Source organism: Mesorhizobium sp. B2-1-8, assembly GCF_006442545.2.
Classification (GTDB): domain Bacteria; phylum Pseudomonadota; class Alphaproteobacteria; order Rhizobiales; family Rhizobiaceae; genus Mesorhizobium.
In genome coordinates this window covers 1,471,701-1,528,727 of the sequence record NZ_CP083952.1, presented here as the reverse complement: position 1 = coordinate 1,528,727, position 57,027 = coordinate 1,471,701, and the positions used below count along the sequence as shown (strand labels likewise).

Sequence of the window (57,027 nt, the reverse complement as noted above, 5' to 3'; positions counted from 1 at the left end):
GGGCATCGACCGCGCCACGGTCCGCACCGTCGCCGTCGACGGCACGTCGGGCACGCTGCTGCCGGTCGACATCGATGGGCGGCCTCTGGCCGAGCCGCTGATGTACAACGACAAGGTCGATGACGGCGACATTCTGGCCATGGTCGCCCGTGAGGCGCCGGCAGCGAGCGCCGCCCACGGGGCGACTTCAGGTCTGGCCAAGGCCCTGCGGTTCCAGCATCTGCCCGGCATAGCGGCCGTGCTGCATCAGGCCGACTGGATCGCCGGCAAGCTGTCCGGACGCTTCGGCATCAGCGACGAGAACAATGCGCTCAAGACCGGCTATGACGTCGAGGCGCGCCGCTGGCCGGACTGGATCGCGGCCACCGGCATGCGCATGGACCTGCTGCCTGATGTCGTCGAACCGGGCGATGTCACCGGCACGCTCACCGCGGCCGCCGCGGAGCTTTTCGGCCTGCCGCGCGATGTGGTCGTAGTTGCCGGCACCACGGACGGCTGTGCCTCGTTCCTGGCGACGGGCGCCGCCGCGGCCGGCGACGGTGTCACGGCGCTGGGTTCCTCGCTGACCATCAAGATCCTGTCCGACCGGCCGATCTCGGCGCCGCGCTTCGGCATCTACAGCCATCGGCTTGGCGATGTGTGGCTGGCGGGCGGCGCCTCGAATTCCGGCGGCAAGGTGCTGGCCCAGTATTTTCCGCTCGCTCGGATCGTCGAACTCAGCGCCATGATCGACCCCACGACCGAGACCGGCCTCGACTACTATCCGCTTGGTGCGGCTGGCGAACGGTTTCCCATCGCCGATCCGGCCTTGCCGCCGCGTCTCACCCCACGGCCTACTGACGATGCCGATTACCTCAAGGCGATGTTCGAGGGCATGGCTGCGATCGAGGCGCTTGGCTACAGCAGGCTGGCCGAACTTGGCACGCCGGCCCTGACCTCCATTCGCAGCGTCGGTGGCGGCGCCGCCAACCCGGTATGGAGCGCTATCCGGCAGCGCAAGCTCGGCGTCGCTTTCCTGCCGGCCCTGTCGGACGAGGCCGCCGCCGGTACGGCACGGCTGGCGCTGAAGGGTGCAAGCGGGGCAGGGCTTCTATGAACACGAAAAAGGTCGAACGTCTCGACGGCATCGAGCCGCTGGCGGAACGCTACCAGGTTTTCCTGCTCGACCAGTTCGGCGTGCTGCATGACGGCCGGGCTCCCTATCCCGGTGCGGTGGAGGCATTGTCGACGCTGAAGCAAGCCGGCAAGACCGTGGTGTTGATCTCCAATTCCGGCAAGCGTGCCAGGCCTAACGAGGATCGCCTGCTGAAGCTTGGCTTCGAGCCGGGCAGTTGGGACCATTTTGTGTCTTCCGGCGAGGTGGCGTGGCAACGGTTCCACGAGATGGCGGCGACAAAAGTATTGCGGTCCGGCACGAAATGCCTGCTGATCAGCCGCGACGGCGACCGCAGCGCGATCGAGGGCTTGCCCTTCGCACTGACGGAGGCTGGCGAAGACGCCGAGCTGGTGCTGATCTCGGCCAGCGAGGGGGACCGCCACGACCTCGACCATTATCGCCAGCTGCTGACCCCGGCGGCAGCGCGGCAAGTGCCGTGCTTCTGCACCAATCCCGACAAGATCATGCTGACCGCCGTCGGACCCCGCTTCGGCGCCGGCGAGATCGCCGATCTCTACGAAGATCTGGGCGGCGGCGTCACCCGCATCGGCAAGCCCTATCCGGCGATCTTCGAGGCAGCGCTCGCACTGGCCGGCGAACCGGAGCGCGGCAGCGTGGTTTGCGTCGGCGACAGCGTCGAACACGATATCGCAGGCGGCAATGGTGCCGGTATCGCAACGGCGCTGGTGCTGGGTGGGATACTGGCCGGCGCGCCTGACCTCGCCGCCGTTTTCGACGAACACAAGGCCTGGCCGGATTACACCACGAGTTCGTTCAGCTTTCGCTGACCGCCGCCAGCATGCGCCTTGCGCTTTCCTCGTCGGTGATCAGGATTGTCGGCGCTATTAGGTTCATCGCTCCCAGCAAGGCCTCGGTCTTCTCCGCGCCGCCGGAGGTCAGAATGCGGATCGGCGCCTTGCGCAGCCGGTCGACATCCACCGACATCACATGTTTGTTGACGGGATGGTCGACCAGATCGCCATTGCGGTCGTAGAAATGGAACAGGAGGTCACCGACGGCGCCGCGCGCCAGCAGCGCCTCCCGGTCCGCTTCCCTGAGGAAGCCACCGCGCGAGAAGGTGGTGGCCGAAGCGATGCCGCCGACGCTCAGCAGAACGGCATCGAGCGCGTCGGCCATTTCAAAAACCTCCTGCAGGCCGCAGCGTTCGACGAGCGCGATCTTGGTCTCGACGCTGTCGACGACGGCCGGCGTCGGCATCAGATAGCCGTCGCCCTGGAAAATCTGGGCGAAGCGCCAGGCGAACTCGGCCGGGTTGACCCGGCGCGCGATGCCGACGCCGCCAAGCAGTGAAATTACCTTGAAATCGGTCAGCGATTTGGCGCTGATGAACGGCAAGGTGTTGAACAGCGTATTGCCCCAGCCGACGCCGACCTGCATGCCGGACTTCATCGCATCGGACAGGAACATGCCGGTCTTGGCGGCGATTGCCGGGATCGGATCGGCATTGGCCGCGGTCAGCGGCGCCACCAGCGCCTGCTGCAGGCCGAAGGTCTTTTCGAGCGCGCGCTCCAGCCGCACGATCTCCAAAAGCTCGCTCTCGATGGTGATCTTGACCTCGTTGCGTGACCGCGCCTCCGCCAGCATGCGCACGATGGTGACGCGGCCGACGCCGAGCACATCGGCGATCTCGTTCTGCGTCATCTGCTCGACGAAATACATCCAGGCGGCGCGGATCCTGAGGCGGTCCGTCCGGCTCTCGCTGACGACCTGCTCGGTCGCTTCGGCTCCTGCCCGCCTTTCGTCGGCTCGCCTTTCGTCGGCCCGCCTTTCGTCGGTTTGTCGTCCCCTGGCCAAATCATCCCTCCCCCGCGGCCGGCCGTGCCGTCGCCGATTCTGCGTGCTGGTCTAGTATCGCCTATTGATCTACCAATCGATAGGAACAATGTAGAGTCGGTGGCCGCCCATTGCAGGCGACCGCACGGCACATTCGAGGCAAACCGCGATGCTCCGACAGATCTCCGAAGATGTCCGCGTCAATCTCAAGGACCGGCTGCGGGAAGTCCGCGACATCATCCGCCAGAGCCGCCATGACGGCGCCAGCGAGGCCAGCCTGCTGCACGAAGCGACCAGCCATTTGCCGCCGTTTCCGGGCAAAGGCATCGAAGGCCTGCTGAGCCATGCCGCGAGTGCCGTCGACGAAGCGCTTTCGATCGCCGAATCCTTCGTCCCGCATGAACGCCCGATAAGGGTGGACGGAACGACCGTAAAAGGCCTCGGCACCTATTTTCCGGCCGGGGACGAAGACCAGCAATTGAGCGCCGAGCGCCTGTTTCGGCGCGACATGTACTATCTGACGAGGGCGGTGCTTGCCGGTCTGAAGATCGACCATGCCCGCATCCATGAAGCCGGGTTCGCGGCCGTCCACGCCACCATGCGCAAGCGCCATGGCGATCTGTTGGCCGCCCTGGCCGCCCCCGATGCCGGACTGCAGGCGATCGCGGCGACATGTTCGGCGTTGCTGGTCGAGTGTCTCGGCCAGCGCCCGATCCGTTTTGATGACACCACCCCGGAAGCGACGGCAATAGGTGACAGGGCGCTCGACGTAAGCTGCCTGGCGCCGGTGGTCCTGGCCTGCGGGCTGGCGACAACCGGCCGCGACGGCGCGCCGGAGCCGGACATGCTGGAGATCGCGATCCTGGCCGCCGATATCCGCCGCGACCGCATCGTCCAGGCCTGCGCCAGGGCGAGCCCGGTCGATGAACTGACACCTGTCTTCGCCACCTTGCTTGCGCATTTGCCGTAAGCTCCAGCAGCAGCGGCCAAAGGAACTACTCCCCGGCTGCCATCGCCGTGATCGTCTTCTTGGCGCGCTGGATCGAGGCCGGGCTCATCGACAGCTCGGTCAAACCCATCTCCAGGAAGGCGGGGATGAGATCCGGCCGACCCGCCGCTTCGCCGCACATGCCCACCATGATGCCGGCTGCAACGCCGGCCCTGGCCGTCAGTTCGATCGCCGACATGACGGCCGGGTTGGTGACGTCGTTGAGCTTCGCAACGGTCGGGTTGAGCCTGTCGGCGGCCATGATGTACTGGGTCAAATCGTTGGTACCGATCGAGAAGAAAGCCACCTCCTTGGCCAGCGCCGGTGCGATCAGCACCGCGGCCGGGGTCTCGATCATCACGCCGAGATCGAATGTCGCGTGCGGCACGCCTTCGGCCTTGAGTTCGGCGGCGCATTCATCGACAAGAACGCGCGTCCGCCGCACCTCGCCAAGATCGGAGACCATCGGCAGCATCACCTTGATGTTGCCGTGTATGGCCGCCCTCAGCAGCGCCCTGAGTTGGCGCTTGAAGATATCGGGCCGGTCGAGGCACATGCGGATGCCGCGCCAGCCGAGGAACGGATTTTCCTCGTCGGGAAACTCGATGCCGGCAATCGGCTTGTCGCCGCCGATGTCGAGCGTGCGCACGATAACCGGATAGGGCGCGAACGCCTTGGCCAGCGCCGCATAGGTCTCGGCCTGCATGTCTTCCGACGGCAGGTGCATGTGGCGCATGAACAGGAGCTCGGTGCGGAACAGGCCGACACCCATGGCGCCGGCTTCCTGCGCTGCCTCGATTTCCTCCAGCGAGCCGATATTGGCCGCGACCTCGATGACCCTGCCGTCCGCCAACTTCGGCGTCACCGTCTTGAAGGCGGCCAGGCCGGCGCGCTCCCTCGCCGCCGATTCGACACGGCCGGCGAAATCGGCGCGTGTCGCCGCATCGGGGTCGATGATCACCTGTCCGCTACTGCCATCGAGCGCCACCTCGCGCGCCGCGCGCAAGGCATTGACCTGGTCGCCAAGGCCCAGCACCGCCGGAATGCCATGCGAGCGGGCGATGATGGCGATGTGCGAGGTGGCGCCGCCATGGCCGCACACCACGCCGCCGATGCGTTTCAGCGGCGCACGCGCCAGGTCCCAGGCGCCGATGTCGTCGGCGATCAGGATCGCACCCTGCGGAATACTTTCGAGGCTGACGTCGTCCTGGCCCAGCAGCACCAGGCAGATCTGCCGTCCGACTGCATGGACATCGTCCGCCCGTGCATTGAGATAATGATCGTCGACGGCGCTGAAATCGGCGGCGATGGTGGAAGCGGCGGTGATCGTGGCCGAGACCGCGTCATTGCCGCCCTTGATCGCCTTCTCGGCCTCGCCGGTCAGGCTGTCGTCGGCGGCGATATCCCTGAGTGCCGCGACGATGCCCCGGTCGCCGGCCGACAGACTATCCTGCGCCAGCGCCCGATCCATGCGCGCCTGGACAGCCGCGACGGCGGCGCGGAACCGGTCGATTTCGCCGGAGATTTCTTCTGCCAGCAACATTCGGCCCTGCCCGGCGATGTCAGGCGGGAAATGCGCGAAGGCGGGTCCGATGGCGACGCCCTCGCTTGCGGCGACACCGCGCAAGCCGCTTGCCTGGCCTGACACGGCCGGCGCGGATTGAGGCGCGGGCGCCGCTTCCTTGCTTGCGTCATTCGCCGGGGTGTCTTCGTCGTCGAGACCCGCCTTGGGGTTCTCGAGATAGCCGATCAGCGCCTCGATCGCCTCGATGGCATCGGCGCCGTTCGCCCGCACGGTGACTTCCTGGTTTTCCTTGACCGCCAGCAGCATCAGCTTGACGGAGCTCTTGGCGCTGACCGCCTTGCCGTCCTTGACCAGTTCGACGTCGGATTCGAAAGCCCTTGCGAGCTTGACGAAGCGGGTGGCGGGACGGGCGTGCAAACCTTCATGCACTCTGACGATGGTCGAGCGTTCCATGGCAAATACTCTGCTTTTTTTGGCACCAAAGCCAGACTGGCCGGGGCGCGAATGCTTTCAGGCGGCGATGGTGATGATCGCGTCTGTCTTCAGGGCGGCCACGAGGGCTTGCGTATCGACCTGCGATGCGCAGATCTCGCCCGGCCTTTCGGCCTCGCTGGCGCCGTTGAACGAGATGACGACGTGGCCCATCTCGAGGACCTTGCTCCAGGCGCTGGAGCCGACGGCGGTTATGACGGCCGAAACCGGGCCAAGGGTGATCGAAGCGCCCTTTTCAGGCGCGCCGTCGCTGGGTCCGATCTCCGTCTGGTGGAGCACGGAGACCTCGGCAAGCTCCGGCGGCGAGCCATCCGCGAACAGGATGACCACCCCCCCTTCGGCGAGGTCCGCCACTTCGGGTCCTATTGCCGTGACCCGTGTCTTGAGAAGAACCGACATATGGCGAACCTCGTTGTTTCTGGTGCTTAGAACACGATCAGGGAGACGATCCAGGCGATCAGCACCGAGACCGGACCCATGATCTGGCGGCTGATGAGCACCGCCGGCACGCCGATTTCGATGGTTTTCGGCTTGGCTTCGCCCAACGCCAGGCCGACCGGGACGAAGTCGCAGCCGACCTGGGTGTTGTAGGCAAACAGCGCCGGCAGCGCCATTGCCGGCGAAATCGTGCCGTTGGCGATCTGCGGGCCGATGATGGCGACGCCGATGACCTGCGCGATGACCGCCCCTGGTCCCAGGATGGGCGACAGGAACGGCAGGCCGCAGATGGCCGAGATGACCAGCAGGCCGACGATGTTGTTGGCCAGCGGTCCCATCGGCTGCGCCAGCACGTCGCCGATGCCGGTGTACAGGATCAGGCCGATGAGCATGGTCACGAAGGCCATGAACGGCAGCACGTTGCGCACCACCTGGTCGATCGTGCGGCGGCCGGCATTGAAGAAGATACCGACCACACGGCCCATGACGCGGCCGATCGAGCTGATCAGGCCAATCAGCCCGCCTTCCCTCGGCAGCGGCTTTGGCGCAGCGGCTGGAGTGCTGGTATTTGAACCCATCGATGCTGCTCCCCCCGCAGTTGTGACCGCCTCGGAACCGTCCGCCATTGTGACATTGGCCGGTTTCACGCCCGAAACGTAGATATCCTCGGTGATGAACTGGGCGAGCGGCCCAGCCTGGCCGACCGGCGTCAGGTTGACGGTCGGGATACGCTTGCGCGGATAGACGCCGCATCGTGCGGTGCCGCCGCAATCGACGACGACGACCGCCATCTCGCCTTCCACCGGCGGCGCCTTGAAGCCGTCTACGGCTGTGGCGCCGGTCATGTCGGCGATGAGCTGGGCTACGGGATGGATACCGCCTCCGGTGACGGAGACGACCTTGTCGCGCTGCGTGGTCGGCTCGATGACGAGCGGGCCGCCCCAGCCGGTGGAGCCCCGGGAGATCTTTACGGCTTTGTATGTCTTGGCCATGATGTCCTCCCCGCCCTTACAGCTTGACGCCTTGGCGGCGTGCCATGATGGCGGTGATGCGCTCGGTCAGCATGCCCTTGAGCAGGATGACGACGAGACCAACGATCGCGTACCAGATCGCCACCTTGACGTGGTAGCCGGCGACGACAACGCCCCGCTTCTCGAGATCGAGCAAGGCCACGAGCATGCCTCCCCAGACGAAATATTCGCCAGGGTTGATGTGCGGGAAGAGGCCGAGCGGCGGATGCACGTAGGACACGGCCGCGTCGTAGAAGGCGGGCTTGTGCTTCTCCTCCAGGAACGAGCCGAAGGTGTAGGCCATCGGATTGGTGAGGAAGAACACCGCCAGCACCGGCAGCACTGTATAGCGGGTCAGCGCGATGCGGCCAGCACCACGCGCCAGACCGTGGACACGCTCTTCGCCGACCAGTTCAGTGACGGCGTAGAAGGCTGTCATCAGCACGACAAGTGTCGGGATGATGCCGGTGACGAAGCCGGCGAAAACCTCGCCGCCCTTCTGGAATATGCCGATGAAGTACTTGCCGATGGCAGTGAGCCAGCCAAGCTGCTCTTCCTGCTGCACGTTCTTCAGCTGTTCCTTCAACTGATCGGCGGTCACCGGCGCGCTGTCGGTCTGCGCCTGTGCCAGGATCACGAGATGATCGGAAGCATGCTCGACGGCGAGCTTGCCATGCAATGCGGCATCCGAAACCATGGCACCCGCGACATGCAAATTGTGCGCGGCCATGTCGGCATGCTGAGCCAACAACGAAAATACAGACATTTCTCCTCCTTATGCCGGCCCGCCGGTTTATCCCGGTCGGCGCACGGCCTCCTCTATCCCTTTGATCCAGAGGCGGATTCAGATTTCAGGTCGATTTGACCTGAAATCATCCGACTCTAGGCCCTTGCTACGTTCAAGCCGGCCAGGCCCGGCTTCTTCCCCGGCTCCGACCGCGCTTTGTCGATCTGTTCGATCGCCCGCTTCACGGCCTCGGCCACACCGGGTTCCCCCTCCCCCATGATCGCAGGGTTGGACCGGAGTCGATCGAGGGGAACACCCTCGAATTCTTCATGTCGCTTGAATTTGGTGAACACGGAACGGCCGCTCATCACCATCATGCGGCGCACGATCAGGTCAGGCGTCACCACGACCAGCGCGATAGTTCCCTTGGCAAATCGGCCGCGAAAATTGCCGGCGCCGACGAAGCCATCCTTGTATTGGTCGGTGACGCCCCGGAAGACATCCGAATAGTGCCGCATCTGCAGCCAGACGCCGAGCGACTGCAACGCCCACACAATAACCAGCAGGAGCAGTCCCCACTGCCAAATCGCCATTCGGTTCTCCTCCCGAAGCCTCAATTGAAGCGCACCTTGGACCAGCACGCGACAACAGCAAAGTGAGAACATTTGTTTCCGAGAATGTCAATATGTATGATATTGACCTCTGCCACGGTCATCCACAGGGCCATCAGCCGATTTCGGCGGAGGCACGACTGTGCTAGCCTTGGGGAAACGGGATACAGGAAATGGAACTGCCCTTCAGGGATGAACTGGCCCTCATGCCCGACCTGCGACACCGGTTGCGGCAGTTGCGCTGGTTCCGCGCCACCTTCCGCGCCAGCGCCAAGGTGGTCTCGGACACATTCGGCGTGCGCTTCGAAATCGACGAGGCGAAGTTGACCCGGGCTTTTCTCGACTGGGTCGAGGTCATGGAAGCGCAGAAGCGCTTTGCCGCGATCGACCGCGCCGATTTCATCGTCTTTGCCGCCGGCCTCGTGCTGCGCGAACTGATCAAGCAGGCACCGGCCAGGGAGATCTCCGGCCTTACCCAGCTCATCCAAACGGATCAGAATGCCGGCACGCTGGACATCATCCGCTTCTGGCCGGAAGGCTTTCTCTACACCAACTACTGCGTCTCGGTGATTTCGGCCATCTACGAGCAGGAGTTCGGCTCGGCGCCCAGCATCGACAAATGCGCCGACGACCTGCGCACCTGGTGGTCCTATCGCGAGAACGTCACCGAGATGCCGGCCTATGCCGTGGCTTTCCTCGATCGCTTCCTCGGCGCGGAACCGAACTGGATCACGCCCGACCGCGCACAGTCGCGGCAGGCCATGCAACGAGCGCTGGGATCCTCCCGCGCCAGCGATGCCTTGCGTCAGCTTTGAATTGGACTCTATTAGCCCCTATCACGAGGCCGAGAGTGCCCGCTATTGAACATTTGACTTTTTGTCGATAGCGATGTGCGAATTCTGGAGAGGCCGGGAGAAACGAGTGGCGCCGTCAAGACTGATCATTTTCGATTGCGACGGCGTTCTCGTCGACAGCGAGCCGTTGGCTGCCAAGGCCTATGAACGTGTCTACGATAAGCATGGCATGCCGGGCGTTCACGGCGGCATCATCGCCCAGTGCGTCGGTATGAAACAGGCCGACATCATCGTCAGGATCAAGGAGTTGACCGGCCATCAGTTTCCCGCAGCGGCCGACAGCGATATCTGGGCGGAAACCAAGGTACTTTTTACCGAAGAGTTGAAGCCAACGCCTGGAATAGGCTCGTTTCTGGAAACGCTTGCAGGCGATCGCTGCGTCGCCTCGTCATCCTCCGTCGAGCGCATCCACCACAGCCTAGCGGTGACCGGCCTGGCACGCTTCTTTGGCGAAGCCATCTACAGCTCCTCGATGGTCAAGAACGGCAAGCCGGCGCCTGACATTTTCCTGTTCGCTGCTGCGAAGATGGGCGCCAACCCGGGGGACTGCATCGTCATCGAGGATTCGCCTTTCGGCATCCAGGGCGCGGTTGCCGCCGGCATGACGGCGATCGGCTATACCGGCGGCGGACATACCTATGCCGAACATGCCGCACGGTTGACGGCGGCCGGCGCCGATTTCATCTGCGCCGACTGGCATGAAGTTAGCCGGCAATTGTCGGGGCTCGGCGTACCGGCTTAGCTAGTAAAGCCTAAGGCGGGCCCATTGGTCGCGCGGGATCACCGGGCCCACACGGAAATTAAAGGACAGGACCCTCGTCGCATTGGTGTCGACCTCGCACCGGAAGCCCAAATGATACCAAGTGGTTGTGGTGCGGAAGGCTACATCCGAGCCGTCAACAACATTGCCCGCTCTAAGTGGAACACTTGGGATCAGGTCGGGAAAGTAAGAGGCATCCAGCAATTGCTGCTGCAATACGCTGGCACAAAGTTTGGCTGCCCGCTGACTGCGCGGCAAACCATCCATCGAGGTCGTGGCCAGCGCGTCACCCGTAGCGCCCTGCGAGTAAAGCCTGCGAACGCCCGGAAGGCCTGAATACCTGCGCGATGCGTCGCTGGCTACATCAGTGGAACTTGGGCTTCCGGCGCCCCCACTTCGGGACTTCGCAACCTTTGAAGAGCTGGGCTTCGGTGTATGTGTCGGTTTAGGTTCCGGCTTCGCACCCGACATTGGAAGCTCGACCTCACCGTCCCCGTCGGTGGCCCACGGCGTTGGTGCCGCGCCTATCTGCTTGGCGGCGTCCTGCACTCCCGCCTGCTGTTTGGCGGCCTGCTGCCTATCTGCGTCCTGGGTCAGAGCTGCCTGCTTCTCCTGCGCGGGTTCGGTGTCCTTCGCGTCGGTCACCGGCTTGTCGCCGACCTCCGCTGAATCCGCCGACTTCTCGGTCCTTGGAAGCGCGTCGGTTTTGGTCTCGGCAGGCTTCTTCACGACAGTCGGCTTCGAATCCTCATTCTTGGTCGGCGACGGAGAACTGTCTTGAGCGCTGGCCCCATCCAGCGACTTCCGGGGACCCGCATCCTTGTCGCCGAACTGAAAAACGGGCTTCAGCACCTCGACTGCCGGAGGCTTCTGCGGCTGCATTTCCGGCCGAGGCGGCTTTTCAACCTTCTGCTCGGGCGGCTTTTCGGCTTCCTTTGGCGGCGGCGGGGGAACAGGTTTCGGTTTTGGCTGATCGGATGGAGGCACGAGCGCGACATTGACCGGCTCCTCCTCCTGCGGCTGTTGGTGAGGTGTGGGCAGGCCGTAGATCAGGAGCGCAGCGACAAGCGCATGCAGGATCAGCGATGCGGGAATGCCCCACAGCAAATTCCGACGCCGCTCTCCTGTCTCGCCCTTCATCCTGACCGATGTGGAATGAAATAGCGGCGGCTTCAAGCACCGGCATTGGATTGGCGCAATTTAGCCGCTGACAGCTTGTCGACTTGGATCATTATACCCCGCCGGAGAGGACAATCGTACCCGCCTGCCGGCCTAATTCAGTGGCCACCGAGTTAATTTACGCCCCGCCCATTCGCCGGGCGGTATCAATGACCCGACACGAAAGTTGAAGGACAGCACCCTCGTCGCGTTGTCGTCGACCTCGCACCGGAAGTTCAGATTATACCATTGGGTTCTGGTGCTGAAGGCGGCCTTCGGAGGATTGAGGACATTGCCTGCGTCCAGCGGGTTATTTGGCACCCATTTGATCGCATAGTCAGCACTCTGCAATTCCTGGCTCAAAACATTGCCGCAAAGGTTGGCGACGCGCTGACCGCGCGGCACGTTCTCCATGGAGCTTGCGGCCAGCGCATCGCCGGTAGCGCCCTGCGAGTAGAGTTTTCGAACACCCGGAAGGCCGGAATAGATCGGCGATCCTGCAGCGGCGTTGTTCGCGGGACTTGACTTTCCTCCTTTGCCGCTTTGGGCCTTGAAGGCTCGCGCGGATTTGAAACTCATCGTCTTTGCAGGTTTGGGCTTTGCCTTTTCGGCTGAGGGCGGCGGTGCTGACTTGTCGCCGGCCTCGGCTGCCAATGGCTTTGGCGCAACGGCGGCCTGCTTCTCGTCGGTTTGCGGCGCCACCTCCTGTTGGTCTGGCTGCTGTTTGTCAGTATCCTCGGTCGGCTGCTTCTCCTCGTTTTGCGGCGGCTTGGCGTCCGGCGAGGCGGTTACCGGCTTCTCCTGAGCCTTGGCGGAATCTGGCTGTTGCTCGGGATTTGCAGCCGGGGCGGACTGGATCGGTGCGGGCTTCGGTGCGACCGGCGGCTTCGCGGCCTCATCTTTGGGCGGCGACGGCGCATTGGGTTGAGCGCTGCCTCCGTCGAGAGATTTCTCCGGTCCGGTATCCTTCTCGCCATACTGGAAAACACGCTTCAGGACCGGAGTGTTGTCCGGTTTGGGCGGCTGCTCGGGCGGCTTTTCGACCTTGGGCTCCGGCGGGTCTTCGGCTTTGGCCACCTTTGGCGGCGGCGGAGGAACAGGTTTCGGCTTCGGCTGATCGGGCGGAGGCACGATCGAGACATTGACCGGCTGCTCCTCTTGCTGCCGTTGCGGAGGCTTGGCCAAGCCGTAGACGAGGGCCGCCACGATGAGCGCATGCAGGATCAGCGATGCGGGGATGCCCCACAACAGATTCCGGCGCTGTTCTCCTGTCTCGCCCTTCATCCCTTTCGATGTGGAATGAAATAGCGGCAGCTTCAAGCAGAAGCACTCCACTGGCGCAAACTCGCCGCTGACAGCTTGGTGATCGCAGGAAGATCAGCCCAGGATCCCATCAAGAAACTGTCCATCGAACCGCGTTTCCCCAAACCAGTTCAGACGGTTGATGGTGACGAAGCCTGCATCGATCGCCTCGTTCTCGTCGCCCGGCTCGCTTGCATGAGCGCGGCCGCGCGGCACGGTGATAACCGTGCGATCGCCGTCGCTTTCCATGGTTTCGGCCTTGCGGCCGATCTTGTCACGGCCGATGCGCGGTTGGCGGATTTCGGCCGGCAGCGTGGTCGGCAGGTTGACGCTCAGCCAATGCCCCTCTGTTGCCCAGTCGGCACACGATTGCCATAGCAAGGCGATCAACTTGCCCAGCCATTCGTCATCGGCATCGCTGAAATCAGGATTTTTCACGCGCGAAAAGCCGATCGCCGGTACGCCCCAGAAAGTCGCTTCGCGGGCGATGCCGAGCGTGCCGGAATAGGCGATATCCTCGGCAACGTTGCGGCCGTCGTTGACGCCCGACAATACGAGGTCGGGTTTCGGTTCATCTGCGAATAGCCACGTCATGGCACTCACCACGCAATCGGCCGGCGTGCCCGAGCACGAATACCAGTTCGGCTTGACGCGCCGCATCGTCAGCGGCCTGGCGATGGTCAGTGACGACCCGGCGGCGGTGCGCTTGCCGTCCGGCGCGACCACCCAGACATCGTCGCTCAACTCGCGGGCTGCATTGACGAGCCGGGCAAGTCCCGGCGCTTCGATGCCATCATCGTTGCAGATCAGGATTCTCATTATCTGCCCCCTTGCCGCACCGTGATGCGTTGGCCCGTACGGCATTGCGTGAGCAACGACGGGATATGGTTTTTCAGGTCGCCAAGAAGATCGGGGGTGCAGGAATGGCCCAGCGCGGCAGGCCGTCCGGCCCTCTCCCAGATGCCGATATTGCCCGACAGTGTCGGATGGGTGGGCATGCGTATCCAGTCCGCCCGGCCGGCCCTGTGCATGAGATCGCCTGGGGAGCCTGCCGGCAGATGCCCGGTGAGCAGCACCGGAAACCCGGCATTGTCGGCGCGAGGCAGCAGGCGCGACGACGGGCCAGCCTCGCCCATGCCGTCATCGGCCAGCAACGGCAGCGATGGCAGCGGATCGGCATCAGTCCAGTCCGCCGCGCCCCGCAGGCGGGCAAGCAAGAGCTCGGAAATCCCGGGTAACAGGGACGCAGTCGCGCCGATCTGCGCTTCCAGCGACGAACGCATGCCGGCGTGGATGGCGAACGGCCCGGGCAAGGCCGCGACCAGTTCCAGCGACCGTCCTGACAGCGGCGTCGGCAAGAGACATCCCTGGGGATGTCGCGCCACCCATTGAGAAATTTCGCGCGCGCGCGCCGCTCCCGACACGGGATCGGCGCCGTAGGAGGCATCGAAGACCAGGAGATCGCAGTGCGGGATCGTGTCCATGACGAACACATTGCTGTCCGGCACCACATCGGCCGAGTAGGCGACGCGGCTTGTCCCGTCATCGACGGCGAACCAGACGCCGCCGACGACATGGCCGGACCGCCCGGTCCTGACCGTCAGATTGCCGCTTGTCAGGGTGTCGCCTGGTTCGAACAGCTCGATCCGATCTTCGGGCAAGGGAAATTGCCTGAAATCCGCCGGCTCGGCATAGGCGGCAAGCGTGGCCGGCGTCTCGCCGCGGGTCTCCGCAGTCATGAAGATCGGACCGCCATAGCCGCGCGACAGCAGCCAACTCAGCGCGCCGACATGATCCTCATGAGCGTGCGAGACAAAGACGGCGTCGATATCGTCAACCGGCCCCTCCAGTGCCGGATAATATTCCGGCCCCGCGGCGCCGACCTTGATGCCGACATCGAGCAGGATGCGATCATCGCCGCTGCTCACGGCGAGGCTGGTGCGGCCCTTTTCACCGAAGCCCCCGAGCAGATCCAGCATCATCACGCGATTGCTCCAGCCGCCGGAATCAGCCAGCCGGATTTTATGCGCAGCCGCGCCTGCGACCCGTTCTCCAGCACGACCGGATCTGGCTGCTCGAAATGCAAGGTGAGATCGGGACCGGCGGCGGGCGTGAATTCGATGCGCGCCGCGCCGCCCTGGTAGACCGCCCGCTTGACCAGACCGTCGAACCCCGAGGCATCGGTCGAAAGCTCGATATCGGCGGAGCGGCAGCAGATCCTGGCACCGGCGCGCGGCCGCTCGCCAGGCCGGCAACGGACCGCCAGCTCGGTTCCGAGAACCCGGACCTTGCAATGGCCGCTTTCCTCGCCGGCCAGCACGTCCGCCGGAAGCAGGATGCCTTGCGAAATGAAGGAGGCGACCATTTCATTTGCCGGCTCATGATAGAGTTCACGCGGTGTCGCAAGTTGCACCAGGCGTCCACGATCCATCACCGCGATGCGATCGGCCAGCGCCATCGCCTCCGCCTGGTCATGGGTAATGTAGACGATGGTCGTGCCCGTGCGCTTGTGGAAGGCGGCGAACTCGTCCTCCATCGAGGCCCTGAGATGGACGTCGAGATTGGCGAGCGGCTCGTCGAACAGCACGAGCGAGGGTGCCGCCACCAGGCAACGAGCCAAAGCCACGCGCTGGCGCTGGCCGCCGGAAAGATTGGCCGGCCGGCGCTCACCCAGGCCCTGCAGGTTGACCAGGGCAAGCGCGTCTTCCACTTTTTGACGCGCAACCGCCTTGTCGAGTCTGGCCACCTTCAGCGAATAGCCGATATTCTCGGCGACGCTCATGTGCGGCCATAGCGCGTAATTCTGGAAGACGATGCCGACGCGCCGCTTTTCCGGCGCGACGCTGCCGCCGCTGTTCGAAACGACATCGCTGCCGATGCGGATTTCGCCCGAGCTCACTTTCTCGAATCCCGCCACCAGCCGCAGCAACGTCGTCTTGCCGCAGCCGGAAGGCCCGAGCACCGCCAGAAACTCGCCGTCGCCGACGTCGATCGAGACATCCTTCACGGCGTCGAAATCGGCGAAGCTCTTGGTCACATGGTCCAGGGTCAGTCGCGCCATGGCAGAACTCCGCTCGGAAGATGAGGGGCAAGCAGGTTGGTCACCAGCATCAGCAAGAAGGTGACGGCGACCGTGATGACGGACATCGCCGCTGCGTAGTTGGAATCGCCGCCCTGCTCGAAGGAGAACATCACCACGCCGATGGTCTCAGAGCCCGACGACCACAGCAATGCCGAGACCGTGAGTTCGCTGAGCGCCGTCATGAAGATCAGCAGGCCGCCTGCAATCGCCGCCGGAGCGACCAGCGGAAAAACGATGGTGCGCATGCGCGTGAACAGGCCGGCGCCCGCCACCTGTGCGGCCTCTTCGAGTGCCCGGTCGATCTGGTGATAGCCGCTGATCGTCGGCCGCAGCGCCAGCACCAGGAAGCGGGCGAGATAGGCGTAGAGGATGATCCAGACGGTGTTGTAGAGCTGGATGCCGGTCAGCGGGATCGGCCGCAGGAAGAGCAGCAGCGAAGCGATCGCCAGCACCACGCCGGGCAAGGCGTAGGGCAGTTCGACCGACAGGTTGAGCAGACGCACCCAGCGCTGCTTGCCCCAGGCGATGAGATAGCCGATCGGCACGGCAACGATGACGGCGAAGAACGCTGCCGCGATCGACAGCCAGAAGCTGTTGAAGAAGGCACGGTTGGCGGCACCATGCTCGAACAGCACGAAACGGTAATTGTCGAGCGTCGCCGTCTTGGCGGTGAGCGCGATGCCATAGCCCGGCACCAGCGAGGTCAGCACCAGTCCGAACAACGGCAGGACCAGCACCAATACGATCAGCAGCCACATGCCGGCCTGGACGGCCGGCCGCCAGCGGCCGAGTTCATAAGGTTCGGCCGGCAGCGATGTCGAGGAGATGCGGTAGTCCCGGCGTCGGCTCATCACCTCCTGGGCGAGGATGCCGGCCATGGCGATGATGCCGATCAGCACCGAAAGGAACGCGGTCTCGCCGAGCACCGCCGGACCGCCGCCGGCCAGCTTCTGATAGATCAGCGTCGGCAGCACCAGGTAGTTGGCGGGGATGCCGAGAAAGGCGGGAATGCCGAAATTACCGACGCAGGAGACGAAGGCAAGTGCGGCCGCCGCCCTGATGGACGGCGTCATCAAGGGCAACACGATGGTGATCAGTACGGTGAACCAGTTCGCACCGCCGGCCCGCGCCGCCTCGACCAGTTCGCGCGGCAGCTTGCGCAGGCCGGCCCGCACCAGCAGGAAAACCAGCGGACCGTATTGTACGCCAAGCAGCAGGATGATGCCCGAGGTCGAGTAGAGCGGATTCTTCGTGCCGAGCGGCGGCGCCGCCCCGAACAGTTTTAGGACCGGGCTCGCCGGGCCGAACAGTTGCAGCCAGGCCAGCGCCGTCACCTGCGGCGCGATCATCAGCGGCATGACGTAGCAGAGCACCAGGGCGCTTCGGCCACGTATGTCGGTCAACGAGACGAGCACGGCCACCAGCGTTCCCGACAGCACCGCCAGAAGAGTGCCGCCGATGCCGACGACCAGCGTGTGCCAGGTCGCGATCCAGGTTGCCGGGCTTCTCAGCCCGGCCTCCACGGCCACGATCGACAAGACGCCGCCGGGCGCCACGATCTCCTTGACGAGGCGCAGCATGGGCAGCAGTGAAAGCAGGACGATGACGACGGCCACCGCCGCAGTCAGGACCATTTCCTGGCCCCGGCTTTCCCTGATGCGTGTCGGCATGGTTACGTGTCCTGGGGATCGATGCGACCGGATGCGGGTTCATTTTGGCGCAATTCCGGACGGAAAACCGCTTCGCACTTTTCCTGGAATTGCTCTGGCGAAGCGGGCGGAGATGCCGTCTGGACGGCACCCCGCCGCGATCGACGGCTCAGCCGCCGAACAGTTCCTGGAACTTCGCCTTGTCGGCCTCGGTCCTGGCGACGATCGCCTTCGTATCGAACGGCATCACCTTGACCTTGACGCCTTCGGGCAGCCAGTCGGGACGACCGACCGAGGCGCGTGCCGGCAGGTAGCCCATCGACAGCGCCAGCTTCTGGCCTTCATCGGACAGAATGAAGTCGACGAACTTCTTGGCGCCATCGACGTTCTTGGCCGTCTTCATGATGGCGACCGGCTCGGTCACGGCAGGCACGCCTTCGCTGGGGAAAACGAACTCGACCGGCGAGCCCTTCTTCTTGGCGTTCATCGCCATGAAGTCGACGAGGATGCCATAGGGCTTCTCGCCCGATGCCACCGACTTCAGCACCGCGCCATTGCCACGCACGCTGACGGTGTTGTTGGTCTTCAGCTTCTGGAAGAAATCCCAGCCATAGTTGGTATCGCTGGCGAAGCCCGAAAGCAGGTAGGCAGCCGCACCCGAATAGAGCGGGCTCGGCATGACCAGGCCATCGGCATAGGCGGGCTTGGCGAGATCGGCCCAATGCTGCGGCTTTTCGCCGGCGGCGGTGTTGTAGACGATGCCGGTGGTGATCAGTTTGCTGCCGAAATAGGTCTTGTCCGCGTCGTAGGTGTCGGCCTCGATGCCGTCGAGCTTGGCCTCGGGATAGGCCATCAGCCGGTGGTCTTTCTTCAGCAGTTCCATCGAGACCGCGTCGGCGATCAGCAGCACGTCGGGCTGCGGGCTGCCTGCGGCGAACTCGGCCGCCATTTTGGTCAGGATGTCGCTGGTTCCGGAGCGATAGATGGTGACGTCGATGCCGGGCTGCGCCTTCTTGAAGGCGTCCACGGTCTTGGCCGCGTCGGCTTCCGGCTGGGATGTATAGAGCGTCAGTGTTTCGGCATTTGCCACGCCGGCAAACAAAGTAGCCGCGAGCGCCAACTGGCTGGCCAGCAGCTTGATGAATAGCGTCTTCATGGAGACCTCCTGTCTTGTCTGTGCATGACCGGTCTGGCCCTGGCCAGCACCCCGTCTCTTCCTCCCTGCACGGCGCATATGACTGGTGGATGACACAGCGCGCCTACGCTGGGATCAAGATGAAATCAGGGCCGCCTCCTCGCGCGAGAAGCGCAGCGACGCCATATAGCCGCGAACGGGAGATCGTGGAACCATTGTTCCACGATCCTCTTTCGCGGTAGCCTTGCGTAAGGCTCAGCCGGGATGAATCCGGGTGGGCGGGCAGGAGGTAAAGTGGCCCGATGTCGCTGCTACACCAGTATGCCCATCGGATTTTCGATCAGCTTCTTGAAGGCGACCAGCAGTTCGGCCCCCAGGGCTCCGTCGACCGCACGATGATCGGTCGACAGCGTCACCGACATCACGGTGGCTATCTTGATCTCGCCATTCCTGACCACCGCCCGCTGCTCGCCGGCGCCGACTGCCAGGATCGTCGCATGCGGCGGATTGATCACCGCGGCAAAGTCCTTGATGCCGAACATGCCGAGATTGGAGACCGCCGTGGTGCCGCCCTGATACTCCTCGGGCTTCAGCTTGCGGCTGCGGGCACGGCTCGCCAGATCCTTCATCTCGTTGGAGATGACGGACAGCGTCTTTTCGTCCGCATGCCGGATGATCGGCGTGATCAGGCCGCCGGGAATGGACACGGCAACGCCGACATCGGCATGCTTGTGCTTGACCATGGCGCTCTCGGTCCACGAGGCATTGGCATCCGGCACCGCCTTCAGGGCCATGGCCATCGCCTTGATCACCATGTCGTTGACCGACAGCTTGTAGGCTGGGGCCTCACCCTTGTCGGTCTTCTTCACCGGTGCGGCGGCATTGAGCTGCGTGCGCAGCGAAAGCAGCGCATCGAGTTCGCAGTCGAGCGTCAGGTAGAAATGCGGGATGGTGGTTTTGGCTTCGACCAGGCGCCGCGCGATGGTCTTGCGCAAGACGTCATGCGGGACGAGGTCATAAGAGCCCTGCTCGAATAGCTTCAGCACCTGGTCGTCCGACATCGGCTTCACCGCCGGCTCGGATGCGGCAGGGACGGGAGCTTCGGACGCGACCGCTGGAACTTCCTTGGCGCCGCCCTTGGCAATCGCCGCGTCGATGTCCGCCTTGACCACACGGCCATGCGGGCCGGTGCCGGATATGGCTGAAAGGGTGAGGCCCGCCTCGCGCGCCAGACGGCGAGCCAGCGGCGTCGCGCGGCCGCCCGGTGATTGGCCGATCTCCCCCCTCGTGGGGGAGATGGCCGGCAGGCCAGAGGGGGGCGCCTCGCTCCCGGCAGTTGGCGGGACAGCGCCCCCCTCTGTCGGCTTGGCCGACATCTCCCCCACGAGGGGGGAGATTGGCGCCTTATTCCCATAAACCTCACCGTCGGCATAGATCCACGCAACCGGGGCGCCGACCGGAATGTCGACGCCTTCCTTGCCGGTCACGTCGCGAAGCACGCCACTGGCCGGCGCATCGATCTCCATCGCTGCCTTGTCGGTCTCGATCTCGAACAGCACGTCGCCCTTCTTGACGTGCGCGCCTTCCTCGGCGAACCAGCGCGAGATCTGTCCGGTCGCCATGTCCATGTCGACCTTGGGAAGAATGACTTCGGTCGGCATGTCTCAGCGAACCCCTTTGACGAGGTCGCGCGCGGCGGTGATGATGTCGGGAACCTGCGGCACCGTGGCCTTTTCCAGCTCCGGATTGTAGGGGATCGGCGTTTCCGCACCGCCCAGTCGCACGATCGGCGCATCGAGATAATCGAACGCCTCGCTCTCGGCGATCATGGCGCTGACCTCGGCGCCGACGCCCAGCGTCTTGACCGCTTCATAGACGCACATCAGCCGCGACGTCTTCTTGACGCTGTCGATGACGGTCTGCTTGTCCATCGGCCGGATGGTCCTGAGGTCGACGACTTCGACGTCGATGCCTTCGGCCTCCAGCGCGGCGGCGGCGTCGAGCGCCTTCTGCACCATGATCGAGGTGGCGACGATGGTGAGGTCACGGCCCTCGCGGCGGATGTCGGCCTTTCCGATCGGCACGGTGTAATATCCTTCCGGCACCGGCCCCTTCATCTTGTAGAGCAGCTTGTGCTCGAAGATCATCACCGGATCGGGATCGGCGACGGCCGCCAGGAGCATGCCCTTGGCATCGTAGGGCGTCGCCGGCTGGATGACCTTCAGGCCCGGCACATGGCCGAGCCAGGCTTCCAGGCTCTGGCTGTGCTGCGCGGCAGCGCCCGTGCCGGAGCCGGCGGGGAAGCGCATCACGACTGGGACCGAAACCTCGCCGCCCAGCATGAACCGCATCTTGGCCGCCTGGTTGACGATCTGTTCCATGGCCAACGTGGCGAAATCGGAAAACTGGAATTCGAAGATTGGCCGCATGCCGGTGACGGCTGCCCCGACGGCGACGCCAGCGCCGCCCAGTTCCGAGATCGGCGTGTCCATCACCCGCTCAGTGCCGTAGCGTTCGACCAGGTCGCCGGTCACCTGGAAGGCGCCGCCATAGACACCGATATCCTCGCCCATCAGGAAGACGCGCTCGTCCATGTCCATGGCGATCGCCATGGCTTCCTGGATCGCCTGGGCGTAGCTCAGTTCACGCACCATCGCGTCCATCACGCCTGCTCCGTATACACGTAATTTCCGGTCTCGCTGACGTCGGGCGAGGGGCTTGCCTTGGCGAATTCGATGCCGTCGGCGATCTCCCGCGCCACCGCCTCGCGGATGGCCTCTATGCCCTTGTCGTCGATGAAACCGAATTCCCGCAGCTCGTTCTCGAACAGCGTGATCGGGTCACGGTTCGACATCCAGTCCTCGATCTCTTCCTTGGTGCGGTAGCGGTTGCGGTCGCTCTTGGAATGGCCGCGATGGCGGTAGGTCTTGGACTCGATCAGCGTCGGCCCCTCGCCCGCACGGGCGCGCTCGACAGCCTTGTGCGAGGCCTCGGCGACTTCGGAGAATATGTTGCCGTTGACGATGACGCCCGGCATCGCATAAGCGGCGGCGCGATCGGCGATGTTCTTGACCGCGGTGGAGCGGGCCGTCGATGTCGACATGCCGTAGCCATTGTTCTCGCACACGAAAATCACCGGCAACTTCCAGACCGCGGCCATGTTGAGCGCCTCGTGGAAGGCCCCTTCATTGTTGGCGCCGTCGCCGAAGAAGGACACCACGACCTTGCCGGTCTTCATCATCTTGGAGGAGAGCGCCGCACCGACCGCGATCGGAATGCCGCCGCCGACAATGCCGTTGGCGCCGAGATTGCCCTTGGCGACATCGGCGATGTGCATCGAGCCGCCGCGGCCCTTGCAGTAGCCGGTGGTCTTGCCGAAGAACTCGGCGAACATGCGCTTGACCTCGGCGCCCTTGGCGATGCAGTGGCCGTGGCCGCGATGGGTCGAGGTGATCTGGTCATCCTCGCCAAGCGGCATGCATATGCCCATGGCGCTGGCCTCCTGGCCGATCGACAGATGCATGGTGCCGTGGATGAGGCCGCGCGTGTAGCTTTCCTCCGCGCCCTCTTCGAAGCGGCGGATGAGGTACATCTTGTAGAGCACCTGCTTCAGCTGCTCGGCGCTGTACTGGCGATAGACGAAGGGCAGGTTGGCGCGGCTGTCCGCGACGGCTTTGCTGGCTCCGGCCATGACTACGCCTCCACGGTTCCGTAGACGAGCTTGTCCTGGCGGGCGCGCAATTCGGCGATCTTGGAGCCCGGGGCCGGGGCGGCATTGGCGTAGGTGATCAACTCGCCCTTCTTGATCGGCGCCGTCACCGAACCGCCCTGCAGCAGGCCGCAGGGAATGGCCCTCGCGGCATGCGCTTCCGGCGCCGTCATGATCCAGGCGCGGTAGCAATATTCGCCGATCGCATCGAGCTTCTCGCCGGGCTGCATGTCCTTCTTGGCTACCGCGCAGACTTCGGCCACCGGCTTGGCCAGCGGCACCATGTCGGCCTTGCCGTAGAGCGCGACGCGGGCGCAGGTCAGCGGCACTTCGAGCGAGGTCAGGTGGTAGGGGCGGTGGAAGGTGAAGTACGGGCCCTTGCCCATCTTCAAATCTTCCATGCGCTCCGAGATGCGCGGGTGCGACATGTCGGCGACGACGAACACGCCAGGTGCGACACCCTTGCCGATTGAATAGTCGACGACGCCGACCCTGGACAGCACGCCGCCGTCCTTCTGCGGCACCAGCACCTTGTTCAATTCGCCGAGCGTCGCGGCCGGGCCATGCATGCCGGCCTTGTCAGGCACCAGACCGGTGGCGTTGGCGATCGCCGCCATCTCGACCATGGTCTTGGAGCCGTCGACGAATTCGACCAGCATGCGCACATTCATGTGCCGGCGCCTGGCTTCTTCCTCATAGGCGGGCGGCGTGGCGTCGATGTTGAGCGGATTGTTCTTGCCCTTGCCGGCCGCGACGATCGGATGGCCCATCGCCGAAACGAATTCGATCAGCTCCATGCAGGAAGACGGCTCATCGCCGGCGCCCAGCGAATAGGTGACGCCGAGCCGGTCGGCTTCGCTCTTGAGATAGGCGCCGATGGTGACGTCGGCCTCGACATTCATCATCACCAGATGCTTGCCATGCTCCATGGCGCGCAAGCCGATCTCGGCGCCGACGGCGGGAACGCCGGTGGCATCGATGACGACATCGATGAGATCGTTGTTGATGACAAGGCTGGCGTCGTTGGTGACCGCCACCTTGCCGGCCTCCATCGCAGCCGTCATCGCCGAAGCGTTCGACACTTCGCGCGCATGGCCGGTTTCCTGGAAAGCGATGTCCACCGCCTTGCTGGCGGCGGGCAGGTTCAGCTCGGAGATGGCGCCGATCTCGATGCCCGACATGTGGGCGACACGGGTGACGATGTCGGTTCCCATCTCGCCCGACCCGATCAGACCGATGCGGATCGGCTTGCCCGATTTGCCGCGTTCATCGAGATCGCGGGCAAGGCCCGTCAACGAAACATTGGAAGCCATACCACTCAATCCTCCCATAATGCAGGCTTGTTCAATTGCCTGACGGGTATTGAACATCTGTATTTCTGTCAAGACTAATGTCCAAATTCAAGAGCTTTTGCAGCACTTTCCCGGCGCGCCTAGCGAGGCGGAAAAGAGGATGTGGAAAGCCTGCAACCGCGCAATCTGTCGGGCTCGGCATGTGCGAGCGCCGACCGGTATCTCCAGGCTGGAACGAATTGCATCGCCTCGCAGGGCCGACGCGGCAACGGGCGGCGCCGGCGGCGCGGGCTTGCGCTAGGCGCTGCCGTCCAGGAAATCGTGGAAATGCACGATAACGCCCTCCGCTTCGATGAAGATCACGGCATAGGCGGGTGGCTCGTGGCCCAGCCGCCAGTTGTTCGAAAAATCGAGCGCGCTCTGATGGTTGGTGCTGCGCAGCGTGCTGACCGGTATGCCGCGCCAGCTGCCGGCGATCAGCCTGTGGACATGGCCGGCAAAGATGTGGCCGATATTGCCGTGGCGCCGGAGAACGTCATGAAAGGCATCGGCGTCGGCGAGCTTGACCTCGTCGAGCACCGGCATGTGGATCCGGAACGGAGGGTGGTGCATGAAGAGGAAGACCGGCCGGTCGCGCGCCTCCTGCAGCTTGTCGTCCAGCCAGCCCAGCCGTGCCGGGCACAGCCTGCCCTCGACATGTCCGCTGTCCAGCGTGTCGAGCAGGATCAGGCGGCCGTCGCTGCCGTCGAAAACGCTCTGGACGAACCCGCGCTCGGCTGGCGCTTGCGGGAACATCTCGAGAAAAAGTGCCCTGTCGTCGTGGTTGCCGAGCATCAGCCGGCAAGGCGGCGCGAACCCCGCCAATGCCTCCCGCAACGCCGTATAAGCGGCGCGCTCGCCATCATTGGTCAGGTCGCCTGATATCACCACCAGATCGGCATCGGCATGGTTCCTGCCGATATCCGCCAGGCAGGCCACCAGCCGGGCGAGCGGATCGGAGCCGTAGAGAAGGCCTCCCGGCGTCATCAGATGCGGATCGGAGAGCTGGATGATTTTCATGGGTCCGCGCACTGCCTTCCTGCCGTTACCCCTTGGCGGCGCCCTGAAGGCGACATGTTTCGACCAGCTCTACTGTGCTGTCCAGCCACCGTCCATCGGCAAGGTCGTGCCGGTGATCTGCCTGGCCGCGTCCGAACACAGGAACAATGCCAATGCCGCAAGCTCTTCCACGGTGACGAATTCCTTGGTCGGCTGCGCGGCAAGCATCACGTCGTGCTTGACCTGTTCCTCGGTCATGCCGCGCGCCTTCATCGTGTCGGGGATCTGCTTTTCGACCAGCGGCGTCCAGACATAGCCGGGCGCGATCGCGTTGACGGTGATGCCGTCCTGCGCGACTTCCAGCGCCACCGTCTTGGTCAGGCCCGATATGCCATGCTTGGCCGAGACATAGGCCGACTTGAACGGCGAGGCGACCAGCGCATGGGCCGAGGCCGTGTTGATGATGCGGCCCCATTTGCGGCTCTTCATGCCCGGCACCACGGCCTTGATGGCGTAGAAGGCGGCAAGCAGGTTGATGCGGATGATGGCTTCCCATTTGTTGTCGGGAAACGCCTCGATCGGCGCCACATGCTGGATGCCGGCATTGTTGACCAGGATGTCGAGGCTGCCGAACGCCTCTTCGGCGTCGTGGATCATGGCGGTGACCGCGGCGCCATCCATCATGTTGGCATCGGAGTAGCGGCACTTGACGCCGAAATCCTTCTCGATGCCTGCGCGCTCCTGCTCGATGGCAGCGGCGTCGCCAAGACCGTTGATGGTGACGTTGGCGCCCTCGGCGGCAAAGGCGCGGGCGATTGCCAGGCCGATGCCGCTGGTCGAGCCGGTGACAAGCGCATTCTTCGAAGACAGGGAACCCATGGGAGATCTCGCAAGAGGTGGGAGGGACTGTTGAGAATAGTTTGTGCGGCGCAACACGACAATGCCACGGCCATATGTCGGCTCGATTACAGCCCGCGACGGCTTTGCCGGCTCCGTGAAAGGGCGTCTTCGAGGTGACACGGCGTTGTCATGGTGCCGTGCAACATATTTGCCAGCGCATTCGCGCGGGTCATTTTCGAACCGTTGGGGGGACCTGGATGGAAATCGCCGATGTCGTGAAGCGCGCCTATGCGATGCCGCTCACCAATCCCTCCTTCCCGCCTGGCCCCTATCGCTTCTTCGACCGCGAATACATCATCATCACCTATCGCACGACACGCGAAGCGCTCGAAGCCGTCGTGCCGGCGCCGCTGGAGATCGACGAGCCGCTGGTCAAGTACGAGTTCATCCGCATGCCGGACTCCACGGGCTTCGGCGACTACACCGAGACCGGCCAGGTCATCCCGGTACGCTACAAGGGCCAGCATGGCGGCTACGTCCACTCGATGTATCTCGACGACGACGCGCCGATCGCCGGCGGCCGCGAGCTGTGGGGGTTCCCGAAAAAGCTCGCCAATCCCAAGATCGTCCATGAAGGCGAGGTGATCGTCGGCACTCTGCACTATGGCAGCGTGCTCTGCGCCACCGGCACGATGGGCTACAAGCACCGCGAGGCTGATCATGACCAGGTGCTCGCTTCGCTCGCCGCCCCCAATTTCCTGATCAAGATCATCCCGCATGTCGACGGCACGCCGCGCATCTGCGAGTTGGTCCGCTACTACCTCACCGATATCACGCTGAAGGAAGCCTGGACGGCTCCGGCGGCGCTCGATCTGCGGCCCCATGTCATGGCCGACGTGGCGAAGCTGCCCGTGCTCGACATCGTGTCGGCGGTTCATTTCAAGGCCGATCTGACGCTCGGCCTGGGCGAAGTCGTGCATGATTACCTCGCTGACCACGGCCGCTCCGCTGCCAGCGCAACCCAGCTGGAGAAAGTCAGTGCTTGAGCGTAACCGCAACAAGGCAGCCGCCGCCACCATCGAGGAAATCACGGCGCAGTATGACCGCATTGCGCTGGTGTTTCAGGGCGGCGGCGCGCTCGGCGCCTATCAGGCAGGGGTCTATCAGGCGCTTGCCGACGCCGGTTGCGAACCGAGCTGGTTATCCGGCGTCTCGATCGGCGCCATCAATGCCGCGATCATCGCCGGCAATGAACCGAGCCGCCGGCTGCAGCGGCTTGAACAGTTCTGGCAGACGATTTCTGGCCGCAAGATCTGGTCCTACACGCCCGAAGGCGACATCTACCGCGATATCCGCAACCAGACCTCCTCGTTGATGACGATGACGATGGGCCAGCCCGGCTTCTTCAAGCCGCGCAATCCCAATCCCTGGTTCCAGCTGTCGGGAGCGGAAGGCGCCACCAGCTTCTACGACACCGCCGAGTTGAAGGACACGCTGAAGAGCCTGATCGACTTCGACGTGCTGAACGACGGCAGGAAGCGGTTGAGCGTTGGCGCGGTCAATGTCAGGACCGGCAACTTCGTCTATTTCGACACCGAGAAGGTGCGTATCGAGCCGGAGCACATCATGGCCAGCGGCGCGCTGCCGCCGGCCTTCCCCTCGATCCGCATCGAGGGCGAATATTACTGGGATGGTGGCATCGTCTCCAACACCCCGCTGCAATATCTGCTCGACCAGGAAGAGGACCGTTCCTCGCTGGTCTTCCAGGTCGATCTGTTCAGTGCCCGCGGCGTGCTGCCGCGCGGCATGGCCGACGTGCTGTCGCGCCACAAGGACATCATGTATTCGAGCCGCACGCGGCAGAACACCGACAATTTCGAGCGCATCCATGCGCTGAAGATGAAGCTGCTCGATGCGCTGAAGCGCGTGCCGCCGGAGCAGCTCAAGGACGGCGAGCAAGAGCTGATCGCCGACTATTCCGACGCCGGCGTCGTCAACATCGTCCACCTGATCTACCAGCACAAAGGCTATGAGGGCCACGCCAAGGACTACGAGTTTTCGGGCACCTCGATGCGCGAACATTGGGAGATGGGCCTCGAGGATACCGAGCGCACGCTGCGCCACAAGAAGTGGCTGATGCTGCCGACCAATGCCGACGGCGTCACCATCCACGATCTGCATCGCGAAGATCCGACCTGAACTTTCAGGCCGGAAACGGCTGGCTCGGAATACTGAGCCCGGTTCAGAATCTTAGATTGGCGCCGGTCCGCAGCAAGAGCCAGTAGAACGGCCGGTCGCCCCACGATCAGCAGCGCCAGCTCGAAACAAGATCAGATGCGATGCGTCGTTCATTACGGCCATCCGAATTGCAGCGATCATAGCCTTGGAAAACGAGACGGCGCCAACTTGGCGCCGTCTGTACTGTCGTCGCTTAAGTCGCCCGCTCAGAATACTTGACGCAAGACGATGAACAGCACGAAGGCGAGCGCGATCGAGCAAGGCAGGGTCAGCACCCAGGCGAGCAGCAGATTGCGAACCGTCGACCATTGCAGGCCCGAGCCGTTCGCCGCCATCGTACCGGCGACGCCGGATGACAGCACATGGGTCGTCGACACGGGCAGACCCAGACGGTCGGCCATGCCGATGGTGACCATCGCGACGAGTTCGGCGGCAGCGCCCTGGCCGTAGGTCAGGTGGCTCTTGCCGATCTTCTCGCCGACCGTGACGACGATGCGTTTCCAGCCGACCATGGTGCCCAGGCCAAGCGCCAGTGCCACCGCGACCTTCACCCATATCGGGATGAACTTCGTCGCGTTGTCGACAGCCTTGTGATAATCGGTGACCGCCTTGAGATCGGCGGCCTCCATCGGCAGCAACTGCTTCTTGTCGATCAGTTTCAGCGCCTCGCCGATCAGATAGATGTCGTTGCGGGCGTTGCTCACCAGATCGGTCGGCACGGTGTCGACCGAAGCGTAAGGCTGCAGTCCGGCTGTCGTGCTGTGGATGTAGCTCTGCAGCGCGACGGTCGTCTTGTCGCTCCAGGTCCGGGTGCGCACGGCATCCTGCACGGCTGCCTTGGCATCCTTCGCGTCGGCGACGGTGGCACCGGGCTTCACATATTTGCCCAGCGCGGTCTCCATGCTGACCGAAGCCGATTTGTAGGCTTCGAGATAGTTGATGTCGGGCGTACGGTTCAGCGCATAGGCGGTCGGCACCACGCCGATCAGGATCAGCATGATCAGGCCCATGCCCTTTTGTCCGTCATTGGAGCCATGCGCGAAGCTGACGCCGGTGCAGGTGAAGATCAGCAGCGCGCGGATCCACCAGGGCGGCGGCGCATTGCCCTTCGGCGCCTCGTAGAGCGCCGGATTACGGACGAGAAGCTTCATCGCATAGAGCAGGATCGCGGCGGCGAAGAAGCCGATGATCGGCGACACCAGCAAGGTCACGCCAACATTGGTCGCCTGCGACCAGTCGACGCCGCTGGTGGCGCTGCCGGCAGGTGCCATGAACTGGTTGGCAAGGCCGACGCCGATGATCGAGCCGACCATGGTATGCGAGCTCGACGCCGGCAGGCCGAGGAACCAGGTGCCGAGGTTCCACAGGATCGCGGCCACCAGCAGTGCGAACACCATGGCGAAGCCGGAGGAAGAGCCGACCTGCAGGATCAGTTCGACCGGCAGCAGCGACAGGATGCCGAAGGCGACCGCGCCGCTGGAGGTGAGAACGCCGAGGAAATTGAAGGCACCCGACCACATGACGGCGAATTCGGCCGGCAGGGAGCGCGTGTAGATGACCGTCGCCACCGCATTGGCGGTGTCGTGGAAACCGTTGACGAACTCGAAGCCGAGCGCGATCAGCAAGGCGATGCCGAGCAGGATCCACGGCACGGTCTTGGCCACCGCCAGATCCTGGCTCAACGCATAGCCGACATAGACCAAGCCAACCAACACCAGCACACCGAGGGCCGGCAGGAACCACTTCGCGCCGCCCGAACTGTCCAGCGGATGATCCGGCCTCGGAATGCCCGCCTCACTGGAAACTATGTCCACCATGTCCCACTCCTGTTGCATCGCAGCAAAGAACTGGAAAAGACGCTATGTCCGGACGATGAACCCTGTGTGACGCGGGGAGAGCTCTGCCTTGCGCGGGGTCTCCTTCAAGCGGGACCGGAGCGTGTCTTTAGGATCGCCGCGCCAAGCGCGATCGACCAGGGGTCTTCGGACTGGCGCTATTTGGCGATGTCGAGAAGTGACGACACCAAGAGTTCCCGTTCGTCCTTCGACAGCACGTCCGAATCGAACAGGTTCATGCTGCGCAGTCCTTCGATGGCGAGATAGCAGACCAGCAGCGATCTGAGGTCCGGCGCCTCGCCCTTCAGGCGCTCGAAAAGTTGCCGCTTGAATGTCTTTATCGGCGTCATGAAATCGGGATCCTCGGCGATCGCCGAAAAAATCCAGGATGCCGATGGCTGCTTTTCCTCGCAATCCTCTGCCGACAGTCTGATATAGACGGCGAGGGGATTTTTGCCGTTGTCGTTGCTGTTCGCGGTTTCCAGCGCTTGCTCGAAATCGCGCAGATAGTCTTCTACGAGGCCCTGCATCAATTTGGCCTTGGTCGGGAAATTGTAGAGCAGCCCACCCTTCGACACGCCGGCGCGGCTGGCGATGGCATCGAGCGACAGGCTACCGGGCCCGGATTCCCGGGCAACATCAGCCGCCGCAGCGAGAATCTTCTCGCGCGAGTTCGGTCTTTGGGCTTTCATGGCGCCTCCCATCGCAAGCTTAGGCCCAATTGACAAGACCGTCCAGACGGTACAGTAAGACCGCCACCATTTGAAATCGGGACCCGCAGTCGGTATGTGTCCCGATGTCCGTGCTACGCGCCGGATTTTCGACTGAGGGGACTTCCTTGTTCAAGCGCATACTCCGTATCTTTATCATTATTGTGGTCCTTGCCGTGCTCGTCATTGTGGTCGGCGGCATCGTCGGCTTCAACTTCCTGCGCGACAACGGCATCAAGCAGTATTTCGCCACCATGAAGCCGCCGGCGGCGACAGTCTCGACGACCATCGTCAAGCCGTCGAGCTGGACGCCCGGCGTCGAGGCGATCGGTACGGTGCGGGCCGTGCGCGGTGTCGACCTGACGGTCGAGACCGCCGGCATCGTCAAGGAAATCCCTTTCCATGCCAACCAGAAGGTGACGGCCAATGCGGTGCTGCTGCAACTCGACGACGCCGTCGAGCGCGCCGATCTGGATGCGCAGAAGGCGCAGGCGGCGCTCGATCAGACCACGCTGACCCGCGCCATCGAACTGACAAAGCGTGGTGTCGGCTCCGACTCGACGCTGGACACCGCGCGCGCGGCGGCGTCTGCTTCGGCGTCCCAGGTCACCAGGCTGCAGGCCGTGCTCGACCAGAAGCAGCTTACCGCGCCTTTCACCGGCACGGTCGGCATTCCGAAGATCGACCTCGGCCAGTACCTGTCGCCCGGCACCGCGGTGGTGACGCTGCAGGACCTCGACACGATGCGAGTCGACTTCTCGGTTCCCGAACAGCAGCTGCCGCTGCTCAAGATCGGCCAGACGGTCCGCCTAGGCCTTGGCGGCAGCGACAACATGCCCTTTGCCGGTGCCATTCGCGGCATCGACCCCAAGATCGACCCCTCCAGCCGGCTGGTGAACATCCGGGCGGAAGTCGCCAATCCCGACGGCAAGCTGACCCCCGGCCAGTTCGTACAGGTGCGCGTCGAACTGCCGGAGGAGCAGAACGTGCTGTCCCTGCCGCAGACGGCGCTGACCACCAGTCTCTATGGCGACTACATATTCGTGGTGCAACCGGCGAAACCCGCCGGCGCGGCCCCGACGCAGCCAGCCAAGCCGGAAGAAAAGCCAGCCGCGGCGGCCACCGACAAGCCGGCTGACGCCAAGCCTGCAGACGCCAAGCCTATAGACGCAATGAAGCCGGCCGATACCATGAAGCCGGCGGCTGATGCCACCAAGCCGGCAGACGCAGCCAAGCCAGCAGCGGCCAATCCGACCAAGCCGGCGGCCGAAGGCGACAAGCCCGTGTTGGTGCTGTCGCAGGTCTTCGTCAAGCCCGGCCGCCGCAATCAGGGCATGGTCGAGATCGTCGAAGGGCTCAAGGCCGGAGACGAGGTCGTCACTGCGGGCCAGAACCGCCTCTTCAACGGCATGACCGTCAACGTCGACAACACGATCGACCCGACCAAATCGGCGAACAAGCAGGCCGACCAGCAATGAGCTTTTCCGATCTCTTCATCCGCCGGCCCGTTCTTTCGACAGTCCTTGCCTGCATGATCCTGCTGCTCGGTTTCCAGGGCATCTTCAACCTGTCGATCCGGCAGTATCCGAAGGTCGACGAAACGGCGATCACCATCACGACGGCCTATCCCGGTGCCAGCGCCGACCTGATCCAAGGCTTCATTTCCGCCCCGATCGCGCGCGCCGTCGCCTCGACCGAGAACATCGACTACGTCACCTCGTCCAGCCGTCCGTCCTCCAGCACCGTGACGGTGCAGATGAAGCTCGGCTCCAACCCTGACGTGGCGCTGACCGAAGTGCTGTCCAAGGTCCAGGGGGTGCGCGGCACCTTGCCGGACGCCTCCAAGGACCCGGTCATCGTCAAGGGTACGGGTCAGCAGTTCGCGATGATGTACATCTCGATGCAGAATCCGAACATGACCAAGGAGCAGCTGACCGAATATATCGAGCGCGTCATCAGGCCCCGCATGTCGACCGTCGAAGGCGTCGCCGATGTGCAGATCTTCGGCGCCCAGGAATACTCGATGCGCGTCTGGATCGACCCGGTCAGGCTTGCCGCGCGCGGCGTGACGGCAGCCGAAGTGCTGACGGCGATCAACAATTCCAACTTCCTGTCGGCGCCGGGCAACACCCAGAACGAATATGTCGTTTCGTCGATCACCGTGCGCTCGACGCTGCAGACACCGCAGGCCTTCGCCGAGCTGCCATTGCGCTCGACTGACGGCAATGTCGTGCGCCTGCGCGACGTGGCTCGTGTCGAACTGGCAGCAGCGAACACCGACACCAGGGTCTCCTTCAACGGCAAGCCCGGCACCTTCCTCGCCATCTTCCCGACTCCGGCGGCCAACCCGCTGACCACCGCTGCGGCGCTCACCAAGCTCGTCCCGCAGATCCAGGAAACGCTGCCCAAAGGCATGACGATCGAGGTCGTCTACGACGCGACCGGGCAGATCAGCGCCTCGATCGACGAGGTGTTCAAGACCATCGCCGAGGCGGTTGCCATCGTCGTCGTCGTCATCCTCCTGTTCCTCGGCTCGTTCCGCTCGGTGATGATGCCGATCATCACCATCCCGCTGTCGCTGATCGGCGTCTGCTTCCTTCTGTTCGCGGTGGGCTATTCGATCAACCTTCTGTCGCTGCTGGCCATGGTGCTGGCGATCGGTCTTGTCGTCGACGACGCCATCGTGGTGGTGGAAAACATCCATCGCCACATGGAAGAAGACAACATGCCGCCCATGCAGGCGGCCTTCAGCGGCATGCGCGAGATCGCGTCGGCCATCGTCGCCATGACCATGACGCTGGCGGCGGTGTTCGCGCCGCTGGCCTTCACCGGCGGCCTGACCGGCGCCCTGTTCCGCGAATTCGCGGTGACGCTTGCCGGGTCGGTGGTATTGTCGGGCGTCATTGCCATCACCATCACGCCGATGATGTCGGCGCGCCTGCTGAAGCCCGGCAATGCCGGTCGTTTCCAGCGTATCGTCGACGGCACCTTCTCGCGCGTCGAGCACGTCTACGAGCGCGCCGTCACCGGCTCTTTGAACTATCGCCCGCTGACGCTGCTCATCGTGCTGGCGCTTGTCGGCGTGACCGGCTTCATGTTCACCAAGACCTCGACGGAACTGGCGCCGGAAGAGGATCAGGGCTTCCTGCTCTCGCTCGTGACGGCGCCGCGCTACGCGACTTCCGACTACACCGAGACCTACGTGAACCAGATCCTGGGCCTGGTGAAGAATATTCCCGAAACCCGTGCACAGTTCTCGGCCGTCGCGTTCGGCGGCACGACCAACAGCGCCTTCGTCGGTTTTGCCTTCAAGGATTGGGCGGAGCGGAAACGCAATTCGAAGCAGCTGCAGGCCGACATTACGGCTCGCATCGCCAAGGTGGCGGGCGTCCAGGCGTTTGTCTTCGCGCCGCCGACGTTGCCGGGCTCCGGCGGCGGCTTGCCCATCTCCATGGTGGTGCGCTCGATCGGCGATTCCGCTCAGGTGTACGAGGAAGCCGAGAAGATCAAGAACAAGGCGCAAGCCTCGGGCCGCTTCATCGTCGTGCAGAATTCGATGGCCTATGACGCACCACAGGTGACGGTGACCATCGACCGCGACCGCGCCGCCGCGCTCAACCTGCCGATCGCCGATATCGGCCGGACGCTGACGCTTTTGGTCGGCGGCGCCGAAGTGGCGCAGTTTGACCGCGACTCCAACAGCTATGACATCATCCCGCAGGTGCCGCAGGAGTTCCGCGACAACCCCGAAAAGCTCGGCGAATACTTCGTACGCAGCGTGACGGGCGAGATGGTGCCGCTGTCGGCCGTGGTGAAGATTTCGACCAATGCCTCGCCGGCGGCGATCGAGCAGTTCAACCAGTTGAACTCGTCGACGATCTCGGCGCTGCCGCTACCTGGCGTCACCACGGGCGACGGTTTGAAAGTGCTCGAGGACATTGCCAGGGAGAGTCTGCCCGACACCTTCTTCATCGACTATTCCGGCCAATCCCGGCAGGAGAAGGAACAGGGCAACACGATCCTGATTGCTTTCGGCGCGGCCGTCATCGTCATCTACCTGGTGCTGGCGGCGCAGTTTGAAAGCTTCCGCGATCCGCTGATCATCATGATGGCGGTGCCATTGTCGATCTTCGGCGCGATCGTGCCGCTCAATCTGGGCCTCGGCACGCTCAACATCTATACCCAGGTCGGCCTGATCACGCTGATCGGCCTGATCACCAAGCACGGCATCCTGCTGGTCGAATTCGCCAACCAGCAGCGCGAAATCCACGGCATGCGGCGGCGTGATGCCATCATCGCCTCGGCCAAGGTGCGCCTGCGGCCGATCCTGATGACGACGGCGGCGATGGCGCTGGGCGTGGTGCCGCTGATCGTTTCCAGCGGCGCCGGTGCCGCGGCCCGCTATTCGATGGGCCTGGTCATCTTCACCGGCATCCTGGTCGGCACCATGTTCACGCTCTTCGTCGTGCCCATGTTCTACACCTTCATCGCCAGCAAGGACCTGCCGAATCTGGCGGAAAAGCCGGATCCGAAGCTGATGCCAGCACTGCCGAGCTGAGGCGCAAGGCGCAAGAAACAAAAGAGGCCGGGATTTTCCCGGCCTCTTTTTTTGGCGGTCGCTCCAGCAACTCCGGCACATGTCCGAATGCGGCAACCTGCCTGCTACTTGACGATGACGATGCTGGTGTTGGCTGGACCGAAGGTCTCGACGAGCTGGTAGAAATCGGCGGCATTGTCCGGATGCAGCCGTACGCAGCCATGCGAGGCCGGCTGGCCGAGACGCTTGATGGCATAGGTGGCGTGAACCGCGTAGCCGCCGCTGAAGAAGACCGAATGCGGCATCGGCGCGTTGTCGTACTTCTTCGAATACCACATCTCATGCATGCGCGTCGGCTTGAACGAGCCGGTCGGCGTGACATGCGCCCTATCGCCGGTGGAAACCTTCCAGGCGAACGTCGGCCGGCCGTCGACCGAGACTTCCATGACCTGCTGCGACAGTGAAACGCGCGCCACGATGCTGTTGGCGGCATGAGCGGCGTTGGCGCCGAACAGAAGCGCGCTGCCCATGAGCGCCGCGGCGGTGATGTTGATGAGTTTTGCGGAAATGGTGGTGCGCATGACGTCCCTCTCTCTGCCGGCCGGCCGGCTCCAATTCGATGAGCGGCTTATCCATGCGGCATGTTTCGGAGGGATTTCGCAAAATGCTCGTTTGTGTTTCGAATTTGTTTCCTCTGGTTAACAAGCCGACCCGCATCGTCGGCATTGCCCGCACCCCAAATAAGGGATCGAGAATGACGCACATAGGTATTCACCCCGAAACGAAAGTTCGAACTCTCGCCATATGAAAGGATCCAGGCCGGCTTCGAAACCAAACTGCAACAAAGCGCGGATTTGGCGGCATGATCCGGATACGGACCGGAGGCAAAAGTTGACGCAACGAAAACAGACGGCAACGACCATGGGAACGAAAACGAACACGCGGTCCTGGCTCTTCAGGATCAGCATCGCTGCGGCGGCCATCGGCGGCGTCGGCACCATTGCCGGCGGGCAAGTGGCGAAGCTGGCGGCGATGAGTTCGAGTGAGATTTCGACCCTGCACGTCGCTCTGTTTTGCGCCACGGTCTGGATCGTTTCCAGCCTGCGCATCGCCCGGTTGAAGGCCCTCTGGCGGGTTGGCCTTCGGCTGCTGGCATTGCGCGGCCCCTCCGGCAACTTGCTGCCGAGAGGACCGAAGGCCCGCGCCGCGACGGGGGGCTCCGTGGGCGGCGCGGGCACTTCGGGAGTTTCCTGAAGCGACCCGCGACACAATCATCTTTTTGGGGAATTCCGATCATGAAAACAAGATTCGCAGCTTCCGTGCTTTCCGCGCTGCTCTACGCGCAGGGCCTGCTCGGCTTTGCCGCGCTCGCCAGCGTGCTCCTCAAGGAGCGCGCCCACGCAAGCGAGTTCGCCGCCGGCGGCGACATGGCCTCGGGCCCGTCATTGCTGGTGGTGCGCTGAATCTCGCGGGCATCGGCGCGGAAATGGAAAGTCCGATGCTGATCCGGGGAACCAGCTGGAAAAGACAGCCGTCAGTCGGCGAACTGCCGTGGCGGATCGAACCTGTAGCCGGCGCCGCGTATGGTGGTGATGGTCTCGGTGTCGAGCTTGCGGCGCAGCCGCACGATGCGCGAGTCGATCGAGCGATCGAAGGCGTCGGCATTCTCGGCCGGCGCGGCTGCGATAATGTCGTCACGCGTCAGCACCTTGCGCGGGCTCGCCAGGAACAGCCTGAGCAGCGCCACCTGGCCGGGCGAGAGCTGCTCCTGCGTACCCGAGCGATGCATGACGATCGCCGATCTCAGATCGACGGTCGCGTTCTCCAGCACGATCAATTCCTGGGTACCCCTGCCGCGCCGCGACAGCAGGCCGCCGACACGCGCGGCGAGTTCCCTGACATTGAGCGGACTTTCGACGACGTCGGCGGCGCCGAGCTCGAGCGCCAGCACCTTGTCGAGGAGATCGGCCGGCCGGCATATCAGATGAAATCCGGTCCATGCTCGCCGCCCCCGCCTTGGCCGCCCCCGCCTTGGCCGCCATAACGCCTGAGCAGATCCCGCCCTTCCGCCTGGCTGAGGCTGTCGCCGACGACGACGACATCGATGCCTCCGCCCGCCAGCAGCGATTCCGCCTCCCAGGGCTGCCGCGCCTGGCGCACGTCATGACCGCGCCGCTCGAGATGGTCGGCAAGCTCGGTCGCCACGACGTCGGCGACGGAAACAAGCGCGATGACGGCTCGTGCGGCCATGTTTTCCAACCGTTCCCTGGCAACCGGATATGAGTGCTGGACATCATGTTTATACCCAATCTACTTTCCACTGAAAGTGGGAGCGAGAGCATCGTGCGGGCAAGAATTGTCATCGTCGAGGACGAGCCCGACCTGAGGGACGCGGTCGCCGAGTATCTCGGCGCCGCCGGCTATGACGTGGCGACCGCGGAAACCGCGGCCGCCGCGCGCAGCCTGATCGAGACGCAGCCCTTCCATCTGGCCATCCTCGACATCGCCATGCCGGGCGAGGATGGCCTGTCGCTCGGCCGCTGGCTGCGCTCGAAAATGCCGATCGGCATCATCTATGCGACCGCCGCCGGCACCGCGCTCGACCGCATCGTCGGGCTGGAGCTTGGCGCCGACGACTATATCGTCAAGCCGTATGAACTGCGCGAAGTGCTGGCCAGGGTGCGTAGCGTGCTGCGCCGTGTCCCGCAGCCGACGGAGCCGCAGGAAGGGAAAGCCAGGACCGACCGCCGCTCCGTCGCTTTCGGTTCCTTCCAGGCCGATCTCGACGGCAGGCTGGTCACCGGCGCCAACGGCACGGTGATCGACATGGCCAAGAGCGAGTTCGACGTGCTGGAGGTTTTCCTGACCCGCGCCAACCGGCTGCTGACCAGGGCCGCGATCTCCGAGGCGATCGGCTTCACCGAGGATCCGGAATCATCGCGCGCCGTCGATATCCGCATCATGCGGCTGCGCAAGAAGATCGAGACTGATCCGGCCAACCCGAAATTCCTGCGCACGGTGCGCGGCGAAGGCTATATCTTCTCGCTGCCGACCGGCGACGGCAACTGAGCGTCAGACCCACAGGGTTTCCACTCCGCAGCCGTCGCCAGCCGATCGAATTGACGTGACTCTGGAATGACGGCTGACAATGACGGGCGAGACAGCAAGCACGGATATGCAGGGCTTCAGGCAAGGCGCGGCCATGGCGGCCGTGCGTGTCGTGCGCCGGCTGCGCGAGGCCGGCGACTGGCAGCGCGAAATGGACGGCATACTGGCAACGCTTTGCGACGCCATGGAGTGCCAGCGCGGTATCCTGTTCCGCCTGCTCGAATTGCCCGGCCAAGGTTTCGCCCAGTCGGTCGCCGCCTACTGGATCGACCCCGATTTCGGCGGCGAACTGGCCTCACCGACCGTCATCATGCAGTCGATCGTCAATTCGGATCCGCTGCTGGAGCGGCTGGCCGAGGATGAGCGGCAGGGCAAGATCTTCGCCGGCCACACGCGCGATCTCGAAGGGTTCCTGAGGGCGGATTTCGAAAAGCAGAACATCAAGTCGTTCCTGTCGGTGTCGGTCTTCGCGCACGGCCATCTCTGGGGCACGCTCGCCGTCAATGATTGCGTCGAGGAGCGTGAATGGACCGACGAGGAAGAGGCGACGCTGCACATCATCGCGCTCGCCATCGGCGACGCCATCGAACACTCCCCCTCCGACGCCCACGCCAGCGAGGTGATCCGCCGCACCATGCTGCAGGCCTCGCTCGATGCCATCATCGTCATCGACGAGGCCGGGTCGATCATCGAATTCAATCCGGCCGCGGAAAAGATGTTCGGCTTCCAGCGCAGCGACATTCTCGGCAAGGACCTGCTCGACACCGTCGTTCCGGAATACTACCGCAAGGGTTATGCCTCAGGCGCCGACTACATGTCCGGCCGCGGAGCGCCGATGGTCGGCCAGCGGCTCGAGACGGTGACGCAGAATGCCGCCGGCGAGGTCTTCCCGATCGAGCTGACGGCGACCGAGATGCGGGTCGCCGACCGCCGGCTGATCTTCGGCTCCATCCGCGACTTGCGCGAGAGGCTGCGCGCCGAGGAGGAGATCAACCGGCAGCGCGAGAAGCTGCACCAGAACGAGAAGATGGCTGCGATGGGCTCGCTGCTCGCGGGCGTTTCGCACGAGCTCAACAACCCGCTGGCGGTTGTGGTCGCGCAATCGACGCTGCTGCATGAATTCGCCTCGGACCCGCAGACCAAGGTCCGTGCCGAAAAAGTGCGCGCCGCCGCCGAGCGCTGCGGGCGCATCGTCAAGAGCTTCCTGTCGATGGTCCGCCTCCATCCCGCGGCGCAGACCGAGACCGATCTCAACCAGGTGATCCGCGCCGCTCTCGAGGTGACCGCCTACGGCGCGCGCTCGAGCGGCATCATCATCGACACCGATTTCGCGCCGGGTCCCCTGCTGGCCATGGCCGACGCCGACCACGTGACGCAGGTGGCGGCCAATTTCCTCATCAACAGCCAGCATGCCCTGGCTGGCATCGCCGGCGACCGGCTGATCAAGGTGCGGAGCTTCCGCGGCGACCGGGGCAATCCCTGCTTCTCGGTCGAGGACAACGGGCCCGGCATTCCCGAAGCCATCCGTTCGCGCATTTTCGAATCCTATTTCACCACCAAGCCGGTCGGTGTGGGCACCGGGATCGGCCTGTCGATTTCGAAATCCATCATCGAGCGGCACAACGGCAATGTCTGGTTCGAGGAAGTGCAGCCGAGAGGCGCGCGTTTCGTCGTCCAGTTGCCGGCCATCTCGGCGGGCATCGCCGCCGCTGGCGAAAGCCAGCCACGATCGAGCGGCCTGCGCCATGCGCTGATCATCGATGATGAGCCTGACGTCGCCGGCTCCTTGTCCGACATTCTCGAATTGATGGGCATCAAGTCGCGGATCGCGCCGGTATGGGAATCGGGCGCCGCCACCTTGAGCGGTCACATGCCGCCGGACATCGTCTTTTCGGATCTGCGCATGCCCGGCACATCAGGCATTTCTATCTACCGCGAACTGCTCGCCGAGCGGCCCGACCTGGCGCGGCGCTTCGTGCTGGTCACCGGCGACCTCATCGGCGCGAAGGCTGAAATCGAAGCCTTGCCGGCGCAGCAGCGACCACAGATCCTCGAAAAGCCGTTCAGCACGCTGGACGTGCGCAGCGTGCTTTCGACCATTGCCGAGCAGGCCGCGTTGAAAGCATAAAAAGAGGCCCCCGGCCGACATCGCGGCGGGAGCCGAAGGGAGCGCTGGAGGACGCTCGGGGAGGTCAGGGCATGATCCCCAAACGCGAACCGGTTTTCGGGATCATGCCAGGCAAATCCAGAGACAGAAATCAGAAGATGTTGGGCGTGCTGGTCAGCGGCGCGGCGTTGGCGATCATCCGGATCGCGCGGGCCTTGTGCGTTCCGGACTGCTCGGCAATGGCGCGCAGGCAATCCACGCTCTCGGCGCCCCAGGCCTGCCCCTTGCAGGCGAAATCGATCGCGGGCATCGGCAGGCGGGCTGTCGTGGTCGTGGTCGGCGCCCCATCGATGATGTTGGCGGGCGGATTCAACGAAGCGAAGGCTGGGCCGACCGTCGGCGTGAACGCCATGCCGGCGAAGGCGCAAGCAGCCAACGCCATGAACATTGCCATCGGGTGGTCGCTGGCACGCTGGCGAAGCGCCAGCTTCGGGCGGCGGTCAGCGCGCTCCGGAGCCTGAAAGCGGTTGCTGCTGGTGATCTGGACTTTCGCATGCATCATCATCCCCTTCGTTGATTTTCTTTTTGCGATAAAACGAATTTAATCGCGCTTTGTAACGGTGCAAAGGTGACGAGAACCCGGCAATGTAACGGGATTGAAACATCGGTGCGGGCAGAAACGGTCAAAATCGGGCATCGACTCTTTTGCGTCGAGGTGGCGGGTTACCTGCGTACACCGCAGGCGGCCGACGCGAACGGCAGGGCTTTTTCCTGCCAGCGGAATACTTGTCCGAAGGGCGCGATTTGCAGCGTGAACGGGCGACGGGTGGAGGTTATGGAACTCTGGCTAACACCCGGATTTTCCGGGGTTTTCAAAGTCCGCGGCGCAGCAGGATTCCGCTGGAGCCGGGGCTGACATTTTCGCCGCGAAACCTGCCAATTTCCACAAATCATTGCATTTCAACGCAAAATATGATTATATTGAATGCATATTCAATAAAAAGAAGAGACGTTTCATGAACCCGCACCTCCGTGACGTGGCAATCCCGAACGATTGGGACCGGCGGGGATTACCGGGCTGGAGTTACCATTCCACCGCCCTTCTCGAGCTAGAGAAAGAGCATGTCTTCCGCAATCATTGGCAGATCGCCGGGCATGTCTGCGACATACCGAATGCCGGCGACTACCTCACCATGGATGTCATTGGCGAGCGCGCTCTGATCGTGCGCGGCAAGGACGGCGTCGTGCGCGGCTTCAACAACATGTGCCGCCACCGCGGCAGCCGCGTCGTGGCCGACAGCCAGGGCAATTGCAAGAACGCGCTGGTATGCCCGTTCCATGGCTGGGTCTATAATCTCGACGGTACGCTTCGCGGCGCCGCCCGCCCGCGCTCCTTCCCCGACCTCGACAAGACCGAGTTCGGCCTGATGCCGCTCGACCTCGAAGTCTGGATGGGCTTCATCTTCATCCGCTTCCGCAATGGCGGGCCACAGCCTTCCGTCGCCGAGCTGTTGAAGCCGATCGAACCCGAATTCGCGCATTACAAGGCCGCCGACATGGTGCCCTCCTGGGGCATCTGGACCCAGAAGACACCGGTCAACTGGAAGTCGGTGCGCGATGTCGACAATGAAGGCTATCATGTCGCCATGGCGCATCCGGCTCTGCAGGATCTCTACGGCGCCACCTATTTCGACGAGCCGTTCATCAACGGCGTCTCGCGCTCCTTCGCCACCTACAACCCGCATGCCGGCCGCCGCTGGAGCGTCAGGAACTACGTCAAGATCGCGCCGGAGCCGACGCATCTGCCGGATCATCTCAGGAAGGCCTGGGTCTATTACGGCATCTTCCCGAACGCCGTTCTGTCGGTGATGCCGGAATCGGTGCAGTTCTATCAGGAGTTTCCGCTGTCGACGGGTGAGACGCTGCTGCGTGGCGCCATCTATCGCTACCGCGACGAAAGTCGCGAGCAGGCCGCCGCCCGCTATCTCTCCTTCCGCATCGATCGTGACACCATGTCGGAAGATGTGCAGCTCTCGGTGTGGTCGAACGAATCCATGCTGTCCGAGGCCTTCGAGGGTTTCTACCTCTCCGACCTCGAATATGGCGTGCGCACCCACCACGACCATCTGCGCAAGCAGATTCCGGTGCTCGGCCTGGAAACAGCGCCGGAAGAAAAGGACATGTGGAATTTGAACGACGCGCTACGGTCACGGTCGTAGCCTCCCTCTCCCCATTCTACGGGGAGAGGATGCCGGCAGGCAGGTGAGGGGCAGCGCCGGCTTGCGAGATTAGAAAATCATCTTGGAAGCAGATAACATGGCCAACCAGCAACGCTGGCGCCGCCCCTCATCCGACCTCCGGGCACCTTCTCCCCGTAAGACCGGGAGAAGGAAGAAACTCACCCCCGCCAGACACCCTCTTTCCTGAGATCATCCATGGTGCGCGAAATGCCTTCGCGCAAGATGCCGACCATGTCGTCGATCTGCTCTCGTGTAATGATCAGTGGCGGCGACATCACGCACATGTTGATCAGTGGCCGCACCAGCAGGCCAAGTTCGTGGCAGTGTGCATCGATGCGTTTGCCGACATCCTTGTCGAGCTGCAGTGGATCCCTGCTTTCGCGGTCGGCGACGCATTCGACGCAGCCCATCAGCCCCACGCCGCGCACTTCGCCGACCAGCGGCAGCTCTTCCAGCGTCTTCAGCTGCGCCTGGAAATAGGGCGCGACCTCGAGCGTATGGGCAAGCACGCTTTCCTCCAGCAGGTCGAGATTTTTCAGCGCCACCGCACAGCCGACGGGGTGGCTGGTGTAGGTCAGGCCATGGCCGAACATCGCATCGGGATGGTTGGAACGGCGCAATTCCTCCAGCAGCCGCTCGGAAATGATGACGCCGCCAAGCGGGAAATAGCCTGAGGTGACGCCCTTCGCGAAGGTGATCATGTCGGGGTCGATGCCGAACACGTCGCCCGAGGCAAAGACGTGGCCCAGGCGTCCAAAGCCCGTCACCACTTCGTCGGAGATATAGAGGATATCATTGTCGCGGCAGATCTCGCGGATGCGCCTGAGGTAGCCGTCGGGCGGAATGATGACGCCACCGGATGCTTGTATGGGTTCGCCGACGAACGCGCCTATTCTGTCGGCGCCGACGCGCGCGACCGTGTCGCGGAACTGGTCGACGAGGAGATCGGTGAAGGCAGTGATGGTCATGCCTTTCGGCCGGCGGAACGGGTCGGGCGAGGAGAGCTTGACCACCAGTTCGTCGGCGCCGTCCATCCAGTCGCGGTCACGCGGACGGCCATTGAGCGAGGCCGACAGATAGGTCGAGCCGTGATAGGCGCCGCCGCGGCTCAGGATCAGCTTCTTTTCCGGCCGGCCCCGCACATTGTTGTAGAACTGCATGAAACGCAGCGCCGTCTCGACGGCCGAGGAACCGCCGGTGGTGTAGAAGACGTGGCTGAGGTCGCCAGGCGCATGGCCGGCGATGCGTCTGGCTAGCTCCGCCGACGGCGCGTTCATCGTGTACCAGGGCGTGTTGTAGGACAGCGCCATCGCCTGGTCGTACATCACCCTGGCGAGTTCCTCGCGACGATGGCCGACATTGACGCACCACATGCCGGCCGGGCCGTCGATGAGCCGCTTGCCGGTATTGTCGGTGATGTAGATGCCATCACCCTCGCCGATCAGCGCGCGCGCCTCGGCGCCGACGGAACCGGCATAGGGCCAAGGCTGGATGAGATGACGCCTGGCCAGTTCGACCGCATCGTCGTCGCCAGGGCCAGCCGTTTCGCGTGCCTTCCGATCTCTCACAGCCGCCATCGTCGTCTCCACATCATCCCATCGAATTTGTCCGGGCATCAATCTGGTTCGCCACGGCGAAAATCGTCGCCCTGCTCACACGATTTTGAATGTCCGTTCAATCAATATTACAGAATTAGCGCTTGATTTCAATCCGCGGATGCGCGCATGATGAAAGAAAGCCGGCAAGGGGAACGAAAGCCGGCGCCAGTCCGATGGGATGCCGTATGGCGGGACAGTCCAGGCCAGCAACCGAGATCACACCCGGAGCCCTCCAATGACGGTGGCTGCGGAAGGGTCGCCCCCGTTGCGCATGACGCGGGCCAGACGAAATGCCCTTCTGCAATCAGAGCCCGTACAGGGTTTTGCCCTGATCAGCCCGACCTTCCTCTACGCGCTCATCCTGCTGGTCCTGCCGATCCTGGTGGTCATCGCCCACTCCTTCTGGACGCAGCACTACCTGACCATCGACCGCACCTTCACACTGGAAAACTACCGCGTCGCGCTGGCCGAGCCGATCTACCGCGATCTCCTATGGCGCTCGCTCTACATCTCGCTGACGGTCAGCCTGTTCACCGTCGTCCTCGCCTACCCGATCGCCTACTTCATTTCCTTCCATGGCGGTCGTCACAAGAGCCTGTGGCTGTTCCTCATCACCATCCCGTTCTGGACCAGCTATCTCTTGCGCGTGATGTCGTGGAAGGTCATCCTGGGCTATAATGGCGTCTTGAATTCCGGCCTGATGGGCCTCGGCATCATCGACGAACCGTCGACAGCCTTGCTCTACAATTCGAGCGCCGTCATCATCACGCTTACTCATGCCTGGGCGGCCTTCGCCATCCTGCCGATCTTCGTGTCCCTGGAGAAGGTCGACCGCACACTGGTCGAAGCCGCCACCGACCTTGGCGATGGTCCCTTGCGCTCGTTCCTGCGCGTGACCTTGCCGCTGTCGGCGCCGGGCGTCATTTCCGCGGCGTTGATCGTCATGATCCCGACGGTCGGCGACTATGTCACGCCAAAGCTCGTCGGCGGCAAGGACGGCGTCATGATCGCCAACGCCATCCAGGCGCAGTTCGGCAAGGCCGCCAACTGGCCGCTCGGTGCCGCACTTTCCGTCACCACCATGCTGATCGTCTCCCTGATGGCCGGCGCCACGGTGCTGGTCATCCGCACCTTGCAAAGGATGGCGCGATGAGGGCGCGGCGCTTCCTGCCGGGCGGCTGGCTGTCGGCCTATGCGTTCCTTTACATCGTCTTCCTCTATCTGCCCGTCATCTTCCTGCCGATCTTCTCGATCAACACGGCGGCGACGCCGAAATTCCCGCTGACCGGCTTCACCTTGCAATGGTACGAGGACCTGCCGCGCACGCCGGCGCTGCTCGACGCCGCCTGGAACAGCCTGATCGTCGGCGTCTCGGCTTCCTTGCTCGCCACCGTGCTCGGCATCCTCGCCGCCCGCTCGATCACCCGCTACCGCTATCCCGGCCGCCGCGCCATCAACGGTCTGATCATGGCCCCGCTCGTGTTGCCCGAAGTGATCGTTGCCATCTCCATGCTGCTGGTGATGCTGCAGCTTGGCTTGAGCCTGTCGCTGTTCACCGTCGTGCTCGGCCACGTCCTGATCTGCATTCCCTATTCGATGACGGTGCTGACTTCCGGGTTCGAGGGTTTCGACCGCAGCCTCGAGGAAGCCTCCGCCGATCTCGGCGAGAGCGCGTTCGGAACTTTCCGGCGCGTGACGTTGCCGATGGTGGCGCCGGCGATCATTTCCAGCCTGCTGGTCTGCTTCACCATCTCGCTGGACGAATTCATCATCGCCTTCTTCCTCACCGGCACCGAAGCGACGCTGCCGATCTACATCTGGGGCCAGTTGCGCTTCGCGTCGAAACTGCCCGGTGTGCTGGCGCTGGGCACGCTGCTGCTGGTTGCCTCTTTCCTGCTGATGACAATTGCCGAAATCCTGCGTCGCCGCGCGGCCAGACGCACCCAGAACGAGGGAGGCCTCTATGCCTGAGCAGCCGCGGATCGAGCGCCCTCACGCGGACAGGATCCAATCCGAAAGACCGATGATCGAGATCCGCAACGTCACGCGCAGCTACGGAGCGTTCAAGGCGCTGGACGACGCCTCCCTGACCATCAGGGAAGGCGAGTTCTTCTCCCTGCTCGGCCCGTCCGGCTGCGGCAAGACCACGCTTTTGCGCATGATCGCCGGCTTCGACAATCCGACCAGCGGTTCGATCGCGGTCGGCGGCCAGCCCATGGAAGGCATCGCGGCGAACCGCCGGCCGACCAACATGGTGTTCCAGAGCTACGCGATCTTCCCGCACCTCAATGTCGAGCAAAACGTCGCCTACGGGCTGAAGCGGCTGAAGCTGCAGGGCGGCGAGGAGAAGCGCCGGGTTGAGGAAGCACTGGCGCAGGTCTCGCTCACCGGCCTCGGCAAGCGGCTTGCCACCGAGCTTTCCGGCGGCCAGCGCCAGCGTGTCGCGCTTGCCCGCGCCCTGGTGATGCGGCCAAAAGTTCTGCTGCTCGACGAGCCGCTGTCGGCGCTTGACAAGAAGCTGCGTGAGCAGATGCAAGTCGAGTTGCGCCGCCTGCAGCAGGCGGTCGGCATCACCTTCGTATTGGTCACCCACGACCAGTACGAAGCGCTCGCCATGTCCGACCGTATCGCCGTGATGTTCGGCGGCAGGATCGCGCAGGTCGCCTCCCCCAAGGAGATCTACCAGCGCCCGGTCGACCGCCAGGTCGCCGACTTCCTTGGCGGCATGAATTTCGTCAAGGCCGAGATCGTCGAGGAGAACGGCGCCACGCTGATCGTCGACACGCTGGGATTCGGTCGCATCAAGACCGACAAGCCGAAGGCGTTCGTTCGCAACGGCGGCGGCGCGACGCTCGGCATCAGGCCCGAGCGGCTGCGCGTACTATGGGACAATGCGACAGCCAAATTCGAGGTCGCCGGCAAGGTGGTCGAGCGCCACTATTTCGGCGAGATCACCCATCTGATCGTCGAGATCCCCGGCCTGGAAAAGCCGCTGTCGGTGACAGAGACCAACGATTTCGGCGCCGACGATATCCCGGTCGGCACTCCGATCCGCCTCGCCTATGACCCGGAAGCCCTGGTCGCGATGGCCGACTGAACATCGGCGATGATCCTGCGCGCCGCGATGCGTCCGGCCACGATCGCGCCTTCGACATAGCCCGGGAATGACGGCGACAGTTCCGACGACGCGAAATGCACCGGCGGCGCACCGGCAAGAATGGTGCGCTCGGCATCCCTCGCCGTCACATCGACGATCAGGTCGCTATAGGCACCGCCGCTCCAGCCGTCATGCGTCCAGTCGCGGCGGTTGAAATCGAGGCTATCCGCCGCTTCCGGACCGAGCGCCTCCACGAGCCTCGTCGTCACCTGCGCCCGGAGATCCGCCTCGCCGAGTTCGTGCCAGCGCAGCGCCAGCGGCCCGCCAACGAAGACGACAAGCGCCGCATGATCGGAATCCCTGCTGGCGTCACAGGCAAACAGCCCCGGCAGGTCCCGCCACATCACCATTCCGCTCAAATCCCGCTCGCGCCAGAACGGCTTGGGATAGCGCACCAGGATCTTGATCACCGCGCCGCTTTCCCAGGCGCCGAGCGCTGTTTCCAGGGCTGCCGGCAAAGCGGGCGTAAAATCGAGCTTCGCGGCTGTCGCCGGCGGCACGGCGACCAGAACTTCGCGCGCTTCGATCACGCCATTGCTCGAGACGACACGAACCCTTGGCGGACCGCATTCGATGCGGGTGACCGGTTCACCAAGCCTCACCCGGCCGCCGAGGTCCTCGGCCAGATCATCGGCCACCGACTGCATGGTCTCGCGCAGGGAATATTGCAGCTCCGGCACCTCGTTGGTGATGCGCCGGTCATTGTCGATCAGATACCAGAGTGGCACTTTTTCCAACGCCAGGCACCACAGGCCTTCGATCATCGACCGGAAGACCGTCTTTGCCTCGCCCGCGTCATCCTGCCTCTCCAGCCACTCGGCAACGGTCAATCCCGCAATGGCAGGATCGTAGGGCTCGATCCTGTTCATGCGTTCGCGGATTGCCATCGAGGCGTGATAGGTCCGCTCGGCCCGGCCGACCGACATTGACGGGTAGGTGATGAAATCACCCTCGACGTAAGTCTCGACGAAGGTCTTGCCGCGAGCCCGCGCCAGTTCCATCAGCTGCGGCATGTCCTCGCACAGGAACTGGCCACCGCTGTCGATGCGCTCGCCAAGCCCGTTTCGCTTGGCCTCGACGCGGCCGCCGACACGATCGCGGGCTTCCACCACCACGAAATCTACGCCGGCGCGCTTCAATTCAATCGCGGCCGACAGACCGGTGAAGCCGGCCCCGACGATGACGACGTCGGTCCTTTCGGTCTTGTCGTTCAATAGCCAGCCTTGATCTTCTCGAACTCGTCGATCATGCGCTTCTTCAGCTCCGGCGGTACCGGCTGCTGGAACAGGGTCTTGTCGAGGAACTTGTCGAGATTGTCGAAGCCGCGGTCGGCCAGCACCTTGTGGTCGATATCAGCCATCCCGGCGCCATTGCCGTGGCCGTAGCCGAAGGTCTTGACCAAATAGTCCGACACGCCGGGCGCATTGACGGCGCTGAGGAAATCATAGGCCTCGTCGAGCTTGCCTGGCGCATCCTTCATCAGCACATAGCCGCACACCCATGTTGAAATCCCTTCCTTGGTCTCGCGGTTCATGGCGATCGGCAGGCCCTGTCCCTTCAGCGTCACGAAGCTCTCGTTCCAGCCCCAGACGAGATCGACCTCGCTGCCGATAAAGGCCTGATTGAGGTCGGTGTCGTCGGTCCAGTAGAAACGGATGTTCTTGTGCACGTCGCGCAGGAAAGCGGAAGCCTGCTTGAACTGGTCGTCGGTCATCCTGGTCCAGTCCTTGAGACCGATGACCAGGCTCGCCAGCGCATAGGCGTCGTCGACATTGTCGCCGATGGTGACGCGGCCCTTGAACCGCGGATCGGCGAAAATCCTGAGCGACTGTGCCTGTTCGGCCGTCACCTTGTCGGTACGGTAGAGCAGCGAGGTGTTGCCCCAGTCGAATGGCATGAACCAAGCCTCGCCGTCGGCGGTGACCGCGAGATCCTTCATCGCCATGATCCCGGGATTGAGGTCCTTCCAGCCGGCGATCCTGGATGTGTCGAGCGGCTGCAGCATGCCGGCCTCGCGCCACTTCACCACGCTTTGCGAGCAGGGGTGCGCGATATCGGCTTTGAAGCCCGCCCGCATCTTCTCGAAGGCCTCATCCTCGTCGCCGAAGAAGGCGAAGGTCGGCTCGGCGCCGTATTTGCTCGTGTAGGCCGGGTGCAGCAGCGGATCCTCATAGCCCGACCAGTCGAACACAACGAGGTCGCCGCCGCCTTCGGCGAGCGCGTAAACCGCGCCGGCACCGAGCGTGCAGGCAGTGGCGATGACAAGGCGGCGAAGCACGGAATTCACGTCGCGAAAAACTCCCCCATCGCGAAAGATGTCGGGAGCGAGGTTAGGCAAATTCAAGCGCTTTGGCGAGCCCATCCGCCGCCGCAGCCGGCGCACGGACCGGCTCGGCAGGCAAAGGCTTAATAGCCCGCCTTGATCTTCTCGAACTCGGCGATCATCTTGAGCTTGAGATCGGACGGCAGCGGCTGCTGGAACAGCGTCTTGTCGACGAATTTCTGCACGTCGTCATAGCCCTTTTCCTTCAGGACGGCCTGATCGACGCCGGCCATGCCCTTGGCGTTGGCCTGCCCGTAGCCCCAGTCCTTGACCAGGACCTTGGCGATCTCCGGATCGTTGACCGCATTGAGATAATCATAGGCCTTGTCGGTATTGCCGGGCGCATCCTTGAACAGCACATAGCCGCAGACCCAGGTCGAGATGCCTTCCGCCGTGTCCCTCTTCGACTTTATCGGCACGCCGGCGGCGACCGACTGCACGGTCGCATCGTTCCAGGCCCAGGCGAGGTCGACCTCGCCGCCGCTCAGAAGCTGGACGACGTCGGTGGTGTCGGTCCAGTAGGAGCGCACGTTCTTATGCACCTGGCGCAGGAAGTCGGAGGCCTGCTTGAACTGGTCGTCGGTCATCTTGGTCCAGTCCTTCAGGCCGATGGCGAGGCTCGCCAGCGCATAGGCATCGTCGACATTGTCGCCGATCGACACCCGGCCCTTGAACCTCGGATCGGCGAACGCCTTCAGCGACTGCACGTCCTTCTCGTCGACCTTGGAGGAATTGTAGGTTAGCTGTGTGTTGCCCCAGTCCCAAGGCATGAACCAGGCTTTGCCGTCATCGGTCGTGGCGAGATTTTTCATGGCCATGATGCCGGGATTGAGGTCCTTCCAGCCCGTGATCCTGGAGGTGTCGAGCGGCTGCAGCAGGCCAGCCTCGCGCCACTTCGTCACGCTCTGCGAGCAGGGATGGCCAAGGTCGGCCTTGAAGCCGGAACGAACCTTCTCGAACGCCTCGTCCTCGTCGCCGAAAAAGGCGAAGGTCGGCGAATCGCCGTTCTTCTCGACATATTTCGGGTGGAAGCCCGGGGCCTCATACCCGGACCAGTCGAACACGATCAGGTCCTTGTCGGCGGCGATCGCCAGTGCCGCGGCCGAAGCCGCCAGTGCACCAGTCAGCGCAAGCGTCAGTGTCAGGCGTCTTGCCAGTGTCTTCATTGCTGTTCCATCCTCTGCGGTTTTCTTATGGCTTCGTCTTTTCTTATGATTTTGTTGGCCCGGCCGCCTTCCGCGGGTAGTGCTTCGGGAAAGCCGCCGACAGGAATTCGTTCGCCGCCTGCAAAGAGGTCTCGCGGGTCGTGTTCTCGGTTCCCATCATCAGCCGCAGCCAAAGCCCTTCCAGCATGGCGCTAAGCGCCAATGCCATGACCTGCGGCTCATAGCCGTAGCCGCCGCTCTGCTTGAGCGTCGCGCAGAGTTCGATGAAGATGTCCTGATAGACAATATCGCGGGCGCTGCTCAACGCCTGGTAGGTCGGCCGCGACTTGGCCTCGCCCCAGAAGGCGCACCAGGCGGCAAGCTTGCGCTTGTTGCAGATCGAGCGGTCGAAATCTGCCGCGACCAGCGCCTGAAGCTGGTCGGCAGGATCATCGCCTGCCTTCTGCAGGGCATTGCGCCAATGCGCCGAGTATTCGTCATACATGTGCTGCAAGGTCGCGATGAGCAGCTTTTCCTTGCTCTCGAAATGGAAGTTGACGATGCCGCGCGACAGGCCGGCGCCATCGGCGACATCGGCCATCGTCGTTTCCGAATAGCCGCGCTTGGCCAGCGAATCGATCGTCGCCTCGATGAGCTGAAGCTGCCTGACCTCCTTCGAGGCCTTGCGCCCGCGCTTGTCGGATTCGGCCTTCCGCGCCGATTCAAGGAGCGCGTCCCTGGCGTCTGCCGTTTTCATGCGTGTGATGGTCTCCAGCATCGCCGGCTATCCCTCTGCATCCGGCTTCCACCCGCGAAGATGAGTGGGACGGTGCTCGCCGCTGTCAAGCACCTTCTGCATGGCTTCCCAGGTTCGAATGTTCTTGTCGACATAGGCCGCGCCCACCACGGCGGCAACGGCCGGATAGAGCGGCCCTTTCAGCCTTTCGAGTTCTCCGCGCGCGACCTCGCGGTACCAGGGATTGCGGTCCCTGACGGTGACATCGGTAAAACCGGCGCCACGCATCGCCTCGGCATAGCGCGCCGGCGAGGCCATGGCGAAGGACAGCCCCTCGGCGGCGACATACGCCTTCATCTCGGCCGACGGTTCGCCGTCATGTGAGATCATCCAGTTGGAGGCGGCAAAGACCCCGCCCGGTTTCAGCACGCGGAAAATCTCGGCGAACAAGGCGTCCTTGTCACGTACATGCAACAGCGCGTCCTTGGAAAAGACGACATCGAAGGAGCGATCGGTAAAGGGCAGAGGCCCCGGCGGCCCTTGGATGAAGCTCGTCCTCTCCGCCAGCGCACGCGCCGTGGCACGCTGTCTGGCCGCCACGATCACCGGGTGTTCGACATCAAAACCGGTGGCGTGGGCAGCGCCATGGCGTTCGACCAGATGCAGCGCGATGCCGCCGGTGCCACAGCCGATATCGAGGACGGTCCTGTCCTTGAGAGAAAGCCCCTCGACCACCCGGTCGACCTCTTCAGGCCCGCCCGGCGATAGGTAGCCATCGCCCCACAGCGCTTCGAGGAAGCGGATGGCGGTATCGTCATATTCCGGCTCGGCTTCCACCGTTTCGATCATCAGCCCTCGGCCCCAATCGACGAATGCCTGTTTCGAACGCCGGCAAAGCGTAACCCAAGTCCAAAAAACCGCAATATCATTTGTTGAACATTCATTCAGTACGGGTGGACAGAACGGCTGGTGCCATGCCAAATTCCACGCATTCGGGAACAGATCACGCAAAAATGAAAAGCGGATCGCCTAAGCAATTCCAGGACAAGTGTGAGCGGTTTTCCGTCCGGAATTGCGCAAAACAGGGAAGACTGAGCCAAAATGAAAGCTTGGGATGCGGTCATCATCGGCGGAGGACACAACGGCCTGGTCAACGCCTGTTACCTGCAGCGCTCCGGTCTCAACGTGCTGGTGGTGGAGAAGAACGACTGGGTCGGCGGTGCCGCCACCAGTCGTGAGCTGACGCCTGGCTTCCTCTATTCCAACTGCTCGTATGTTTGCTCGCTGTTCCGCCCCGAGATCATGCGCGATCTCGAGCTGCCGCGCTTCGGCCTGCAGGTGATTTCCTATGAGGGCGGCGCGGTGTTCACCCGCGACGGCGACTATCTCGCCAACTACCGCGACCACGACGGGCACCGGCGCGAATTCGCCCGCTTCTCCAAAAAGGATGCCGAGGCCTATGATCGTTACTCTCGCGACGTGACGCGGCAGTGCCGCTTCATCCAGCCACTGTTGATGCGCACCGCGCCCGACCCCACCAGTCTCAAGCCGCGCGACCTTGGCGAGCTGCTCTATCTCGGCAAGAAATTCGCTGGTCTCTCCGCCGAGGAAATGGCGCTGACGTTGCGCTTCTGGACCATGTCGATCTCGGAATTCCTCGACGAATATTTCGAGACCGACGTCATCAAGGCGAATTTCGCGCTGTCCGGCATCATCGGCACGGCACTCGGGCCGATGTCGCCAGGCACGGCTTACGTCCTGCTCCACCACTATATGGGCGAGGTCGACGGTTCGGTCGGCGCCTGGGGCTATGCGCGCGGTGGCATGGGCGCGGTAACCAAGGCGCTGGCAGCCTCCTTCAAGGCGTCCGGCGGCACGATCCGCACCGGCGCCGAGGTCGACCATGTGCTGGTGAGCCGTGGCAAGGCCAAGGGCGTCGTGCTGGCCGGCGGCGAGGAGATTTACGGCAAGCTGGTCGTCTCCAATGCCGACGTGAAACGCACCTTCCTGAAGCTGGTCGAGGAGAAGGAACTGCCCGACATCTTCCTGCGCCGGGTCAAGAACTTCAAGATCCGTGGCTCCTCAGGCAAGGTCAACATAGCGCTCGATTCGTTGCCGGAATTCCCGGCGCTGCCTAAGGATTCGCCGGTCTATCGCGGCGACATGCATTTCACCGATTCGATGGAGCGCATGGAGCGCGCCTATGATGACTGGAAGGCCGGCCGCTGGTCCGCCGATCCGTTCCTCGACATGGTCATGCCGACGACGCTCGATCCGACCATGGCGCCGCCGGGGAAACATTTCATGAGCTGTTTTGTCCAATACGCGCCGCCCAGGATCGCTGGTCGCGAGTGGACGGACGCCGATCGCGACGGTTTTGCCGAAAGCGTAATTGCGCAGATCGCGGAATATTCGCCGGGGTTCCGCGACCGCATCGTACACATGGAGGTGCGCACGCCGCGCGAAATCGAGGCCGAGGTCGGCCTCACCGAAGGCAACATCTTCCAGGGCGAACTCACCTTCGACCAGCTGCTGTTCAACCGCCCGGTGCCGGGCTACTCGCAGTATCGTTCACCGGTCGGTGGGCTCTACATGTGCGGCTCCTCGACCCATCCCGGCGGCGGCGTCATGGGGGCGCCCGGCCGCAACGCCGCCGCTGAAATTCTGCGCGATCTCGCAAAATCCACCTCGCATATGAGCCCGGCCCATGACGTCATTTGATGCGCCAAAATGGGATGTGCTTGTCGTTGGCGGCGGCCACAACGGGCTTGTCGCCGCGGCCACGCTGGCGAAGGCCGGCCGCAAGGTGCTGGTGCTGGAGGCCGGAGCCGAAGTCGGCGGCGCCGCGCGCACCGAGGAATTCGCGCCCGGCTTTCGCGTCTCGTCGGTCGCGCATGTGCTGAACCGGCTGCATCCCGATGTCATGAAGACGCTGGAGCTGGAAAGGCACGGGCTGCAAATCGCTCGCACCGACTTCATCCCGTCGGTCGCATTGTCTAAAGATGGACCGCCGCTTGTCCTGCATGGCGCCTATGGCGAGGTGCTGACCGGCGCCAGTTCGTCGCAACAGTCCGCCTGGAAGGAATTGCGCGCGCAACTGCTGCGCTATGCAGGCATCCTGAAGCCCTTCCTGTCGCGCCGGCCGCCTGATCTCGGCGGCATGTCGCTGCTGGAGGCCGCTTCGCTCGGCCAGACCGCGCTGGCGCTGAAGAAACTCGGCAAGGAAGACATGCGCGACTTCCTGCGCGTGCTTTTGATGAACGTCGCCGACCTGCTTGACGAGCAGCTTGCCGACGACAGGCTGAAGGGCCTGCTCGCCTTCGACGCCACGCTGGGCAGCCATCTTGGCCCGCGCTCGCCGACCTCGCTGCTCGGCCTTTACTATCGTCTGGCCGGAGAGATCGGCGGTACGGCCGGAGCTCAATTGCTACCGCAGGGCGGCATGGGCACTGTGGTCGCCGCCATCCGCGCTGCTGCCGAAAGGGCTGGCGTCACGATCCGCACATCGGTGCCCGTCGCAAGGATCATTGTCGAGAAAGACCGCGCCGTCGGCGTCGTCCTCGACAATGGCGAGGAGCTTCGTGCCAGGACGATCGTCTCCGCCATCAACCCGGCGACCACCTTCCTCGATCTTGTCGGACCGCGCGCGATCGACACCGGCTTCATGCGCAAGGTCAGAAATATCCGCATGAAGGGCGATGCCGCCAAGCTCCATTTGGCGCTCGACCGGCCGCCGCAATTTGTCGGCGTCCATGCCGCCGGCAATAAGGGCCGGCTCGTCATTGCGCCCTCCCCCGACCATGTCGAGCGCGCCTTCAATCCATCCAAATATGGCGCGTTCTCGCCCGAGCCGGTGATGGAGATCACCCTGCCCAGCCTTGCGGACCCGTCGCTGGCGCCAGGCGGCGCCTGCGTGCTGTCGGCGGTGGTGCAATACGCGCCCTATGCATTGAAGGAAGGCTGGGATGCCGGCAAGTCGAAATTCCTCGAGGCAATCATGGCTCAGTTGGAAGCCTACGCGCCTGGCATCGGCAAAACCATGCGCCATGCCGAGCTTCTGACGCCTGATGACATCGAGAAGCGCTACCGCATGCCGGGCGGTCATTGGCACCATGGTGAATTGCAGGCCGATCAGATGCTGATCTCGCGCCCCGTCTCCGGCTGGTCGGGTTACGACACGCCACTCGACGGGCTGTTCCTGGCCGGCGCCGGTTCGCATCCCGGTGGCGGCGTCTCGGGTGCGCCCGGCTTGAACGCCGCGCGGCGCATCATCGCGATGAAAGGGTGACGTGATGCTTCAGCTTACCGACACCGCATTCTCCGGCGAAGGAACGCTGCCATGACCGGTCAGCTCGACAACGCGGCCCGCACCCTGGCGCAATCCCACTTCCGCACGCTGCGCCTCGGCACGCCGTTCCAGCCGCGCCTCGATGCGCTGGCCAAGACCCAGGACTGGTACAATTGGGCCGGCTACCGCGCACCACATTCGCTCTGGGACGAAGAACTCGAATATTTCGCCATCCGCAGCCAGGCGGCGCTGTTCGACATCTCGCCGATGACCAAATACCGGATCGGGGGACCGGATGCCGAAGCCTTCCTCGACCGTGTCACCTTGCGCGATGTCACGAGGCTCAGGCCCGGCCGCATTCATTACACCGCGTGGTGTGACGACGAAGGTTTTGTGCTGGACGACGGCACGCTGTTCCGTCTCTCGCCGACCCGCTTTCGGCTGTGTTCGCAGGAACGGCATCTGCCGTGGCTGCTGGACAGTGCCCTTGGTTTCGACGTCATTGTCGAGGAAGAGACCGAGGCCGTCGCCGGGCTCGCCCTGCAGGGCCCAACCTCCTTCGCAGTGCTGCGCGATGCCGGTTTCACCGGTGTCGAGAAGCTGAAAATATTCGACCTTGCGGAGTTCCCGCATGACGGCGGCACGGTCATCATTTCACGCACCGGCTTTACCGGCGATCTCGGTTACGAGCTGTTCGTTCCGGCCGATAAGGCGCTGAGCCTGTGGGATCGGCTGATGGCGGCAGGCGAACTGCGCGGCATCCGCGCCATCGGCTATACCGCGCTCAACCGCGCCCGGCTCGAGGCCGGGCTGATTGTCGCCAATGCCGATTTCACCACCGCCGAACACGCCATCCGCGCCGACCGCCGGCGCATGCCCGACGAGATCGGGCTCGGCTTCATGATCGATCTGGAGAAGGAGCATTTCAACGGCCGTCGCGCCATCCTCGAAGCGAGGGCGAAACGCAAGCTGCGCCATGTGTTGGTCGGGCTGGAGATCGAGGGCAACATCCCCGCCGAACACGCGATCGTCTACTACAGGAAGAGCCAGGAGGTCGGCCTGGTCAGCGCCGCCATGTGGTCGCCGATGGCCAAGCGCAACATCGCCATCGCCTCGCTGGCGCGGCCCTATGGTGATATTGTCGTGGAGGACCTCTGGGTCGAGATCTACGCCATGCGCGAGCTGCAGTACCAGAAGCTGATGAAACGGGCCAAGGTCGTGGCGCGACCCTTCATAAAGCTCGACCGCCGCACCGCCAACCCGCCGGCGGACTTCTGAGCATGACCGACGAAGCGGACAAGCAGCAGGAAGATGGCGAAGCCGCCGAACAGTGGGAACTGGTCAACACGCCGCTCGGCGAGAAATGGTCGGGCCGCACGCGTTATGCCGCCGCCATGTTCTTCTACAAGCAGCACGAGATGAGCGCCGAGACGCTCGAGGTTTAT

The 57,027-nt window shown here is 63.6% G+C and carries 50 protein-coding genes and 1 pseudogene (2 of these 51 running past the window's edge); 21 read left to right on the top strand and 30 right to left on the bottom strand.

Annotated elements, in window-relative coordinates; all coding sequences use genetic code 11:
* Both FJ970_RS07480 and FJ970_RS07475 read left to right on the top strand, forming a co-directional pair.
* Nucleotides 1-1,096, top strand: the 3' portion of a protein-coding gene (locus tag FJ970_RS07480) for an FGGY-family carbohydrate kinase (RefSeq protein ID WP_140754417.1). 179 nt of this gene lie to the left of the window's left edge; 1,096 of the gene's 1,275 nt are visible here — the last part of the coding sequence; its start codon lies beyond the left edge, outside the window; its stop codon occupies nt 1,094-1,096.
* A complete protein-coding gene (locus FJ970_RS07475; RefSeq protein WP_140754419.1) occupies nt 1,093-1,944 on the top strand; it encodes a TIGR01459 family HAD-type hydrolase in 852 nt (283 codons plus the stop codon). The genes FJ970_RS07480 and FJ970_RS07475 overlap by 4 nt, the downstream gene beginning before the upstream one ends.
* Here the strand turns inward: FJ970_RS07475 and FJ970_RS07470 are convergent.
* On the bottom strand, nt 1,931-2,971 hold the full coding sequence (locus FJ970_RS07470) for a sugar-binding transcriptional regulator (protein ID WP_224614645.1): 1,041 nt from the start codon (nt 2,969-2,971) through the stop codon (nt 1,931-1,933). The genes FJ970_RS07475 and FJ970_RS07470 overlap by 14 nt on opposite strands.
* Before the next feature lie 148 nt (nt 2,972-3,119).
* On the opposite strand from FJ970_RS07470, the gene FJ970_RS07465 reads away from it, so the two are divergent.
* Nucleotides 3,120-3,920, top strand: a complete 801-nt coding sequence (locus FJ970_RS07465; protein ID WP_140754421.1) for a hypothetical protein — start codon at nt 3,120-3,122, stop codon at nt 3,918-3,920.
* A gap of 25 nt (nt 3,921-3,945) precedes the next feature.
* Here the strand turns inward: FJ970_RS07465 and ptsP are convergent, their stop codons facing one another.
* The 5 genes from ptsP to FJ970_RS07440 form a co-directional block, all read right to left on the bottom strand.
* Nucleotides 3,946-5,916, bottom strand: a complete 1,971-nt coding sequence (gene ptsP / locus FJ970_RS07460) for a phosphoenolpyruvate--protein phosphotransferase (protein ID WP_140754423.1) — start codon at nt 5,914-5,916, stop codon at nt 3,946-3,948.
* Nucleotides 5,917-5,973: 57 nt separating this feature from the next.
* Nucleotides 5,974-6,354 (bottom strand): PTS glucitol/sorbitol transporter subunit IIA, encoded by a 381-nt coding sequence (locus FJ970_RS07455; RefSeq protein WP_140754425.1) that lies wholly within the window; start codon nt 6,352-6,354, stop codon nt 5,974-5,976.
* Between the two features lie 26 nt (nt 6,355-6,380).
* Entirely contained in the window at nt 6,381-7,385 is a 1,005-nt protein-coding gene (locus tag FJ970_RS07450; protein ID WP_140754427.1) for a PTS glucitol/sorbitol transporter subunit IIB, read from the bottom strand.
* A 16-nt stretch (nt 7,386-7,401) separates the two neighbouring features.
* Nucleotides 7,402-8,169: a PTS glucitol/sorbitol transporter subunit IIC gene (locus tag FJ970_RS07445; protein WP_140754429.1), complete on the bottom strand. Its 768-nt coding sequence runs from the start codon at nt 8,167-8,169 to the stop codon at nt 7,402-7,404.
* 116 nt (nt 8,170-8,285) lie between these two features.
* On the bottom strand, nt 8,286-8,723 hold the full coding sequence (locus FJ970_RS07440) for a transcriptional regulator GutM (RefSeq protein ID WP_015315467.1): 438 nt from the start codon (nt 8,721-8,723) through the stop codon (nt 8,286-8,288).
* 191 nt (nt 8,724-8,914) lie between these two features.
* Here FJ970_RS07440 and FJ970_RS07435 point away from each other — a divergent pair, with 191 nt between their 5' ends.
* Both FJ970_RS07435 and FJ970_RS07430 read left to right on the top strand, forming a co-directional pair.
* Nucleotides 8,915-9,556, top strand: coding sequence for a hypothetical protein (locus tag FJ970_RS07435; protein ID WP_140754431.1), 642 nt, complete (start codon nt 8,915-8,917; stop codon nt 9,554-9,556).
* A gap of 106 nt (nt 9,557-9,662) precedes the next feature.
* Nucleotides 9,663-10,337: an HAD family hydrolase gene (locus FJ970_RS07430; protein ID WP_140754433.1), complete on the top strand. Its 675-nt coding sequence runs from the start codon at nt 9,663-9,665 to the stop codon at nt 10,335-10,337.
* Here the strand turns inward: FJ970_RS07430 and FJ970_RS07425 are convergent, their stop codons facing one another.
* The 13 genes from FJ970_RS07425 to FJ970_RS07365 form a co-directional block, all read right to left on the bottom strand.
* Nucleotides 10,338-11,495 (bottom strand): DUF930 domain-containing protein, encoded by a 1,158-nt coding sequence (locus tag FJ970_RS07425; protein WP_140754435.1) that lies wholly within the window; start codon nt 11,493-11,495, stop codon nt 10,338-10,340.
* A 132-nt stretch (nt 11,496-11,627) separates the two neighbouring features.
* Nucleotides 11,628-12,797, bottom strand: coding sequence for a DUF930 domain-containing protein (locus tag FJ970_RS07420; RefSeq protein ID WP_140754996.1), 1,170 nt, complete (start codon nt 12,795-12,797; stop codon nt 11,628-11,630).
* A gap of 93 nt (nt 12,798-12,890) precedes the next feature.
* Nucleotides 12,891-13,634, bottom strand: coding sequence for a 5'/3'-nucleotidase SurE (gene surE, locus FJ970_RS07415; RefSeq protein WP_140754437.1), 744 nt, complete (start codon nt 13,632-13,634; stop codon nt 12,891-12,893).
* Nucleotides 13,634-14,797, bottom strand: a complete 1,164-nt coding sequence (locus FJ970_RS07410; protein ID WP_140754998.1) for an MBL fold metallo-hydrolase — start codon at nt 14,795-14,797, stop codon at nt 13,634-13,636. The genes surE and FJ970_RS07410 overlap by 1 nt, the downstream gene beginning before the upstream one ends.
* Complete coding sequence (locus FJ970_RS07405) at nt 14,797-15,876, bottom strand: ABC transporter ATP-binding protein (protein ID WP_140754439.1); 1,080 nt, start codon at nt 15,874-15,876, stop codon at nt 14,797-14,799. Before FJ970_RS07405 ends, FJ970_RS07410 begins: the two co-directional genes overlap by 1 nt.
* Nucleotides 15,864-17,567, bottom strand: coding sequence for an ABC transporter permease (locus FJ970_RS07400; RefSeq protein WP_140754441.1), 1,704 nt, complete (start codon nt 17,565-17,567; stop codon nt 15,864-15,866). Before FJ970_RS07400 ends, FJ970_RS07405 begins: the two co-directional genes overlap by 13 nt.
* A 148-nt stretch (nt 17,568-17,715) precedes the next feature.
* Nucleotides 17,716-18,702 (bottom strand): ABC transporter substrate-binding protein, encoded by a 987-nt coding sequence (locus tag FJ970_RS07395; protein WP_140754443.1) that lies wholly within the window; start codon nt 18,700-18,702, stop codon nt 17,716-17,718.
* A gap of 290 nt (nt 18,703-18,992) precedes the next feature.
* The gene (locus tag FJ970_RS07390) at nt 18,993-20,342 is read right to left on the bottom strand and encodes a pyruvate dehydrogenase complex dihydrolipoamide acetyltransferase (RefSeq protein WP_140754445.1); all 1,350 of its coding nucleotides are present in this window, start codon (nt 20,340-20,342) and stop codon (nt 18,993-18,995) included.
* Between the two features lie 3 nt (nt 20,343-20,345).
* Nucleotides 20,346-21,344 (bottom strand): alpha-ketoacid dehydrogenase subunit beta, encoded by a 999-nt coding sequence (locus tag FJ970_RS07385; protein ID WP_140755000.1) that lies wholly within the window; start codon nt 21,342-21,344, stop codon nt 20,346-20,348.
* On the bottom strand, nt 21,344-22,372 hold the full coding sequence (locus FJ970_RS07380; protein ID WP_140754447.1) for a thiamine pyrophosphate-dependent dehydrogenase E1 component subunit alpha: 1,029 nt from the start codon (nt 22,370-22,372) through the stop codon (nt 21,344-21,346). Before FJ970_RS07380 ends, FJ970_RS07385 begins: the two co-directional genes overlap by 1 nt.
* Before the next feature lie 2 nt (nt 22,373-22,374).
* Nucleotides 22,375-23,703 carry an NAD(P)H-dependent oxidoreductase gene (locus tag FJ970_RS07375; protein WP_140754449.1) on the bottom strand — a complete coding sequence of 443 codons (1,329 nt, stop codon included), beginning with the start codon at nt 23,701-23,703 and terminating at the stop codon, nt 22,375-22,377.
* A gap of 276 nt (nt 23,704-23,979) precedes the next feature.
* Nucleotides 23,980-24,741 carry a phosphodiesterase gene (locus FJ970_RS07370; protein ID WP_140754451.1) on the bottom strand — a complete coding sequence of 254 codons (762 nt, stop codon included), beginning with the start codon at nt 24,739-24,741 and terminating at the stop codon, nt 23,980-23,982.
* A 69-nt stretch (nt 24,742-24,810) separates the two neighbouring features.
* Nucleotides 24,811-25,599, bottom strand: a complete 789-nt coding sequence (locus FJ970_RS07365; RefSeq protein ID WP_140754453.1) for a 3-hydroxybutyrate dehydrogenase — start codon at nt 25,597-25,599, stop codon at nt 24,811-24,813.
* A gap of 218 nt (nt 25,600-25,817) precedes the next feature.
* On the opposite strand from FJ970_RS07365, the gene FJ970_RS07360 reads away from it, so the two are divergent.
* Nucleotides 25,818-26,606 carry an acetoacetate decarboxylase gene (locus tag FJ970_RS07360; protein WP_140754455.1) on the top strand — a complete coding sequence of 263 codons (789 nt, stop codon included), beginning with the start codon at nt 25,818-25,820 and terminating at the stop codon, nt 26,604-26,606.
* On the top strand, nt 26,599-27,759 hold the full coding sequence (locus tag FJ970_RS07355) for a patatin-like phospholipase family protein (protein ID WP_140754457.1): 1,161 nt from the start codon (nt 26,599-26,601) through the stop codon (nt 27,757-27,759). The genes FJ970_RS07360 and FJ970_RS07355 overlap by 8 nt, the downstream gene beginning before the upstream one ends.
* Nucleotides 27,760-28,004: 245 nt before the next feature.
* On the opposite strand, the gene FJ970_RS07350 is transcribed toward FJ970_RS07355, so the two are convergent.
* Nucleotides 28,005-29,615: an inorganic phosphate transporter gene (locus FJ970_RS07350; protein WP_140754459.1), complete on the bottom strand. Its 1,611-nt coding sequence runs from the start codon at nt 29,613-29,615 to the stop codon at nt 28,005-28,007.
* 176 nt (nt 29,616-29,791) lie between these two features.
* Nucleotides 29,792-30,325 (bottom strand): TetR/AcrR family transcriptional regulator, encoded by a 534-nt coding sequence (locus tag FJ970_RS07345; protein ID WP_140754461.1) that lies wholly within the window; start codon nt 30,323-30,325, stop codon nt 29,792-29,794.
* Between the two features lie 146 nt (nt 30,326-30,471).
* On the opposite strand from FJ970_RS07345, the gene FJ970_RS07340 reads away from it, so the two are divergent.
* Both FJ970_RS07340 and FJ970_RS07335 read left to right on the top strand, forming a co-directional pair.
* On the top strand, nt 30,472-31,821 hold the full coding sequence (locus FJ970_RS07340) for an efflux RND transporter periplasmic adaptor subunit (protein ID WP_140754463.1): 1,350 nt from the start codon (nt 30,472-30,474) through the stop codon (nt 31,819-31,821).
* Complete coding sequence (locus FJ970_RS07335; RefSeq protein ID WP_140754465.1) at nt 31,818-34,901, top strand: efflux RND transporter permease subunit; 3,084 nt, start codon at nt 31,818-31,820, stop codon at nt 34,899-34,901. Before FJ970_RS07340 ends, FJ970_RS07335 begins: the two co-directional genes overlap by 4 nt.
* Before the next feature lie 104 nt (nt 34,902-35,005).
* Here FJ970_RS07335 and FJ970_RS07330 read toward each other — a convergent pair whose 3' ends face one another.
* Nucleotides 35,006-35,461: a L,D-transpeptidase gene (locus FJ970_RS07330; protein ID WP_140754467.1), complete on the bottom strand. Its 456-nt coding sequence runs from the start codon at nt 35,459-35,461 to the stop codon at nt 35,006-35,008.
* A 340-nt stretch (nt 35,462-35,801) separates the two neighbouring features.
* Here FJ970_RS07330 and FJ970_RS07325 point away from each other — a divergent pair, with 340 nt between their 5' ends.
* Nucleotides 35,802-36,134 carry a hypothetical protein gene (locus FJ970_RS07325; protein ID WP_140754469.1) on the top strand — a complete coding sequence of 111 codons (333 nt, stop codon included), beginning with the start codon at nt 35,802-35,804 and terminating at the stop codon, nt 36,132-36,134.
* 41 nt (nt 36,135-36,175) lie between these two features.
* The gene (locus FJ970_RS07320; RefSeq protein WP_140754471.1) at nt 36,176-36,343 is read left to right on the top strand and encodes a hypothetical protein; all 168 of its coding nucleotides are present in this window, start codon (nt 36,176-36,178) and stop codon (nt 36,341-36,343) included.
* Nucleotides 36,344-36,414: 71 nt separating this feature from the next.
* Here FJ970_RS07320 and FJ970_RS07315 read toward each other — a convergent pair.
* Nucleotides 36,415-37,130: pseudogene (locus FJ970_RS07315) on the bottom strand (winged helix-turn-helix domain-containing protein).
* 45 nt (nt 37,131-37,175) lie between these two features.
* Here FJ970_RS07315 and FJ970_RS07310 point away from each other — a divergent pair.
* Together FJ970_RS07310 and FJ970_RS07305 are read left to right on the top strand one after the other, a co-directional pair.
* On the top strand, nt 37,176-37,949 hold the full coding sequence (locus FJ970_RS07310) for a response regulator (RefSeq protein ID WP_181178208.1): 774 nt from the start codon (nt 37,176-37,178) through the stop codon (nt 37,947-37,949).
* Nucleotides 37,950-38,028: 79 nt separating this feature from the next.
* Entirely contained in the window at nt 38,029-40,116 is a 2,088-nt protein-coding gene (locus FJ970_RS07305; RefSeq protein WP_181178210.1) for a PAS domain S-box protein, read from the top strand.
* Between the two features lie 130 nt (nt 40,117-40,246).
* On the opposite strand, the gene FJ970_RS07300 is transcribed toward FJ970_RS07305, so the two are convergent.
* Complete coding sequence (locus tag FJ970_RS07300) at nt 40,247-40,654, bottom strand: hypothetical protein (protein WP_140754475.1); 408 nt, start codon at nt 40,652-40,654, stop codon at nt 40,247-40,249.
* Between the two features lie 457 nt (nt 40,655-41,111).
* Here FJ970_RS07300 and FJ970_RS07295 point away from each other — a divergent pair, with 457 nt between their 5' ends.
* Nucleotides 41,112-42,314, top strand: coding sequence for an aromatic ring-hydroxylating oxygenase subunit alpha (locus FJ970_RS07295; protein WP_140754477.1), 1,203 nt, complete (start codon nt 41,112-41,114; stop codon nt 42,312-42,314).
* 179 nt (nt 42,315-42,493) lie between these two features.
* Here the strand turns inward: FJ970_RS07295 and FJ970_RS07290 are convergent, their stop codons facing one another.
* Nucleotides 42,494-43,912, bottom strand: a complete 1,419-nt coding sequence (locus FJ970_RS07290) for an aminotransferase (protein WP_140754479.1) — start codon at nt 43,910-43,912, stop codon at nt 42,494-42,496.
* 256 nt (nt 43,913-44,168) lie between these two features.
* Here FJ970_RS07290 and FJ970_RS07285 point away from each other — a divergent pair, with 256 nt between their 5' ends.
* Genes FJ970_RS07285 through FJ970_RS07275 form a run of 3 tightly spaced genes read left to right on the top strand, consistent with a single transcriptional unit; the run spans nt 44,169 to nt 47,030 of the window.
* Nucleotides 44,169-45,086, top strand: coding sequence for an ABC transporter permease (locus FJ970_RS07285; RefSeq protein ID WP_140754481.1), 918 nt, complete (start codon nt 44,169-44,171; stop codon nt 45,084-45,086).
* Nucleotides 45,083-45,904 carry an ABC transporter permease gene (locus FJ970_RS07280; protein ID WP_140754483.1) on the top strand — a complete coding sequence of 274 codons (822 nt, stop codon included), beginning with the start codon at nt 45,083-45,085 and terminating at the stop codon, nt 45,902-45,904. The genes FJ970_RS07285 and FJ970_RS07280 overlap by 4 nt, the downstream gene beginning before the upstream one ends.
* 52 nt (nt 45,905-45,956) lie before the next feature.
* On the top strand, nt 45,957-47,030 hold the full coding sequence (locus FJ970_RS07275; protein WP_140754485.1) for an ABC transporter ATP-binding protein: 1,074 nt from the start codon (nt 45,957-45,959) through the stop codon (nt 47,028-47,030).
* Here FJ970_RS07275 and FJ970_RS07270 read toward each other — a convergent pair.
* From FJ970_RS07270 to FJ970_RS07250, 5 genes are all read right to left on the bottom strand, one after another.
* A complete protein-coding gene (locus tag FJ970_RS07270; RefSeq protein ID WP_140754487.1) occupies nt 46,994-48,304 on the bottom strand; it encodes a flavin monoamine oxidase family protein in 1,311 nt (436 codons plus the stop codon). The genes FJ970_RS07275 and FJ970_RS07270 overlap by 37 nt on opposite strands.
* Nucleotides 48,301-49,377: an extracellular solute-binding protein gene (locus FJ970_RS07265; protein ID WP_140754489.1), complete on the bottom strand. Its 1,077-nt coding sequence runs from the start codon at nt 49,375-49,377 to the stop codon at nt 48,301-48,303. Before FJ970_RS07265 ends, FJ970_RS07270 begins: the two co-directional genes overlap by 4 nt.
* A gap of 119 nt (nt 49,378-49,496) precedes the next feature.
* Nucleotides 49,497-50,579: an ABC transporter substrate-binding protein gene (locus FJ970_RS07260; protein WP_140754491.1), complete on the bottom strand. Its 1,083-nt coding sequence runs from the start codon at nt 50,577-50,579 to the stop codon at nt 49,497-49,499.
* A gap of 43 nt (nt 50,580-50,622) precedes the next feature.
* Nucleotides 50,623-51,315: a transcriptional regulator BetI gene (betI, locus tag FJ970_RS07255; RefSeq protein ID WP_227792048.1), complete on the bottom strand. Its 693-nt coding sequence runs from the start codon at nt 51,313-51,315 to the stop codon at nt 50,623-50,625.
* A gap of 27 nt (nt 51,316-51,342) precedes the next feature.
* The gene (locus FJ970_RS07250; RefSeq protein ID WP_140754495.1) at nt 51,343-52,143 is read right to left on the bottom strand and encodes a methyltransferase domain-containing protein; all 801 of its coding nucleotides are present in this window, start codon (nt 52,141-52,143) and stop codon (nt 51,343-51,345) included.
* 252 nt (nt 52,144-52,395) lie between these two features.
* On the opposite strand from FJ970_RS07250, the gene FJ970_RS07245 reads away from it, so the two are divergent.
* The 4 genes in view from FJ970_RS07245 to FJ970_RS07230 are tightly spaced (at most 51 nt apart) and all read left to right on the top strand, a layout consistent with a single transcriptional unit that may run on beyond the window.
* Nucleotides 52,396-54,015 (top strand): phytoene desaturase family protein, encoded by a 1,620-nt coding sequence (locus FJ970_RS07245; protein ID WP_140754497.1) that lies wholly within the window; start codon nt 52,396-52,398, stop codon nt 54,013-54,015.
* Complete coding sequence (locus tag FJ970_RS07240; protein ID WP_140754499.1) at nt 54,002-55,582, top strand: phytoene desaturase family protein; 1,581 nt, start codon at nt 54,002-54,004, stop codon at nt 55,580-55,582. The genes FJ970_RS07245 and FJ970_RS07240 overlap by 14 nt, the downstream gene beginning before the upstream one ends.
* A 51-nt stretch (nt 55,583-55,633) precedes the next feature.
* Nucleotides 55,634-56,860 (top strand): aminomethyltransferase family protein, encoded by a 1,227-nt coding sequence (locus tag FJ970_RS07235; RefSeq protein ID WP_140754501.1) that lies wholly within the window; start codon nt 55,634-55,636, stop codon nt 56,858-56,860.
* Nucleotides 56,861-56,862: 2 nt separating this feature from the next.
* Nucleotides 56,863-57,027, top strand: the 5' portion of a protein-coding gene (locus FJ970_RS07230; protein ID WP_140754503.1) for a hypothetical protein. It continues 96 nt past the right edge of the window; 165 of the gene's 261 nt are visible here — the first part of the coding sequence; its start codon is at nt 56,863-56,865; the stop codon falls past the right edge of the window.

Excerpts from the sequence above, each read along its gene's own strand:
- FJ970_RS07475 (WP_140754419.1), top strand. The coding sequence starts at position 1,093 with ATGAACACGAAAAAGGTCGAACGTCTCGACGGCATCGAGCCGCTGGCG.
- FJ970_RS07465 (WP_140754421.1), top strand. The coding sequence starts at position 3,120 with ATGCTCCGACAGATCTCCGAAGATGTCCGCGTCAATCTCAAGGACCGG.
- ptsP (WP_140754423.1), bottom strand. The coding sequence starts at position 5,916 with ATGGAACGCTCGACCATCGTCAGAGTGCATGAAGGTTTGCACGCCCGT.
- FJ970_RS07455 (WP_140754425.1), bottom strand. The coding sequence starts at position 6,354 with ATGTCGGTTCTTCTCAAGACACGGGTCACGGCAATAGGACCCGAAGTG.
- FJ970_RS07450 (WP_140754427.1), bottom strand. The coding sequence starts at position 7,385 with ATGGCCAAGACATACAAAGCCGTAAAGATCTCCCGGGGCTCCACCGGC.
- FJ970_RS07445 (WP_140754429.1), bottom strand. The coding sequence starts at position 8,169 with ATGTCTGTATTTTCGTTGTTGGCTCAGCATGCCGACATGGCCGCGCAC.
- FJ970_RS07440 (WP_015315467.1), bottom strand. The coding sequence starts at position 8,723 with ATGGCGATTTGGCAGTGGGGACTGCTCCTGCTGGTTATTGTGTGGGCG.
- FJ970_RS07435 (WP_140754431.1), top strand. The coding sequence starts at position 8,915 with ATGGAACTGCCCTTCAGGGATGAACTGGCCCTCATGCCCGACCTGCGA.
- FJ970_RS07425 (WP_140754435.1), bottom strand. The coding sequence starts at position 11,495 with ATGAAGGGCGAGACAGGAGAGCGGCGTCGGAATTTGCTGTGGGGCATT.
- FJ970_RS07420 (WP_140754996.1), bottom strand. The coding sequence starts at position 12,797 with ATGAAGGGCGAGACAGGAGAACAGCGCCGGAATCTGTTGTGGGGCATC.
- surE (WP_140754437.1), bottom strand. The coding sequence starts at position 13,634 with ATGAGAATCCTGATCTGCAACGATGATGGCATCGAAGCGCCGGGACTT.
- FJ970_RS07410 (WP_140754998.1), bottom strand. The coding sequence starts at position 14,797 with ATGATGCTGGATCTGCTCGGGGGCTTCGGTGAAAAGGGCCGCACCAGC.
- FJ970_RS07405 (WP_140754439.1), bottom strand. The coding sequence starts at position 15,876 with ATGGCGCGACTGACCCTGGACCATGTGACCAAGAGCTTCGCCGATTTC.
- FJ970_RS07400 (WP_140754441.1), bottom strand. The coding sequence starts at position 17,567 with ATGCCGACACGCATCAGGGAAAGCCGGGGCCAGGAAATGGTCCTGACT.
- FJ970_RS07395 (WP_140754443.1), bottom strand. The coding sequence starts at position 18,702 with ATGAAGACGCTATTCATCAAGCTGCTGGCCAGCCAGTTGGCGCTCGCG.
- FJ970_RS07390 (WP_140754445.1), bottom strand. The coding sequence starts at position 20,342 with ATGCCGACCGAAGTCATTCTTCCCAAGGTCGACATGGACATGGCGACC.
- FJ970_RS07385 (WP_140755000.1), bottom strand. The coding sequence starts at position 21,344 with ATGGACGCGATGGTGCGTGAACTGAGCTACGCCCAGGCGATCCAGGAA.
- FJ970_RS07380 (WP_140754447.1), bottom strand. The coding sequence starts at position 22,372 with ATGGCCGGAGCCAGCAAAGCCGTCGCGGACAGCCGCGCCAACCTGCCC.
- FJ970_RS07375 (WP_140754449.1), bottom strand. The coding sequence starts at position 23,703 with ATGGCTTCCAATGTTTCGTTGACGGGCCTTGCCCGCGATCTCGATGAA.
- FJ970_RS07370 (WP_140754451.1), bottom strand. The coding sequence starts at position 24,741 with ATGAAAATCATCCAGCTCTCCGATCCGCATCTGATGACGCCGGGAGGC.
- FJ970_RS07365 (WP_140754453.1), bottom strand. The coding sequence starts at position 25,599 with ATGGGTTCCCTGTCTTCGAAGAATGCGCTTGTCACCGGCTCGACCAGC.
- FJ970_RS07360 (WP_140754455.1), top strand. The coding sequence starts at position 25,818 with ATGGAAATCGCCGATGTCGTGAAGCGCGCCTATGCGATGCCGCTCACC.
- FJ970_RS07350 (WP_140754459.1), bottom strand. The coding sequence starts at position 29,615 with ATGGTGGACATAGTTTCCAGTGAGGCGGGCATTCCGAGGCCGGATCAT.
- FJ970_RS07345 (WP_140754461.1), bottom strand. The coding sequence starts at position 30,325 with ATGAAAGCCCAAAGACCGAACTCGCGCGAGAAGATTCTCGCTGCGGCG.
- FJ970_RS07335 (WP_140754465.1), top strand. The coding sequence starts at position 31,818 with ATGAGCTTTTCCGATCTCTTCATCCGCCGGCCCGTTCTTTCGACAGTC.
- FJ970_RS07330 (WP_140754467.1), bottom strand. The coding sequence starts at position 35,461 with ATGCGCACCACCATTTCCGCAAAACTCATCAACATCACCGCCGCGGCG.
- FJ970_RS07325 (WP_140754469.1), top strand. The coding sequence starts at position 35,802 with ATGGGAACGAAAACGAACACGCGGTCCTGGCTCTTCAGGATCAGCATC.
- FJ970_RS07320 (WP_140754471.1), top strand. The coding sequence starts at position 36,176 with ATGAAAACAAGATTCGCAGCTTCCGTGCTTTCCGCGCTGCTCTACGCG.
- FJ970_RS07310 (WP_181178208.1), top strand. The coding sequence starts at position 37,176 with ATGTTTATACCCAATCTACTTTCCACTGAAAGTGGGAGCGAGAGCATC.
- FJ970_RS07305 (WP_181178210.1), top strand. The coding sequence starts at position 38,029 with ATGACGGGCGAGACAGCAAGCACGGATATGCAGGGCTTCAGGCAAGGC.
- FJ970_RS07300 (WP_140754475.1), bottom strand. The coding sequence starts at position 40,654 with ATGCATGCGAAAGTCCAGATCACCAGCAGCAACCGCTTTCAGGCTCCG.
- FJ970_RS07295 (WP_140754477.1), top strand. The coding sequence starts at position 41,112 with ATGAACCCGCACCTCCGTGACGTGGCAATCCCGAACGATTGGGACCGG.
- FJ970_RS07290 (WP_140754479.1), bottom strand. The coding sequence starts at position 43,912 with ATGGCGGCTGTGAGAGATCGGAAGGCACGCGAAACGGCTGGCCCTGGC.
- FJ970_RS07285 (WP_140754481.1), top strand. The coding sequence starts at position 44,169 with ATGACGGTGGCTGCGGAAGGGTCGCCCCCGTTGCGCATGACGCGGGCC.
- FJ970_RS07280 (WP_140754483.1), top strand. The coding sequence starts at position 45,083 with ATGAGGGCGCGGCGCTTCCTGCCGGGCGGCTGGCTGTCGGCCTATGCG.
- FJ970_RS07275 (WP_140754485.1), top strand. The coding sequence starts at position 45,957 with ATGATCGAGATCCGCAACGTCACGCGCAGCTACGGAGCGTTCAAGGCG.
- FJ970_RS07260 (WP_140754491.1), bottom strand. The coding sequence starts at position 50,579 with ATGAAGACACTGGCAAGACGCCTGACACTGACGCTTGCGCTGACTGGT.
- betI (WP_227792048.1), bottom strand. The coding sequence starts at position 51,315 with ATGAAAACGGCAGACGCCAGGGACGCGCTCCTTGAATCGGCGCGGAAG.
- FJ970_RS07250 (WP_140754495.1), bottom strand. The coding sequence starts at position 52,143 with ATGATCGAAACGGTGGAAGCCGAGCCGGAATATGACGATACCGCCATC.
- FJ970_RS07245 (WP_140754497.1), top strand. The coding sequence starts at position 52,396 with ATGAAAGCTTGGGATGCGGTCATCATCGGCGGAGGACACAACGGCCTG.
- FJ970_RS07240 (WP_140754499.1), top strand. The coding sequence starts at position 54,002 with ATGACGTCATTTGATGCGCCAAAATGGGATGTGCTTGTCGTTGGCGGC.
- FJ970_RS07235 (WP_140754501.1), top strand. The coding sequence starts at position 55,634 with ATGACCGGTCAGCTCGACAACGCGGCCCGCACCCTGGCGCAATCCCAC.